Raw genomic sequence first — 56,794 nt, forward strand, 5'->3', positions numbered from 1 at the left:
CTTGAGTTCCCACCATTACGTGCTGGCAACAAAGGACAGGGGTTGCGCTCGTTGCGGGACTTAACCCAACATCTCACGACACGAGCTGACGACAGCCATGCAGCACCTGTGTTCTGATTCCCGAAGGCACTCCCGCATCTCTGCAGGATTCCAGACATGTCAAGGCCAGGTAAGGTTCTTCGCGTTGCATCGAATTAAACCACATGCTCCACCGCTTGTGCGGGCCCCCGTCAATTCATTTGAGTTTTAACCTTGCGGCCGTACTCCCCAGGCGGTCGATTTAACGCGTTAGCTCCGGAAGCCACGTCTCAAGGACACAGCCTCCAAATCGACATCGTTTACGGCGTGGACTACCAGGGTATCTAATCCTGTTTGCTCCCCACGCTTTCGCACCTGAGCGTCAGTCTTTGTCCAGGGGGCCGCCTTCGCCACCGGTATTCCTCCAGATCTCTACGCATTTCACCGCTACACCTGGAATTCTACCCCCCTCTACAAGACTCTAGCTGGACAGTTTTAAATGCAATTCCCAGGTTGAGCCCGGGGCTTTCACATCTAACTTATCCAACCGCCTGCGTGCGCTTTACGCCCAGTAATTCCGATTAACGCTTGCACCCTCCGTATTACCGCGGCTGCTGGCACGGAGTTAGCCGGTGCTTCTTCTGCGAGTAACGTCACAGCTGGCAGTTATTAGCTACCAACCTTTCCTCCTCGCTGAAAGTGCTTTACAACCCGAAGGCCTTCTTCACACACGCGGCATGGCTGCATCAGGGTTTCCCCCATTGTGCAATATTCCCCACTGCTGCCTCCCGTAGGAGTCTGGACCGTGTCTCAGTTCCAGTGTGGCTGATCATCCTCTCAGACCAGCTAGGGATCGTCGCCTTGGTGAGCCATTACCTCACCAACTAGCTAATCCCACCTGGGTTCATCCAATCGCGCAAGGCCCGAAGGTCCCCTGCTTTCCCCCGTAGGGCGTATGCGGTATTAGCTACCGTTTCCAGTAGTTATCCCCCTCGACTGGGCAGATCCCCAGGCATTACTCACCCGTCCGCCGCTCGCCGGCAAAAGTAGCAAGCTACTTTCCCGCTGCCGCTCGACTTGCATGTGTTAGGCCTGCCGCCAGCGTTCAATCTGAGCCATGATCAAACTCTTCAATTTAAGTTTGGTTGCTTCGAAAAGCGGCTCAATGAATTGCTGAAATAAACTGTTCGACTTCTTATTGCTAAGAAATCGTCTTGGTCACTTCACCAGACATTGAAAATCAAAAATTGTTTTTGATGTTCGATGCTGTGAGTGCCCACACAGATTGCTTGATTCAAATTGTTAAAGAGCGACGCAACAGTGTGTTGCTGCGGGAGTGGAATTCTACTCAACCGCCTTCTCGAGTCAAGCCTTATTTACAAAGGCTTTTCGAGGTTATCGACGAGGTTGTTTGCGTTGCCGCTTGCCCTGTCGATGGAGGCGCATTATAGGGAACAGATTCTTTCTGGCAAGCAGATAATTGCAAAAAGATGGCTTTCGCTGTTTGTTCGCTCACAAAGCCACCAATTGGCATATTAAACCGGCGAAATCAGCGCACTGCAGGCACCGCAACAGCAAAATCGTGCAGATTGTCATAGAGAGCATCGGCCAGCGCACTACCCGTTTCGGTCACCGGCTTACCGGTTCTGACCATGATCTTGTGACCAACACCAGCATTGACGGCAGCTTTTAGATCGGAAGGCTTGTCACCCACCATATAGGAACGACTCATGTCGATCCCCAGTTCCTGTTGTGCCAACAGCAGCATGCCTGGCTCCGGTTTGCGGCAATCACAGGGGGCGCCGTGATCCGGGTGATGGGGGCAGAAGTAGATGCCATCAAGATCCACATCCCGATCAGCCAGTGACCAATCCATCCATTCAGTCAGATTCATGAAGTCATCTTCACTGAAGTAGCCGCGGGCGATTCCGGACTGGTTAGTGACGACGACCAGTAGATAGCCTTTCTTTTTGAGGAGCTGCAGAGCGTCTATGACTCCGGGCAGAAAATGGAAATCATCGACCTGGCTGACATAGCCAGTGTCTTCATTGATGACACCGTCACGATCCAGAAAAATGGCGGGGTTGCTCACGGAAACTACCTCTATCAATGGTTTTGCCCAGTATCTCACAGGCCATAAATAGCCCCAAAAATAAAAGGGGTGGCCGAAGCCACCCCTTTTCATGTTTGTATATAACGAATCGATTAGGCGATTACGCTAGCTACAACACCAGCACCTACGGTACGGCCACCTTCACGGATAGCGAAACGCAGGCCGTCGTCCATTGCGATCGGAGCAATCAGGGTAACAACCATTTTGATGTTGTCGCCCGGCATTACCATCTCTACGCCTTCCGGCAGTTCGATGGTACCGGTCACGTCGGTAGTACGGAAGTAGAACTGCGGACGGTAGCCTTTGAAGAACGGGGTATGACGACCACCTTCTTCTTTGGACAGTACGTACACTTCAGATTCGAACTTGGTGTGCGGCTTGATAGAACCCGGCTTGGCCAGTACCTGACCACGCTCTACGTCTTCACGCTTAACACCACGCAGCAGCGCGCCGATGTTCTCGCCTGCACGACCTTCGTCCAGCAGCTTACGGAACATTTCAACACCGGTACAGGTGGTAGAAACGGTATCTTTGATACCAACGATTTCTACAGTCTCACCTACTTTAACGATACCGCGCTCTACACGACCGGTAACTACGGTACCACGGCCAGCGATAGAGAATACGTCTTCGATAGGCATCAGGAACGGTTGGTCAATCGCGCGCTCCGGCTCCGGGATGTAGGTATCCAGGTGGCCAGCCAGCTCGATGATCTTCTCTTCCCACTGAGCGTCGCCTTCCAGCGCTTTCAGCGCGGAACCACGAACTACCGGCAGGTCATCACCCGGGAAGTCGTACTCGGTCAGCAGTTCACGAACTTCCATCTCAACCAGTTCGAGCAGCTCTTCGTCATCAACCATGTCACACTTGTTCATGAACACGATCATGTACGGGATACCAACCTGACGACCCAGCAGGATGTGCTCACGAGTCTGCGGCATCGGGCCGTCAGTCGCCGCTACTACCAGGATCGCGCCGTCCATCTGGGCAGCACCGGTGATCATGTTTTTAACGTAGTCGGCGTGACCCGGGCAATCTACGTGGGCGTAGTGACGGGTAGCGGTGTCGTATTCTACGTGGGAGGTGTTGATGGTGATACCACGCTCACGCTCTTCCGGTGCCTTGTCGATCTGGTCGAAGGCGAAAGCTTTACCACCGAAGTGCTTGGCCAGCACGTTGGTGATAGCTGCAGTCAGGGTGGTTTTACCGTGGTCAACGTGGCCGATGGTACCGACGTTTACGTGCGGTTTATTACGCTCAAATTTTTCTTTAGACACGACGTAGTCCTTCTAGGTTAAACCCGCCTACCGTCGTAGGCGGGGAATCTTAAATTACTTGGATTTGCGCTCTTCGATCACGGCTTGTGCAACGTTGGTCGGTGCATCGTGATACTTGGCGAATTCCATGGCGTAGGAAGCACGACCTTGGGTAGCGGAACGCAGTGCAGTTGCATAACCGAACATTTCGGCCAGCGGCACCAGAGCACGTACGATCTTGCCGGACGGGCCATCTTCCATACCTTCGATCAGGCCACGACGACGGTTCAGGTCACCGATAACGTCGCCCATGTAATCTTCCGGAGTTTCAACTTCTACTTTCATGATCGGCTCGAGCAGAACCGGGTTGGCTTTCATGAAGCCAGCCTTAAAGGCCATGGAAGCAGCGATTTTGAACGCCAGTTCGGAAGAGTCGACATCGTGGTAAGAACCGAAGTGCAGACGCACACCCAGATCCATAACCGGGTAACCAGCCAGCGGACCAGATTTGAGCTGCTCACGGATACCTTTATCAACACCTGGGATGAATTCACCAGGAATGACACCACCTTTGATGTCGTTGACGAATTCGTAGGCTTTGCCTTCTTCCAGCGGGTACATGTCGATAACAACATGACCGTACTGACCGCGACCACCAGACTGCTTGGCATGCTTGCCTTCGATGTCTTTAACGGTGGTACGGATGGTTTCACGGTAAGCAACCTGCGGCTTACCTACGTTGGCTTCAACCTTGAACTCGCGGCGCATACGGTCAACGATGATGTCCAGGTGCAGCTCACCCATACCAGCGATGATGGTTTGACCTGACTCTTCGTCAGTCCATACGCGGAAGGACGGATCTTCCTGAGCCAGACGGCCCAGAGCCAGACCCATCTTCTCCTGGTCAGCCTTGGTTTTCGGCTCAACCGCGATAGAAATTACCGGCTCCGGGAATTCCATACGCTCGAGGATGATCGGTGCGTTCGGGTCACACAGGGTGTCACCAGTGGTCACGTCTTTCAGACCGATGGCAGCAGCGATGTCACCAGCGCGTACTTCTTTGATCTCTTCACGCTTGTTGGCATGCATCTGAACGATACGGCCAAAACGCTCGCGCTTGTCCTTGACGGAGTTCAGCACGGTGTCACCGGAGTTGATCACGCCAGAGTAGACACGGAAGAAGGTCAAGTTACCAACGAACGGGTCGGTAGCGATCTTGAACGCCAGAGCAGAGAACGGCTCGTCATCGGAAGCGTGACGCTCGTCTTTGGTCTCGCCGTCCATTTTCAGGCCGTCGATAGCAGCAACGTCGGTCGGAGCCGGCAGGTACTCGATCACGGCATCCAGCATGGCCTGTACGCCCTTGTTCTTGAACGCGGAGCCACAGGTTACCAGGATGATTTCGTTGTTCAGCACGCGCTGACGCAGAGCACCTTTGATCTCTTCCTCGGTCAGCTCTTCGCCGCCCAGGTATTTTTCCATCAGGTCTTCAGACGCTTCAGCAGCGGCTTCAACCAGATTCATGCGCATTTCTTGCGCCTGTTCCAGCAACTCGGCCGGGACGTCTTCGTAATCGAAGGATACGCCCTGATCAGCTTCATTCCAGTTGATGGCTTTCATCTTGACCAGGTCAACAACGCCCTTGAAGTTCTCTTCAGAGCCGATGTTCAGCTGAAGGGGAACCGGAGTACCTTTCAGACGGGTCTTGATGTGCTCAACGCAGCGCAGGAAGTTGGCGCCGGTACGGTCCATCTTGTTGACGAACGCGATACGGGGAACCTTGTACTTGTTAGCCTGACGCCATACGGTTTCAGACTGTGGCTGTACGCCACCTACGGCACAGTACACCATCACGGCACCGTCCAGAACACGCATTGAACGCTCTACTTCGATAGTAAAGTCAACGTGGCCCGGGGTATCGATGATGTTGATACGGTGCGGTTGGAACTGTTTACCCATACCGGACCAGAAAGCGGTGGTCGCGGCGGAGGTGATGGTGATACCACGCTCTTGTTCCTGTTCCATCCAGTCCATGGTGGCAGCGCCATCGTGAACTTCACCGATCTTGTGACTTACACCGGTGTAAAACAGTACGCGCTCGGTAGTAGTAGTCTTACCGGCGTCAATGTGAGCGGAGATACCGATGTTACGATAACGCTCAATGGGGGTTGTACGAGCCATTGTCATCCTCTTACTAAGGCGCTTGTCCCTAGATAATTAAAGGTGCGCAGAGTCAAAAGACCCTGCGCAAGCGGATTACCAGCGGAAGTGAGCGAAGGCTTTGTTCGCTTCAGCCATACGGTGAACGTCTTCACGTTTCTTGACAGACGAACCCTTATTGTCAGCGGCATCCAGCAGCTCGCCAGCCAGACGCTGAGCCATTGATTTTTCACCACGTTTACGAGCGGCATCAACCAACCAGCGCATTGCCAGGGCATTGCGACGTACCGGACGAACTTCTACCGGCACCTGATAGGTTGCACCACCGACGCGACGAGATTTAACCTCGACCGCCGGACGAATGTTATCCAGAGCTTCTTCGAATACGGCCAGGTGCTCTTTGCCAGATTTGGTGGCAATGATGTCCAGGGCGCCATAAACAATGGCTTCTGCAACAGATTTCTTACCGTCAACCATTACTACGTTGACAAATTTAGCCAGCAGCTCTGATCCGAACTTGGGATCTGGCAGGATTTTACGCTGACCAACAACACGACGTCTTGGCATTTCAAATTCTCCGTAACTTCAGGGATTACCCAAAACTAGAAAGCTATCTAACTAGAAACGAATTAACGTTTGGCCTTACTTAACGGAGAACCATTAAGCTTTAGGACGCTTCACGCCATACTTGGAGCGAGCCTGCTTACGGTCTTTAACACCGGCACAGTCCAACGCACCACGAACGGTGTGATAACGAACACCTGGCAAGTCTTTTACACGACCGCCACGGATCAGAACAACAGAGTGCTCTTGCAGGTTGTGACCTTCACCGCCGATGTAGGAGGTGACTTCGAAGCCGTTGGTCAGACGTACACGGCACACTTTACGCAGTGCAGAGTTAGGCTTCTTCGGGGTGGTGGTATATACACGAGTGCATACGCCACGCTTCTGAGGGCACGCTTCCAGCGCCGGCACGTTGCTTTTCACAACGAGCTTGATGCGTGGCTTGCGAACCAACTGGTTAATAGTTGCCATCAAAAGGCTCCTGATAATGACTTCATAAACGTGTGGAAAATCCTCCCCGCAGATACGGGGACGCGAAATTTTATGCCCTGTTGTCTGGGGAGTCAAGATTTATACAATTTGCGTCACAAAAGGGCAATTCGGATCCGTTTGATTTCACGACATCACCTTGAATTTTCTTGAAAATATGCTTCTCAGCCACCCCAGGTGCGCGGAGAACCTTTTTGCGCAATCAGTGCCACCAGACCCGCCATATCGAGCACATTGCCCACCCGATGCTGCAAACCGCGAGCTTGCAGATCTTCCTGCATTACATAAAGCGGGATACCCGCCAGCCGCGCGCTCCACTGGGGAGCCGATGCCGCAATCACGGCATCCTGCATCAGTACCAGCTCATCCTCGGGCTGAAGGTATGAGAGCGCCTCTGCCAGAGCCTGACTCTGAAAGGGGGAGTTCAATATCAGATGCAACATGGAGACCTCAAAAGCTGATGTGAGTCGAACATTGTGCCCAGCGCCGAGCCAGTTCCTGGCGCGGCAGACTCTCGACGGGGATCAGCAGATCATCTACTGTCACACCACGCTCTGCCAGCGAGTCAGCACAAACATAGACCTCTTCGATGTCGTAGAGTTCCAGCATTTTGAAGGTGGGGGCGTAGTGGCGCTGCAAAATGGCGGCAGGCTGCTGCTCCTTGAGCAGCTGCAGCACGCCGTCCCCAATCAGGAAGAGGGCCAGCTCATCGGTCATGGCCGAGGTGGCCAACAAGGCATCCAGTCCTTCCCGGCCAGCGGCATGGCCATGGGGACCACGACTGCAGATAAAGGCGATTTTCTTGCTCATGACTCCCCCTAGAACTGAACCAGTCGATCGGCGGTGAGCGCTGCCTCGGCCAACTGGCCCAGACCGCTCAGGCAAAATGGCGCTTGCAGATTGAAGTGCACCTGCCCTGCCCCCTTGGCCTCCTGCTCATCGAGCACACCGCGCCGCATGGCGGCGGCGACACAGACGTCGATACAGATCCCCTGCTCTTCTGCCAGCTCTCGCCACAGACGCACCAGGTCAGTCTCATCGGATGCAGGCAGATGCAGACCGTTGCCGTTGCAGACCCCATCCTGATAGAAGAACAGGTGGGACAAGGTATGCCCCTGTGCCAACAGGGTGCGGGCAAAACGATAGGCTGTGCTGGCCGATTGGGTGCCATAGGCAGGCCCCGTGACCAGGATGGCAAAACTCAGACTCATAGCAGGACTCCTGTGCTGACCCGGTCCATTTTACGCCAAAAACAAAAAAGCCCCTGCCAGGAGGGGCTTGATTCAATCTGTTGATCAGAGATGGGCAATCGCCTCGACCTCGACCAGCACATCTTTCGGCAGACGGGCCACCTCCACGCAGGAGCGGGCTGGCGCCGCATCGCCAAAGTAGCGGGCATAGACCTGATTGAAGGCAACGAAGTTGTTCATGTCGCTCAGGAAGCAGGTGGTTTTGACCACTTTGCTGGCATCGGCACCGGCAGCGTGCAACACGGCAACCAGGTTCTTCATCACCCGTTCGGCCTGCTCTTCAATGCCGCCAGCCACGATTTCCATGGTGGCAGGATCGAGCGGGATCTGCCCGGAGGTGAAGATCATCTCGCCAACCTTGGTAGCCTGAACATACGGACCAATCGCGGCAGGCGCCTTGTCGGTTGCAATCACTTCTTTAGCCATTCATCTATCCCCTTCTGGAATGAGTTACTCGTTCTCGTCTTCACCCTGCTTGCGCTGTCGGATGTAAAGATAAACGGTATGTTTTGAAATATTGAGTTTGTCCGCCACCAGATTGATCGAATCCTTGATGTCGAAAATGCCCTTCTCGAACAGCTGGGTCACGATGAAGCGATTCTTGGCATTGTTGGCCACGGTGGGATCACGGTTGATCTCGTCGATAGTGTTATCCACCGTCTGGGCAACCAGCTCTTCCACGCTATTGGCGAAGGTCTCTGGTGACTGACGCGCCGCCTGCTGGGGCGTCGGGAAAAATTCGGCCACGAACTCGTGGAAAGGCGCATTGATGTGCAGGTTGATGCAGATAAGCCCCACCACTTGCCGCTCGCTGTTGCGAATGGCGATAGTGCTCGACTTCATCAGCGCGCCGGTACGGCTGCGAGCGAAATAGCTCTGGGTGTAATCCTGGCCGGTGCTCTCGATGTCCTTGAGCATGCGCAGGGCGAGATCGGTGATGGGCGCCCCGAGGGTGCGTCCGGTATTGAAGCCGTTAGCGATCTTGATCACCGACTCGTGCAGATTTTCCAGGGAGTGGAGAACCACTTCACAATGCTTGCCGAACAGCTCGGCCAAGCCATCGATGAGCCCATCGTATGAGCGCAACAATTCCCTGTCTTCATCTGTAAAAGTGCGGCTGATCAGCTGTTCTTCGGGAAGCATGGCTTCCTCGATACCGACAGTCATGTTCTACCCCTGTAATAACCATTCAACTTTCCCGAGTTTTAAATTGCAGGGGAGTAAAGTCAACTTTTTTTGATTTTTTACTCTACAACTTTGCTCTGGATCATCCTGAAACCCGCGCTGCGTCTACCATTGCCGAGGAATTGGCCAACAAAAAGGGCTCCTTGAAGGAGCCCTTTTCAATCACGGATGACGAGTTACTCTTCGTCGAAGCTACCGGCTGCGTTCAGCAGATCCGCCAGGTTCTGCTCCGCTTCATCAGCGGTCACCTGCGGGGCACCAACAGCACGAGCTGCGGCAGCACGCTGGTTGATCCGGCTGTGGTGGTAGGCAAAGCCGGTACCAGCCGGGATCAGACGACCCACGATGACGTTCTCTTTCAGACCACGCAGTTCATCACGCTTGCCACCTACGGCGGCTTCGGTCAGAACGCGAGTGGTTTCCTGGAAGGAAGCCGCGGAGATGAAGGACTCGGTGCTCAGAGATGCCTTGGTAATACCCATCAGTACATGACGGTAGGTCGCAGGGGTCTTGCCCTCGGCAACCAGCTTACGGTTGGCAATCTTCACACGAGCCACTTCAACCTGTTCGCCTTCGATCAGATCGGTATCGCCAGCGCTCAGGATCTCGCACTTGCGCAGCATCTGACGAACGATGACTTCGATGTGCTTGTCGTTGATCTTAACGCCTTGCAGACGGTAAACGTCTTGCACTTCGTTGGCGATGTAGTTGGCGACCGGGCTGATACCGCGCAGACGCAGGATGTCGTGAGCAGACTCAGGACCGTCCGCCAGCACTTCACCCTTCTCAACTTTTTCACCTTCGAACACGTTCAGGTTACGCCACTTCGGAATCATCTCTTCGTAGACGTTGCCACCATCGGTCGGGGTGATGACCAGACGGCGTTTGCCCTTGGTCTCTTTCCCGAAGGAGATGGTACCGGAGATCTCGGCCAGAATTGCCGGTTCCTTCGGTTGACGTGCTTCGAACAGATCCGCAACGCGCGGCAGACCACCGGTGATGTCCTTGGTACCGCCAGACTCTTGCGGGATACGCGCTACCGCGTCACCCACGCCCACGTTGGCACCATCTTCCAGGTTCACGATCGCCTTGCCCGGCAGGAAGTACTGGGCGGCTACATCGGTACCCGGGATCATCACGTCTTTGCCGTTCAGGTCGACCAGTTTAACGGTCGGACGCATCTCTTTACCGGCGCTCGGACGCTCGTTGACGTCCAGAACAACGATAGAAGAGAGACCGGTCAGCTCGTCGGTCTGACGAGTGATGGTCACGCCATCGATCATGTGTTCGAACTGCAGGCGACCTGCCACTTCGGTGATGATCGGGTGGGTGTGCGGATCCCAGTTGGCAACGGTCTCGCCAGCACTCACGGCCTGGCCATCCTTCACTTCCAGCACGGAACCGTAAGGCAGCTTGTGGCTTTCCTTGGTACGGCCCATGTCGTCCATGATGGTCAGTTCGGTAGAACGTGAGGTGATAACCAGTTTGTCATCGCTGTTGTGAACGAACTTGGCGTTCTGCAGCTTGATGGTACCTGTGTTCTTGACCTGGATGCTGCTTTCAGCAGCGGCACGAGATGCAGCACCACCGATGTGGAAAGTACGCATCGTCAGCTGGGTACCCGGTTCACCGATGGACTGGGCGGCGATAACACCGACTGCCTCACCCTTGTTAACCAGGTGACCACGGGCCAGATCACGGCCGTAGCAGTGAGCACAGTTACCGAAGTCGGTTTCACAGGTGATGGCAGAACGTACCTTCACACGGTCAACGGAGTTACGCTCCAGCAGGTCACACAGCTGCTCGTCGAGCAGGGTGTTGCGAGCAACCAGGATCTCGTCCTCGGTACCCGGCTTGATGACATCTTCTGCCACCACACGACCCAGCACGCGCTCACGCAGCGGCTCGACCACGTCGCCACCCTCGATCAGCGGAGTCATCCACAGACCGTCGGTAGTGCCGCAATCGTCCTCGGTGATCACCATGTCTTGCGCCACGTCTACCAGACGACGAGTCAGGTAACCGGAGTTCGCAGTCTTCAGTGCAGTATCGGCCAGACCCTTACGAGCACCGTGGGTAGAGATAAAGTACTGCAGTACGTTCAGACCTTCGCGGAAGTTCGCGATGATCGGGGTCTCGATGATGGAGCCATCCGGCTTGGCCATCAGGCCACGCATACCGGCCAGCTGACGGATCTGGGCGGCGGAACCACGCGCACCAGAGTCGGCCATCATAAAGATGCTGTTGAACGAGGCCTGCTCTTCTTCTTCACCCAGCGAGTTGACGTTACGCTCTTTGGACAAGTTCTCCATCATGGCCTTGGAGACGCGCTCGTTGGCGCTGGCCCAGATATCGATAACCTTGTTGTAACGCTCGCCCGCAGTTACCAGACCTGACAGGAACTGGTCCTGGATCTCGGCAACTTCGGCTTCGGCTGCCGCGATGATGTCTTTCTTGGCATCCGGGATGACCATGTCATCGATACCAACGGAAGCACCGGACAGGGCCGCGTAGTGGAAACCGGTATACATCAGCTGGTCAGCGAAGATAACGGTGTCCTTCAGGCCCTGCTTGCGATAGCAGGTGTTCAGCAGACGAGAGATGAGCTTTTTGCCCAGCGCCTTGTTGGATACGCACTTGATCCAGTTCTGCGGATTGGCATCCAGATCAGCCTGTTCTGCAGCAGTCAGCACCTTCGGCTCGTCGATCAGGGCGTATTCCATACCTTTGGGCAGGATCAGGCTCAGGATCGCACGACCAACGGTGGTGTTCTTCATCTCGGTGTGTTCACGCAGAGAACCGTCTTCCTGACGCAGGTATTCGGTAATGCGTACTTTCACACGAGCATGCAGATCGGCCAAACCGGCGCGATATACTTTCTCGGCTTCTTTCGGGCCGGCCAGCACCATACCTTCGCCTTTGGCGTTGATACGGGCACGGGTCATGTAGTACAGACCCAAGACCACGTCCTGAGAAGGAACGATGATCGGCTCACCAGAGGCAGGCGACAGGATGTTGTTGGTAGACATCATCAGCGCACGCGCTTCCAGCTGGGCTTCCAGGGTCAGCGGTACGTGGACCGCCATCTGGTCACCATCGAAGTCCGCGTTATACGCAGCACAAACCAGCGGGTGCAGCTGGATTGCCTTGCCTTCGACCAGAGTCGGTTCGAATGCCTGGATACCCAGACGGTGTAGAGTCGGTGCACGGTTCAGCAGAACCGGGTGTTCGCGGATCACTTCGTCCAGGATATCCCAAACGACAGCTTCCTCACGCTCCACCATCTTCTTGGCGGCCTTGATAGTGGTCGCCAGACCGCGGGTTTCCAGTTTGCCATAGATGAACGGCTTGAACAGTTCCAGCGCCATCTTCTTCGGCAGACCGCACTGATGCAGACGCAGAGTCGGGCCTACGGTGATAACGGAACGACCGGAGTAGTCGACACGCTTACCGAGCAGGTTCTGACGGAAACGACCCTGCTTACCCTTGATCATGTCGGCCAGGGATTTCAGCGGGCGCTTGTTGGAACCGGTGATGGCACGACCGCGACGGCCGTTATCCAGCAGGGCATCGACGGACTCTTGCAGCATACGCTTTTCGTTGCGCACGATGATGTCCGGAGCAGCCAGATCCAGCAGACGCTTCAAGCGGTTGTTACGGTTGATCACGCGACGGTACAGATCGTTCAGATCGGAAGTCGCGAAACGGCCGCCGTCCAGGGGTACCAGCGGACGCAGGTCCGGCGGCAGCACAGGCAGCACTGTCATGATCATCCACTCCGGCTTGTTGCCGGACTGCAGGAAAGCTTCCATCAGCTTCAGACGCTTGGTGGTCTTCTTGCGCTTGGTCTCGGAGTTGGTTTGATCCAGCTCCTCACGCATGGTTTTGACTTCACCTTCCAGATCGATAGCGCGCAGCAATGCCAGGATTGCTTCGGCACCCATCTTGGCGTCAAATTCGTCGCCCCACTCTTCCAGCGCATCCAGGTACTGCTCTTCAGAGAGCATCTGGCTGCGTTCGAGGTTGGTCATACCCGGCTCGATTACCACGAAAGATTCGAAGTAGAGCACGCGCTCAATGTCGCGCAGGGTCATGTCCAGCAGCAGACCGATACGGGACGGCAGGGACTTCAGGAACCAGATGTGGGCAGTCGGGCTGGCCAGCTCAATGTGGCCCATACGCTCACGACGGACCTTGGTCTGGGTCACTTCAACGCCGCACTTCTCACAGATCACACCACGGTGTTTCAGGCGCTTGTACTTGCCGCACAGACACTCGTAGTCCTTCACCGGTCCGAAGATACGGGCGCAGAACAGACCATCACGCTCCGGCTTGAAAGTCCGGTAGTTGATGGTCTCAGGCTTTTTGACCTCACCGAATGACCAGGAGCGGATCATGTCAGGAGAGGCCAGACCGATCTTGATACTGTCAAACTCTTCGGTCTTGGTCTGAGCCTTCAAAAACTTGAGTAAGTCTTTCACGTGTTTCCCCTGTCAGGAGTCTAACCTCGGCGCCCCGGCTGCCAAAACAGCGGGGCGCCCACGTCAATTCTCGAACAATAAGAGCGAGCTCTTATTCTTCGTCCAGCTCGATGTTGATACCCAGAGAGCGGATTTCCTTCAGCAATACGTTGAAGGATTCGGGCATGCCCGGCTCCATACGGTGGTCGCCATCCACGATGTTCTTATACATCTTGGTACGGCCATTCACATCGTCAGACTTGACGGTCAGCATTTCCTGCAGGGTATATGCCGCACCGTAAGCCTCCAGGGCCCACACTTCCATCTCACCGAAACGCTGACCACCGAACTGAGCCTTACCACCCAGCGGCTGCTGGGTAACCAGGCTGTAAGAACCGGTAGAACGCGCGTGCATCTTGTCGTCGACCAAGTGGTTCAGCTTGAGCATGTACATGTAACCAACGGTTACTTTACGCTCGAAGCGGTTACCGGTACGGCCATCGAACAGATCAATCTGACCGGATTCCGGCAGATCGGCCAGCTTCAGCAGGGCTTTGATTTCGCGCTCTTTGGCACCATCAAACACTGGAGTAGCAACCGGCAGACCCTTACGCAGGTTACCCACCAGGGTACGTACGTCGTCATCAGACAGTTCGGCGATGTTCACTTGCTGGGTGTCCTTCTCGCCCAGGTCATAGACCTGTTGCAGGAAGTTGCGCATCTCGTGCAGCTCGCGCTGCTCTTTGACCATGCGATCGATCTTCTCGCCGATACCCTTGGCCGCAAGGCCCAGGTGCACTTCGAGGATCTGACCGATGTTCATACGGGATGGTACGCCCAACGGGTTCAGTACGATGTCGACCGGACGGCCGAACTCGTCATGAGGCATATCCTCGACCGGACAGATCTTGGAGATAACACCCTTGTTACCGTGACGGCCCGCCATCTTGTCACCCGGCTGGATGCGACGCTTGACTGCCAGATAAACCTTGACGATTTTCAGTACGCCCGGTGCCAGATCATCACCCTGGATAATCTTGCGACGCTTGTTCTCGAATTTCTTGTCGAACTCGGCTTTCAGCTCAACGTGCTGTTCAGCGATCTGTTCCAGTTCGGTCTGCTTGCCTTCGTCTTCGATGGCCAGTTCAAACCACTTGGAGCGATCGAGCTTGTTCAGACGATCTTCGCTGTAACCGGCGGCCAGCAGCAGGTTGCGGGAGCGGCCGAAAATGCCGTCTTCCAGGATCTTGAACTCTTCGGTCAAGTCCTTCTTCGCTTCCTTCAACTGCATCTCTTCGATTTCTTTGGCGCGCTTGTCTTTTTCCACGCCATCGCGGGTAAAGACTTGCACGTCAACCACGGTACCGTACACACCGTTCGGTACACGCAGGGAGGAGTCCTTCACATCGGACGCCTTCTCACCGAAGATGGCGCGCAGCAGCTTCTCTTCCGGCGTCAGCTGGGTTTCACCTTTCGGGGTTACCTTACCGACCAGAATGTCGCCGCCCTTCACTTCAGCACCCACGTAGACGATACCGGACTCGTCCAGCTTGGACAGAGCGGCTTCACCCACGTTCGGGATGTCAGCAGTGATCTCTTCCGGACCCAGCTTGGTGTCACGGGAGATACAGGCCAGTTCCTGGATATGGATGGTGGTCAGGCGATCTTCCTGAACAACACGCTCGTTCACCAGGATCGAGTCTTCGAAGTTGTAACCGTTCCACGGCATGAACGCGACGCGCATGTTCTGACCCAGCGCCAGTTCACCCAGATCGGTGGACGGGCCGTCAGCCAGTACGTCGCCAGCCATGACCGGCTCACCCAACATCACACAAGGACGCTGGTTGATACAGGTGTTCTGGTTGGAACGGGTGTATTTGGTCAGGTTGTAGATGTCGATACCGGCTTCGCCTGGCATCAGCTCATCTTCATTGACCTTCAGGACGATACGGGAGGCATCGACATAGTCGATTACGCCGCCACGCTTGGCTACTACGGTTACACCGGAGTCAACGGCCACAGCGCGTTCCATACCGGTACCTACCAGCGGCTTGTCTGCACGCAGAGTCGGTACAGCCTGACGTTGCATGTTTGAACCCATCAATGCGCGGTTCGCGTCATCGTGTTCCAGGAACGGGATCAGAGCGGCTGCCACAGATACGATCTGCTGCGGGCTCACGTCCATATACTGGATCTGGTCGGCGTTCATAAAGGTGGATTCACCTTTGTGACGGCACGGGATCAATTCATCTTTCAGACGGCCATCTTCGGTGGTCGCGGCGTTAGCCTGTGCGATCACGTACTTGCCTTCTTCAATAGCAGACAGGTAGTCCACTTCGTCGGTGATCACACCGTCAATGACCTTACGGTACGGGGTCTCGAGGAAACCGTACTCGTTGGTACGAGAGTACACGGACAGAGAGTTGATCAGACCGATGTTCGGACCTTCAGGAGTCTCGATAGGGCACAGACGACCGTAGTGAGTCGGGTGTACGTCTCGGACTTCAAAGCCGGCACGCTCACGAGTCAAACCGCCCGGGCCCAGCGCGGAGATACGACGCTTGTGGGTCACTTCGGAGAGCGGGTTGTTCTGGTCCATAAACTTGGACAGCTGGCTGGAACCAAAGAACTCTTTGACTGCGGCAGAGATCGGCTTGGCGTTGATCAGATCCTGCGGCATCAGGGTGTCCAGGTCGCCCAGGGAGAGACGCTCCTTGACCGCACGCTCGACACGCACCAGACCGACGCGGAACTGGTTTTCAGCCATTTCACCGACAGAACGGATACGACGGTTACCCAAGTGGTCGATATCGTCCACTTCGTCGTTACCGTTACGGATGTCGATCAGGCGCTTCATCACATCGACGATGTCGTCTTTGGTCAGTACACCAGCGCCAGTCTCGTCTTCACGACCCAGACGGCGGTTGAACTTCATCCGACCTACGGTAGACAGGTCGTAACGCTCGGCGGAGAAGAACAGGTTTTCGAACAGCTGTTCTGCAGCTTCGCGAGTAGGCGGCTCGCCCGGACGCATCATGCGATAGATCTCGACCAGCGCTTCCAAACGGTTGGAGCTGGAGTCGACACGCAGGGTCTCGGACATGTAAGCACCGTGATCCAGTTCGTTGGTGAACAGAACCTCGAAATGCTTGAAGCCGGCTTGGGACAGGTTGGCGATCGCTTCCAGGCTCAGTGCCTGGTTGGCGGTCACGACCATCTCGCCAGTTTGCGGATGTGCGTAGTCCTTGGCAGCAACCTTGCCAACAACATACTCAACCGGAACCTCAATCTGGGTAACGGCGTCTTTTTCCAACTGACGGATGTGACGCGCAGTCACACGACGACCGGTCTCAACCACCACGGCGCCATTGGCCACGATGTCAAAGGTCGCAGTTTCACCACGCAGACGCTCCGGCACCAGATCCATCATCAACTTGCCATCTTTTACTTCAAAACCGATGGTCTCGAAGAAGGTGGCCAGGATTTGTTCGGAAGTGAAGTCCAGGGCGCGCAGAATAATGGATGCTGGCAGTTTGCGACGACGGTCGATACGGACAAACAGGTTGTCTTTCGCATCAAACTCGAAGTCCAGCCAGGAGCCACGGTAGGGGATAACGCGAGCGTTATACAGTACCTTACCGGATGAATGAGTTTTGCCTTTATCGTGGTCGAAGAAGACGCCCGGGCTGCGGTGCAGCTGGGAGACGATAACCCGCTCGGTACCATTGATAACAAAGGTGCCGTTCTCGGTCATGAGCGGAATTTCGCCCATGTATACTTCTTGTTCCTTGATGTCTTTGACGGTGCCGGCAGCTGCTTCACGGTCGTACAGAACCATACGAAGCTTGACACGCAGCGGCGCGGAGTAGGTCACTCCACGGATCTGGCATTCTTTTACGTCAAATACCGGCTCACCCAGGCGATAGCTGACATACTGAAGCTCAGCACTACCGGAGTAACTGGTGATCGGGAAAACGCTACGGAAAGCGGCCTCTAGGCCATATTCACCTTCCGGGTCAGCCTCGATGAACTGCTTGAAGGAGTCCAGCTGAATGGACAACAGATAAGGCGTGTCCAGTACCTGGTCTCGCTTACCGAAGTCCTTACGAATGCGTTTTTTTTCGGTATAAGAGTAAACCATAGGGTTCCTCAGCTCGCTGATAAGTGACCCACTCTGTCCCGCGGGACAGCTCTGTCTCAACACCGTTTTGTGTTGGCCCGGACGAAAGAAGACAGTCCGGATTGCTGGTGCACCGAGAGTCGTAAACGGTGTGAAATGCTCTCAGTCTACAGCGCAAAAAGGCTGGTGAACAAAAATTCACCAGCCCTAGCCTGTTTTATCAGGCTAATCTACATAAATGCAGATTATTTGATCTCAACAGAAGCACCGGCAGCTTCCAGCTCTTTCTTCAGAGCTTCAGCTTCGTCCTTGGACACGCCTTCCTTCAGGTTAGCCGGAGCAGCTTCTACCAGATCTTTGGCTTCTTTCAGGCCCAGACCGGTAGCGCCACGAACGGCTTTGATAACGGCAACTTTGTTGGCGCCAGCAGCAGTCAGAACTACGTCGAACTCGGTCTTCTCTTCTACTGCTTCAGCAGCAGCCGGGCCAGCCATTACGGCAGCAGCGGCAGAAACACCGAACTTCTCTTCCATAGCTTCGATCAGCTCAACAACTTCCATTACGGACATGGAAGCAACGGCTTCGATGATTTGGTCTTTAGTGATAGACATGACAAAAATTCCTGATGTTGAATAAACTCAAACAGCCTAAATAGGCGAGAATCAAGCAGCAGCTTGTTTCTGGTCGCGAACAGCAGCGATAGTACGAACCAGCTTGCCAGCAGAGGCTTCTTTCATAGTAGCCATCAACTTCGCAATTGCTTCTTCGTAAGTCGGCAGCGTGGCCAGACGATCAATTTGTGCTGCGGCGATAAACTCACCGTTAAAAGCGCCAGCCTTGATTTCGAACTTTTGGTTCGCTTTGGCAAACTCTTTGAACAGACGAGCAGCAGCGCCCGGGTGTTCGTTAGAGAAAGCAATCAAGGTAGGACCGGTAAATGCGTCGTTCAGGCACTCGTATTCGGTACCTTCTACCGCGCGACGCAGCAGGGTGTTACGCACAACGCGCATGTACACACCGGCTTCACGAGCGGTTTTACGCAGGACGGTCATCTTGTCTACAGTTACACCGCGAGAATCGGCAACAACTGCAGAAAGAGCGCCTTTGGCAGCTTCGTTGACTTCAGCAACAATTGCCTTTTTGTCTTCGAGTCCCAATGCCATTGGCTTAACTCCTGGATTGAATCCGGGTCTATTGACCCAGTACTGACACATCCCCCCTACCTTTACAACAGAGGGGAACGATGCGGTAGCAGGATTCCAGAAGAGAAAGAATCTTTCTCGCTGGGTTTCCGGCACCGTCTACGCAGGAAACATTAAGGCTTTGCAGCCTCCTGCGGTCTTGGACGGAGGTCGAAACCCCCAACCAATCAAGGCGCAAAATTATAGATTAAATTTTGCGCCTTGTAAAACCCATCAATTAGGCCTGAGCTTCCAGAGAAGCTTGGTCTACGGCAACACCGGCACCCATGGTGGTGGAGATGCTGACTTTCTTGATGAATTGACCTTTGGCGGAAGAGGGCTTGCCTTTTTTCAGGGCAACCAGCAGAGCTTCCAAGTTTTCTTTCAGCTGAACTTCGTTGAAAGAAACCTTACCCAGAGTGGTATGGATGATACCATTCTTGTCGTTACGGTAACGAACCTGACCAGCCTTGGCGTTCTTGACAGCTTCGGCAACGTTAGGAGTTACAGTACCAACTTTCGGGTTCGGCATCAGGCCGCGCGGGCCCAGGATTTGACCCAGTTGACCAACAACGCGCATGGCATCCGGGGATGCGATAACTACGTCGAAGTTCATCTCGCCTTTCTTAACCAGATCGGCCAGGTCATCCATACCTACCAGGTCAGCACCGGCAGCTTTTGCTGCTTCGGCGTTGGCACCTTGAGTAAATACGGCAACGCGTACATCACGACCGGTACCGTGCGGCAGTACAGTAGCACCACGTACGTTCTGGTCAGATTTACGAGCGTCGATACCCAGGTTGACAGCAACGTCAACGCTTTCAACGAACTTGGCGGTAGCCAGTTCTTTCAGCAGGGCAATGGCTTCGTTGATGGAGTACTCTTTGGTACCGTCAACTTTTTCGCGAATAACGCGCATACGCTTGGAAAGTTTAGCCATTGTCTTAATCCTCCACTACCAGACCCATGGAACGAGCGGAGCCTGCGATGCAACGTACTTTTGCATCCAGATCGGCACCAGTCATATCCGGCTCTTTGGTCTTGGCGATTTCTTGCAGCTGGGCAACGGTCACCTTACCAACCTTGTCTTTGTTCGGCTTGGAAGAACCAGACTTGATGCCAGCAGCTTTCTTCAGCAGGAAGGAAGCAGGCGGAGTCTTGGTTTCGAAGGTGAAGGAACGGTCGCTGTAAACGGTGATCACGACCGGAGTCGGTGAACCTTTTTCCAGCTTCTCTGTACGAGCGTTGAACGCCTTACAGAATTCCATGATGTTAACACCGTGTTGACCCAGTGCAGGACCAACGGGAGGAGACGGGTTGGCTGCACCAGCAGCAACCTGCAGCTTGATATAAGCTGTGACTTTCTTAGCCATTAGGAAAATACCTCAAAAATGGGTTCTAGCGCCTCGGAGACTTGCTCCTGCAAACGGCTCCCCAACTAATAAAGGGGCAGCGAATTATAGAGATATTCACTGCCCCTGACAACCGTTAAACGTACAGAATTCAATCAGCCTTTTTCGACCTGACCAAAATCCAGTTCAACAGGAGTAGAACGACCGAAGATCAGTACAGAGACCTTCACGCGGCTCTTCTCATAATCTACCTCTTCAACGGTACCGTTGAAGTCGGCAAACGGACCATCGGCAACTCGCACCATTTCACCCGGTTCAAACAGGGTTTTCGGACGCGGCTTGTCGTGGGCATCCTGCAGACGGTTCAGGATGGCATCGGCCTCTTTGTCGGAGATCGGTGCCGGACGGTCGGAAGTACCGCCGATGAAGCCCATTACACGCGGTACGTTACGTACCAAGTGCCATGTGGTTTCATCCATGATCATCTGGACCAGGACATAACCCGGGAAAAACTTGCGCTCACTCTTGCGCTTCTGGCCAGCACGCATCTCGACCACTTCTTCGGTCGGGACCAGTACTTCACCGAACATGTCTTCCATGCCATGCATCTTGATATGTTCGCGCAGGGACTTGGCTACACGGCCTTCATAGCCGGAAAAAGCCTGCACGACATACCATCTCATACGTTGTTCACGTTGTTCAGTCATGGCTTATCCTTACACACCGGTAATCAGGTTGACCAACCAGACCAAGGCACCGTCCAGAACGAACAGCAGCAGCCCCATCACGGCGGTCACCGCCAGCACAATCAGGGTTGTCTGAATGGCCTCCTGACGGGTCGGCCATACGACCTTGCGGACTTCCAGGCGAGACTCACGGGCGAATGCCAGTGTTGCCTTTCCCTTGGTGGTTTGCAGGGCTACTGCACCAGCAGCAGCAATGACAACGACCACACCCAGGGCGCGGACGGCAGCGACAACATCGTTGAGCAGGTAATTACCCACTACAGCGGCCGCCAGGATAATGAAAACCAGGCCCCAAAGCAGGGTATCCTTGCTTCCGCCCTGGCTCTCAGAACTAACACTCATACAACCCACCTGTATCTGACGTAACCAAAGACACAAAAGCCCCGTACGAGACGAGGTATATGGCAGGGGCGGCAGGACTCGAACCCGCAACCATCGGTTTTGGAGACCGCTGTTCTACCAATTCGAACTACGCCCCTACACAAGAAAGCCCCTATTATAGGGGCTTTGCTTTATTTATGTAAGCCAAAGATTAAGCGATAACTTTAGCTACAACACCAGCACCTACGGTACGGCCACCTTCACGGATAGCGAAACGCAGGCCGTCGTCCATCGCGATCGGCGCAATCAGGGTAACAACCATCTTGATGTTGTCGCCCGGCATTACCATCTCTACGCCTTCCGGCAGTTCGATGGTACCGGTCACGTCGGTAGTACGGAAGTAGAACTGCGGACGGTAGCCTTTGAAGAACGGGGTATGACGACCACCTTCTTCTTTGGACAGCACGTACACTTCAGATTCAAACTTGGTGTGCGGCTTGATGGTGCCCGGCTTGGCCAGTACCTGACCACGCTCAACTTCTTCACGCTTCACGCCACGCAGCAGGGCGCCGATGTTCTCGCCTGCACGACCTTCGTCCAGCAGCTTGCGGAACATTTCAACACCAGTACAGGTGGTAGAAACGGTATCTTTGATACCAACGATTTCTACGGTCTCACCTACTTTAACGATACCGCGCTCTACACGACCGGTAACTACAGTACCACGGCCAGCGATAGAGAATACGTCTTCGATCGGCATCAGGAACGGCTGGTCAATCGCACGCTCCGGCTCCGGAATGTAGCTGTCCAGGTGACCAGCCAGTTCCAGGATCTTCTCTTCCCACTGAGCTTCGCCTTCCAGCGCTTTCAGTGCAGAACCACGAACTACCGGCAGGTCATCACCCGGGAAGTCGTACTCGGACAGCAGTTCACGAACTTCCATCTCGACCAGTTCCAGCAGCTCTTCGTCATCTACCATGTCACACTTGTTCATGAACACGATGATGTACGGAACGCCTACCTGACGACCCAGCAGGATGTGCTCACGAGTCTGCGGCATCGGGCCGTCAGTCGCTGCTACTACCAGGATCGCGCCGTCCATCTGGGCAGCACCGGTGATCATGTTTTTAACGTAGTCGGCGTGACCCGGGCAATCTACGTGGGCGTAGTGACGGGTAGCGGTGTCGTATTCTACGTGGGAGGTGTTGATGGTGATACCACGCTCACGCTCTTCCGGTGCCTTGTCGATCTGGTCGAAGGCGAAAGCTTTACCACCGAAGTGCTTGGCCAGCACGTTGGTGATAGCTGCAGTCAGGGTGGTTTTACCGTGGTCAACGTGGCCGATGGTACCCACGTTAACGTGCGGTTTATTACGCTCAAATTTTTCTTTAGACATGATCGTCCCTCTAAACTAACGCTGAGTACGCGGTGGCAAGCTAACCACAGAACAGTTTATATGATGGATTTGAATCTGGTGGGAAAGAGAGAGGTACTGATGGCTGGTTCGCTTGCCGAACTCACCCTAGGGTGCGGCTCTGCTAACGCCTGAGCCATATCAGCATCTTGGAGCGGGCAGCGGGAATCGAACCCGCATCATCAGCTTGGAAGGCTGAGGTAATAGCCATTATACGATGCCCGCATTTCTCTAACCCAAAGAACTCAAACCGCAGAGAAATATGGTGGAGGGAGAAGGATTCGAACCTTCGAAGGCAGAGCCGTCAGATTTACAGTCTGATCCCTTTGGCCGCTCGGGAACCCCTCCAGACGCCAGATTGTCACAACGGTAATTCTGCTTGCACCCGTTGTGTTTATCGCTTTTGCACGGCAAATAGACGACAGACAGTCAAGCGTCGCGCATTTTATTGTAAGGTTTTGGGGGATGCAACCATTGAACCCGGCAAAATATGCTTTATTGCTGGGAAGTTTGCAAAAAAGCGGGGGCAAACAAGCCAATCCTGCTGCGTCCCTTGTCGCTCCCCCACCCTTGGTGTATGGTCGCCGTGCCCAAGAAACAGTGATGACACCATGACGACAGAGCATAACCCCTATCTGCAATTCACCCGCGAACAATGGGCGTTATTGCGCGATTCGGTCCCCCTGACCCTGACCGAACACGATCTGCAGACCCTGCGCGGGATCAACGAGAAGGTGTCATTGCAGGAAGTGGAAGAGATATATCTGCCTCTCTCCCGCCTGCTCAATCTCTATGTCAAAGCCAAACAGCGTCGCAGCCGGGTGCTGGAGCAGTTCCTCGGCCAGTCCCGCGGCAAGGGCACCTATATCATCAGCATTGCCGGCAGCGTGGCGGGGGGCAAAAGTACCACAGCCCGTATTCTGCAGGCCCTGCTGGAGCGCTGGCCGGAACATCCGCGGGTGGAGCTGGTCACCACCGACGGCTTCCTCTATCCCAACAAGGTACTGGAAGAGCGCGGCCTGATGCGTCGCAAGGGGTTCCCGGAATCCTACGATATCCGCCATCTGGTGGAATTTGTCGCCAATATCCGCGCCGGTCACGAGAAGGTCGAAGCGCCGGTTTACTCCCACCTTATCTACGACATCATACCCGATGAGAAAAAGGTGGTGGAGCAGCCGGACATCCTGATCCTGGAAGGGCTCAATGTGCTGCAAAGCGGCATGGACTACCCTCAGGAGCCCCATCGGGTCTTCGTGTCAGACTTTGTCGACTTCTCCATCTATGTGGATGCCGATGCCGAACTGCTGCGTACCTGGTATATCGAACGCTTCCTGAAATTCCGCAGCGGCGCCTTCTCGGATCCCGACTCCTACTTCCATAACTACGCCAAGCTGGCGGAGAGTGAGGCGACCCAGATCGCGAGCAACATCTGGCAAGATATCAACTATCTGAATTTGCAAGAAAATATCCTGCCAACGCGTGAGCGAGCCAACCTGATCATGACCAAGGGCCATGAGCACGCCATCGAGCAGATCAAACTGCGCAAATGATGACTGCAGTTGCCGGATAACGAAGAGGGGGCCCGCAGGCCCCCTCTTCTATTTGGCATCATGAGCGGCCTTGCTGACCCTCAGTCGCCCCGGCGCAGGGAGAGCTCGCCCCCCAGATAGAATTTGATCCCTTCGCCTGTCTCCAGTCGCAGGGCGCCGCGATCGTCGATACCACGAGCGATGCCGCGGATCTCCTGATCCCCCATCAGCAAGCGCACCGGGCGACCGGCAAAGTGATCGAGGCGGTTCCACTCATCGACAAAGCTTGCCAACCCCTGTTGCTCAAAGGTGTGCAGCGCCCGCTGCAGATGGACGATCATCCGGGCCGCCAACTGATTGCGATCGACCAGCTCGGGATTGATGTGGCGCAGCTCGGCCCAGGCTTGATCGATCTTCTCCCCTTCACGGGCAGGCATCGCCAGATTGAGACCGATGCCGATCACCAGATGACAGCTGGCCCCGGCGCTACCGCTCATCTCCACCAGTATTCCCGCCAACTTGCGGCCCTGATAGTAGAGGTCGTTCGGCCACTTGAGCTCGACGCCTTGATAGCCAAGGGACTCCAGCGCTTCAACCACTGCCACGCCGACCGCCAGACTCAGCCCCATGGCCGCCGCCATGCCTTGTTCGAGTCGCCAGTACATGCTGAGGATCAGCTGGCAACCAAACGGCGAAATCCAGGGTTTGCCACGACGACCGCGCCCGGCGGTCTGACACTCGGCCAGACAGCTCTCGCCAGAGCGCAGCTCATTGACCCGATCCAGCAGGTGTTGGTTGGTCGAGCCTATGACCGGAAAACAGTGCACCGGCGCCATCGGGGCCAGTACCTGCAAGGTGGCCTGATCATATAGCGCCATCGGCACCGCCAGCCGGTAGCCTTTGCCGGTCAGGCTAAAGAGATCCAGCCCCAGCTCCTTGAGCGCCGCCATGTGTTTGCTTACCGCCGCCCGGCTGATGCCGAGCTGCTCACCCAGCTGTTCGCCGGAGTGAAACTGGCCGTCGCTAAGCAGGGTGATCAGGGTCTGTCTGATGGGAGTCAACGTCATGAGAGCACCTCGTCGAGCCAGGTTTCACCATGCGCACCCATAAAACGCACCTCGTGCTCCAGCACCACGCCAAACGTCTGCTCCACACTGTCGCGGACATGAGCCGCCAGCGCGATCAGCTCCATGGCAGTGGCGCCCCCCAGATTGACCAGCACCAGCGCCTGCTCCTGATGGACGGCGGCGCGACCAATGGCGAAACCTTTCAGGCCGCACTGATCGATGAGCCAGCCCGCCGCCAGCTTGGCCTGCCCTTCTCCGGCCGGATAGCAGGGCATCTGCGGATAGCGCGCCTTGAGATTCTCCACCAGCGCGGCAGGCACCACCGGATTCTTGAAGAAGCTGCCCGCATTGCCGAGCACCGCAGGATCCGGCAGCTTGGCCATGCGGGTGGCACAGACGGTATCGAAGATGGCCTGCGCCGGAGGCTCATCACCGAGCGCCGCCAGTGGGCCATAGCCCAGCACCGGTTGCCACGCCTTGGGCAGTTTGAGTCCGATGGCGGTGATCAGGTGGGAATCCTGATACTCCTGTTTGAAGATACTGTCGCGATAACCGAAGCGGCACTCTGCCGCCGCGATCCGTTCAACCTCGCCACTCTGCCAGTTGAACGCCTCGACATAGGCGCAGAAGTCGGCCAGCTCAACGCCATAGGCACCGATGTTCTGCACCGGCGCGGCACCGACCGTACCGGGAATGAGCGCCAGATTCTCCAGCCCGAACCAGCCCTGTTGCAAGGTATGACGCACCAGCTGATGCCAATCTTCACCCGCCGCCACATGGAGCAACCAGTGATCGCCACCATCTTCAGCGGTAATCCCCTTGAGCCGGTTGAGCACCACCAGACCGAGAAAATCGGTGGTGAAGAGCATGTTGCTGCCGCCGCCCAGATTGAGGCGCGGCAGCTGGTTGAACTGCGGATCGGCACGCAGGGTCGCCAGATCGGCAACCTGCTCCACCTCGGCCAGCCAGAGGCAGTACGCATCGAGGGCAAGGGTGTTGAGCTTCAACAAGGAGGCGTTGGCATTCAGTTTCATCGGTCTATCCCGGCTTGGTGCAAGGGCGCAGTCTACCTCAAGTTGCCCCATGACGAAAAACCCGAGCCCTTTTCGGGGGAATAGCAGTGGTTTAGAGTAGGCGACTTCAACTGCTGAGGAATAACTCATGAACAACCAGTTTGCCGTCATCGGCCTGGGCCTGTTTGGCAGCGCCCTGTGCGAAGAGCTGCAACGGCAAGATGCCGAAGTACTGGCCATCGATATCGACGAGAGCAAGACCCGGCAAATCGCCGCCCTCTGCAATCACGTTATCGTGGCGGATGCCACCGATGAGGCCACCGTGGCCGAGCTGGGACTGGCCAATTTCGATATCGTCTTCGTTGCCATCGGTGACAACCTGGAGACCAGCATCCTCACCACCCTCGTCTTGAAAGAGGCAGGCGTGAAGAAGGTGTGGGTCAAGGCGCGCGACAAGTTCCACGCCAAGATCCTGCAGAAAGTGGGCGCCGACAAGGTGATCAACCCGGAGTGGGACATGGGCCGCCGGGTCGCCCAGAGCATGCTGGACAACCGGCTGTTCGACTATCTGGAGCTGGGCCACGACATGGTGCTGACCGAGTTCGTGATCGGCCTGCAACAGAACGGCCGGGAACTAGGCGACTTCCACCTGCTGCAACAGAGCGATTTCCAACTGCTCGCCATCAAGCGTGGTGATGTGCTGCACAACGTGCTGACCGGCAAGATGGAGCTGCAACTGGGCGACATCCTGATCCTGGCGGGCAACAAGCACGCCATCGACCACTGGCTTGAAACCCTATGATCAACTGGCGCAGCAGCTACGCCTTCGCCCTCCATCGGGAGCAGGACTCTCGCTGGAGCGAAGCCCGGCTGATCCTCGGCAGCTTTCTGATCATTCTGCTGATTGGCACCATCTTTCTGGTGCAACCCTCCAGCCACAATGGCGAGGTTACCTTCGTCAACGCCCTGTTTACCGCCACCTCGGCCATCAGCGTGACAGGTCTTGGCGTGGTGGATACAGGCACCGCCTTCACCCTGCAGGGGCAGATTTTTCTGTTGATGCTGATGGAGATCGGCGGTCTGGGCCAGATGACCATGACCCTGCTGCTGATCGCCATCTTCAGCAAGCGGGTCGGTCTGCGCCAACAGGTGCTGGCCAAGGAGGCGCTGGGACAGGAAGGCTCGGTCAACATCATTCAGCTGGTCAAACGGATCGTGCTGTTCGCCTTTATTGCCCAGCTGATCGGCACCGGCATCATGGCGATCCGCTGGGTGCCCGAGATGGGGTGGGTGCACGGCCTCTATGTCAGCTTCTTCCACGCAGTATCGGCCTTCAACAACGCCGGGTTTTCGCTGTTTGCCAACAACCTGATGGACTATAGGGACGACCCCATCATCAGCCTGACCATCGCCGGTCTGCTGATCCTGGGGGGGATCGGCTTTACCGTCATCGTCGATCTGGTGCGCAACCGCCGCTGGCGCAAGCTGAAGCTGCACAGCAAGCTGATGCTGCTGATGACCCCGGCGCTGCTGCTGGCCGGTACCCTGATGTTCTGGCTGCTGGAACACAACAACCTGGGCACCCTCGGCAAGGCCGGTGTCGGTGGCCAGCTGCTGGCTGCCTTCTTCCAGTCTGCCAGCGCCCGTACCGCCGGTTTCAATACCATAGATATCGGGCTGATGACCCCGGCGGCGCTGCTGTTCCTGATGATGCTGATGTTTATCGGTGCCGGTGCCACCTCGACCGGTGGCGGTATCAAGGTGACCACCTTCGCGGTCGTGCTGCTGGCGACCAAGGCGTTTCTGACCAAACGGCCCCATGTCACCGCTTTTGGCCGCACTCTGTCGCCCCAGACCGTGACCCGCTCGCTGGCTATCATCATCGTCAGCACCATGGTGCTGATGCTGGCGATGTTCCTGCTGATGGTGACCGAGGATCTGCCGTTCGACAAAATCATGTTCGAGACCATCTCGGCATTTGCCACCGTCGGCCTCTCTACCGGCATCACCGCCTCCCTGAGCGAGCCGGGCAAGCTGATCCTGGTACTGGTGATGATCTGCGGCCGTCTCGGCCCTCTGACCCTGGCCTTTATGCTGGCCCGCCCGGTCGAGACCCGCATCCGTTATCCGGAAGAGAACGTCTATACCGGCTGACCGGTTATGAACACGGGGCAGCCACTGGCTGCCCCGTTTTTTATTCGGCTTGTTGCTGCGCCTTGAGCCAGCGCCCCGGGCTCACCCCCAGCTCCCGCTCGAATGCCCGACCAAAGGCAACACTGCTGCTGTACCCCGCCCCCAGCGCCACCTGCACCATGGGCTCCCCCGCCAGCAGCTGCTGGCAGGCGCGCGCCATGCGCCAGCGGGTCAGATAACCCAGCGGCGCTTGACCAACCCGCTCCTGAAACCTCGCGGCAAAGCGGGCCCGCGACATGCCGGCCTCCCGCGCCAGCGTGGCCACCGTCCAGGGTTCATCCCCACGCTGATGCATCACCGAGATCGCCTTGGCCAACTGGGGATCGGAAATGCCTGCCAGCATCCCCTGCTGACACACCCCTTGCTCGACCAGATGACGCAGCAGCAGGATCAACAGTACCTCCAGCAAGCGGGAGATCAGCGGATCCTGCCCGTAGCGGGGGTGAAACGCCTCGTCAAACAGCTGACTCAGCACCGGCTTCAGGACAGGCAACTCACGTAGCGGCAGCACCAGCGAGCTCGGTAATGCCAGTTGCAACGGCGATGCGCCCCCCTTGCCGAATGCGACATTGGCGCACACCAAATCACAACCCCCCAGCGTTCTGGGTTCAAGCTTGTGAGGACGTCCCCGAGGGAACAGGATCAGGGTCGGCTCCTCGAGCAGCAAGCTGGTTCCCCCCTCTTCACGCAGCATGACGGCACCGCTGCGCAGCAGATGAAGATGTCCGCCACTCGGATACTCATCACTGGAGGAGTTCTGGCAAAGGTTGCCGGCGAAGAAGATCCTGGCTTCGGGGGAGGCATGAACCAACAGGGCAGAGAGCGGATCCATATTTGAGACGAATAATATTTATTTGCAGACGATGAGTGATAAACCGTATCACGAATGACGGCACACTGTCTCCCGTACCTTCACTACCACAGGAGAAGATCATGAGCCGTATCCAACCCGTATCCCAACCGCAACCCGCAGCCGCCCAGACCCTGGCCACCCTGCAACGCAATCTGGGTATGGTGCCCAACCTCTACGCCACCCTGGCCCACTCGCCAGCCCTGCTCAATGGCTTCCTGGCCTTTGCCGAGGCGCTTGGCAAGGGGCGTCTCACTGCCCCACAACGGGAGTTGCTGGCACTGGCCATAGGTCAAGCCAACGCCTGCCAATACTGTTTGTCTGCCCACACACTACTGGCGGGCAAGGCCGGATTCTCGGCCCAGGAGATCCGGGCAGCCCGGCTCGGCCAGGCCTCGGCTCCCCTTGATCACGCCCTGCTGCAACTGGCAACGGCACTGGTCAACCAGCGCGGGGTGATCAGTGACGAGCAGCTTGCTAGCGCCCGTGCCGCAGGCGTAGATGACGAGCTGCTGCTGGAGGTGCTCGGCCAGGTGGTGGTCAATACCCTGACCAACTATGGCAACCACCTGGCGGCGACCGAGATCGACTTCCCGCCCGTCACTCTGACCCCTTAAACAAGGAGCCCCCCATGCAGCAACATGACAAAGGCTTTCTGGTCGCCCTGGCGGGCGTGGTATTGACCCTGCTCTGGATCGGCGTCTTCAAGTTTACCCCGACAGAGGCAGCCGCCATCAAACCACTGGTAGCCAGCCACCCCTTGATGAGCTGGCTCTATGGCCCCCTGTCGGAACAGAGCGTATCGAACCTGATCGGGGTGGTCGAGATAGTGATCGCCATCGGGCTGGTCGTGGGTCTGTGGCAACCTCGCATCGGTTACTGGTGCAGCATGGGGGCTATCGTCACCTTCCTGGCGACGCTGAGCTTCCTGCTGACTCTGACAGGTGTCTGGAAGATGGTTGACGGCGTGCCAGTCACCGAGTTCTTCCTGTTCAAGGATCTGGTGTTTCTCGGTGTGGTGCTGCACTACCAGCACAGGATCCGTGCCAGCTTGTCCACTCAGGCAGCCTGACAACAATGCCTTTGGCGCCCGGGATGGGCGCCTTTTTTCGTTATGCCGCCCTGGTCTGGCGCTTGCTGGCCGTCTTGCGCGGTCGGGGCCCGCCAGTCGTGCTGGCCGCCGGACTCTTGCGCCTGGTAAAACGCCGCTTGCCGGCACCCGGCGCCTCCTTGGGCAGGGCGCTGAAGCTGGCGCCGGAGTCCTGCCGCGCCCCCTCGATCAGGCCGTTGAGCTGCTCGGTGAGCGGCCCCATAAACTGCTGGTAGCTGCCGTGGCGCTCGGCGATCTGGCCGAGGCTCTGCTCCCACAGCGCCGTCATATCCGGCGTGGTGGCAGTAGCAGGCAGCGCCTGCACCAGCGCCCGCCCGGTCGGGGTCGCCTTGATGCTCTTGCCCTGACGCACCAGAAAGCGGCGCTTGAACAGCAGGTCGATAATGCCTGCCCGGGTCGCTTCTGTGCCGAGACCATCGGTGTCGCGCAGGGTCTTGCGGATCTCGGGATCCTGCACATAGCGGGCGATGCCGGTCATGGCCGCCAGCAGGGTGGCATCGGTGAACGACTTGGGCGGCTGGGTCATTTTCTCCTGCAGTTCGCCCCGCTCGCAGAACAGTTGTTCGCCCTCCTTCAGCGCGGGTAGCGTGCCCGCCTTCTCTTCGTCGTCATCCTCCTCCACCCCGAGCAGCGCCTTCCAGCCCGCTTTGAGAATGCGCCGCGCCTTGGCCTGAAACAGACCACCGGCGATACGCAGCAGCACCTTGCTGTCGTTGTATTCGAACGGGGGATAGAACTGCAGCAGATACTGTCGGGCAATCAGGCCATAGAGCTTCGCCTCGTCGGCCCCCAGCGTGGCGGGGTTGCCCTGCTTTTCGGTGGGGATGATGGCGTGGTGGGCATCCACCTTGCTGTCGTTCCACGCCTTGCTGCGGATCTTGCCGTCCGCCTCGGCAACCGCCTTGGCCAGCGCAGGAGCAGTGGCAGCGATGGCGCCGCGCACCTGCTCGGCCCGCTTGAAGTGGTCGGTCGGCAGATAGCGGCTATCGGAGCGCGGGTAGGTGATGAGCTTGTGACGCTCGTAGAGGCTCTGGCAGATGTCGAGCACCCGCTTGGCATCCATGCCGAAGCGCTTGGCGGCATCGATCTGCAGGCTGGAGAGGTTGTAGGGCAGCGGCGCCGCCTGCTTGCGGGCCTGCTCCTCCACCGATTCAACCTGTGCGCTCTGGCCGTTGATCCGGCTCACCACCTTGTCGGCCAGCGCCCGGTTGAGCACCCGCCCCTCCTCATCCTGCCACGGTAGGCAGGCTTCCGATGGCAGCCACTTGGCGATGAAGCGCTCGTTGCTATCGGTCAGCAGATGGGCCAGCACCTCGTAGAAGGGTTTGGGGACGAAGGCCTCGATCTCGAGATCCCGCCGCACCACCAGCCCGAGCAGCGGGGTCTGCACCCGACCAACCGAGAGCAGCTCGCTGCAACCCGCCTTACGCCCGAGCAGGGTGTAGGCGCGGGTCATGTTGATACCGTAGAGCCAGTCGGCCCGACTGCGGGCCAGCGCCGAGACCGCCAGCGGCACGAACTCCTTGTTGTCTCTGAGCTTGTCGAGGGCGCGGCGCACCGCGGGCGGGTTGAGATCGCTGATGAGGCAGCGCTGCACCGGCTTGGATTTCGGGTAGCCGAGAAAGTCGATCACCTCATCCACCAGCAGTTGCCCTTCCCTGTCCGGGTCACCGGCGTTGACCACGCAGTCCGCCTGCTTGATCAGCCGCTTGATGACGGTGAGCTGGGTTTTGGTCTTGGGCTTGGCCACCAACTGCCACTGGGCGGGGATGATGGGGAGATGATCCATCCGCCACTGCTTGAAGGCGGCGTCATAGGCATCGGGCTCGGCCTGCTCCAGCAGATGGCCGATGCACCAGGTGACCACATCCCCCTGGGCTGTTTCGATAAAACCGTCGCCCTTCTTGTGGGGCTTGGGCAGGGCATCGGCAATGGCGCGGCCCAGCGTGGGCTTCTCGGCGATAAAGAGTCGCATCGGTGGCTACCTGCAATACTGTATATGCAGACAGTATACAACTGCCACCGCGAAAGCCCAACTGCCCCTATTCGTCAAACGGGTGATCGTGGATGGCGGCAAACAGCCGCGCCTGATTGAGCAGCGGCGCATAGTGGAAGGCATTTTCGCCATCTTCCGCCAGCAGGTAGTCGGTCAGCTGTTCGCGCACCGCCTCTTGCAGGGTCTCCAGCTTCCACGGCTTGGCAAGGTAGTAGTGCAACCCGCCGCGATTGACCGCTTCAACGGTGGCCTCCAGCCCGGCTTGTCCGGTCAGCAGCAATTTGCGGCTGGCCCGGGTGGAGGCTCGCCGGTTCAGCTCTACCAGAAAATCGACCCCCAGGGTTCCCGGCATGATGTGGTCACAAAGGATCAGCGCCAGCTTGTTGCCGTCGCGCTCCCACTCCTCCACCACCGCACGCGCCTCATCGACGCTCTCGGCGGCTTCCAGTTCGAAGTGGGAACGGAACGGGGCGAGATCGTGGATCACCGCATCCAGCACCTCCCGCTCATCGTCCACACAAAGGATCAGATAGTGTTTGTTCATTGCTCCTCCTTGGCGACATGGTTTGGCACGCCGCGCGATTGATGCTGGCCACGGCTCAGGCCGCATGCTCCTTGTTGTGATGAGGTTCGCCCCCGTAACCGGCCTGCCCCATGCCGTCCAGCGGCAGACAGACCCGCATCCGGGTGTAACGGCCCGGCTCGGAGGCCACCTCGATCCGGCCGTGGTGCTGCTGCACTATCTGCAGCGAAACGCTCAGACCAATCCCGAGGCCGAAATGTCCCTCCCGCTTGGTGGTGAAGTTGAGATCGAAGATCCGCTGCCACAGTTCGGGCTCGATGCCGCAACCGCTATCCTCGATCTCTACCATGACCCACTCGGGATCCAGCAATCCGGTGCGGATGGTGAGCCGCCCCGGGCCGCTCATGGCATCCAGACTGTTGGCGATCAGGTTGGTCCACACCTGTTGCAGGGCGATAGGGTGACAGCGCACCAGCGGCAACGGCTGGTACTCCTTGCAGAGCTCATGATGCTTGAGGCGGTTTTCGAAAATCATCAGGGTATCTTCCAGCCCCTCGTGCAGGTCTACCAGCGAGGGCTCGTCCCGATCCTGCCGGGCATACTGCTTGAGGCTCTTGACCAGATCGCCGATGCGACGGGCACACACCTCGATGTTGCGCAGGAAGCTGCCGGTCTGCTGGAACAGCTCCAGCCGGGAGAGCAGCGCCTCCCGCTCGTCGGCAGTGCGGCTGGCAAACCAGCGCTGCCAGTTAAGCTCGTCATCCAGATTCATCTGCACCGCCAGCCGCGCCTGCTGGCGATCACCAAAGCGCCCCTCTGCCTGCCGGGTCTTGTCACGGATCTCGCGGGTCGAGACCGGCTGGGAGGAGAGCGCCTGACAGAGGGTCTGGTTGCCCAGACCCTTGATGGGGGCAGGCAGTTCGAGATTGACCAGGTCAGGGATGGCGGCCCGCAGGGTCTCGCTGCCACGGATAATGGCCGCCACCGGGTTGTTCAGCTCGTGGGCTACACCGGCCACCAGCTGACCCAGCATCGCCATCTTTTCGCTCTCCACCAGCTGGGCGTGAGCAGCATCGAGGGAGTTGAGGGTCTGTTGCAGCCGCATCTCGGTGCGGATGCTGTTTTGCAGACGGCGGTTGAAGTGGCGCAGCAGCAGGTTGGTAAAGGAGGGGAGCAGTTCGCTGCGCGCCTGCATCACCCGGGAGAATTGCAGCTTGTCGAGCTTGATCACCTCGGCACCGGTCAGAGTCACCCCGGTGGTGAAGGCGGGTTCGCCAGTCACGAAGGACATTCCCCCCACCAGCGAGCCGGTACGGTAGTGCACCACCTCCTGATCGACCCCCTGCTCGTCCCGCTTGCGCAGCACCACCTCCCCCTTGGCGATAAACCAGAGGAAGCTGTTGGGCTCCCCCTCGCGGGTCAGCACATGGCCCGGACTGTAGTGGCGGCAGACCCGCTCCTCGTCATTACCCTCGAAAAACTGATAGAGGCCGTCGATCACCACCCGGGAGAGTTCTTCATCGCTGCAGTGGGTGTAATCCATAAAGCCCTGCCGATAGGCAGCCAACTGGCGATCGACGTGGGCTCGCAGCAGCTTCTGGTTGTCGAGCACGGCGGCATAGCTCAGCAGATCCGCATCGGGACGTTGCAATACAAAGTGGCTCGCCTGCTCGATCACCGCCCGGCGCAGGCTGCCATCGCGCCAGGGGCGTTGCAGGTAGTAGTCGAGACGACCGAGGTTCACCGCCTCGATGATCGATTTCATTTCCGGCTGGCTGCCCAGCAGGATCTTGCGGCACGCCTCGTGACGACTGCCGAGGCGGATCAGAAAATCGGCCCCTCGCCCATCCCCCAGCTCGCTGTCACACACCACTACGGCGGGTGGCTGCCCCTTGCTATCCAGCTCGTCCAAGGCCAGCTCAGCCGACCCCTGACCGACCACCACCACCAGCGCGAAATGGCCGAGCAGCGGAGCCAACTCCTGTTCGAATTCGGCCAGCAGTTGCACGTTGGCGGCGACACACAGCAGCGAGAAAGGGCTCATCAGCGACACTCCGTTGAGGCTCACTGCTCACTATATCAGCGAATCTTGTGGGGTTTTGCGAGGGGGCTAACAGCTGTCGCGGAAAGTGCACAAATAGATAAAACAGAAAAAGAATGAATTTAATTCGATAATCAAATCAATAACAAAACAAAAGACAAAATGTGACAACAATCAAAAATATAAACCATGATGGAGGTCAACGCCTTATCCCTGTCATTACTACTACTATTGGACTAGTACTATGTAGGTAATTATTGACCGTAGGAAAACGCCGCCATGATTGGAAAACTGATAAGAAAAACCTGGTTCTGGCTCCTGCTGCTCGGGGCCCTGCTGGGTGTCGCGGCACTGGGTGTCACCGTGACAGTGCTGCACAAGACCAGCTCCACCGAATTCTGCGTCTCCTGCCACTCCATGCAGACTCCGCTCGCCGAGTATCAGGGCAGTGTCCACTTCCAGAACACCAAGGGGATCCGCGCCGAGTGCGCCGACTGCCACATCCCGGGCGACCCCACCTCCTACCTGTGGACCAAGATCCGTGCCGTGAAGGATATCTATCACGAGGCGATCGGCACGCTGGATACCCCGGAAAAGTATGAAGCCCACAAGCTGCGGATGGCCCAGTCCGTCTGGGACGAGCTGAAAGCCAACGACTCCGCTACCTGCCGCAGCTGCCACAGCTACGAGGCGATGGACATTCTGGCCCAGCGCCCCAATGCCCGTGCCGAGCACCCGGTCGCCATCAAGGAAGGCCAGACCTGTATCGACTGCCACCGCGGTGTCGCCCACATCATGCCTGACATGAGCGGCCTGGCTGCCGCCGGTGCCAGCGAGCTGGCGCAGGCTGCGGCCCAGACCCCGGCCAACGTCACCACCCGTTACGCCATCGCCACCACCCCGCTGTTCCTCGATGCCGCCGCCAAGACCGACGAAGGAACCCTGATGCCTTCGACCAAGGTGGAAGTGCTAGCCAACGAAAACGGCCGCGCCAAGGTGCAGATCGAAGGCTGGCAACAGGATGGTGTGAGCGAAGTGTTCTACGCCGCACCGGGCAAACGGATCCTCAGCGTACTGGTCGGCGATGCCGCCAAGAAAGCGCTGGTCACCGGCCAGAGCGAAACCGACAGCGCCACCAACCTCACCTGGCATCAGGTCAAGCTGACCGCCTGGGTCGACCAGAGCCAGCTTATCGGCGATCAGGGCAAGCTGTGGCAATACGCCTCCACCCTGATGTCCAACAACTGCACCGGCTGCCACGGCCTCACCGCGCTGGATCACTTTAATGCCAACCAGTGGATCGGCGTCATCAAGGGGATGGAATCTCGTACCTCCCTGACCCCGGAACAGGCTCGCATGTTGACCCAGTATGTCCAGAAACACGCCAGTGACATGAGCGCGGCCCACTAAGGCTGGCACAGAGGAAAACCGTTATGACTTTTTTCAATGACAAGAAGACCAATCTGTCCCGCCGCAACCTGCTCAAGGGGCTCGGCGCCTGCGCAGCCCTGCCCCTGCTCGGCGGCATTTTTCCCAAGAGTGCGCTGGCGCAAGCCATCAGCACCGCATTGAGTCAGTTCCCGACCCTGGTGCCCGCCCAGAAGGGCATTCTGACCGGCGCCCACTGGGGTGCTTTCGAGGCGATCGTCGAAGATGGCCGCATGGTGCGCGTTCAGCCGGTGGCCGATGATCCGGCGCCAAACGATCTCATCGACATGGCGCCGTTCCAGGTGCACGCCAAGAACCGCATCAAATACCCCATGGTACGCAAGAGTTGGCTGGAGCACGGCCCGGGCGCCAAACCCGAGCTACGCGGTGCCGACGAGTGGGTGCGAGTGAGCTGGGACAAGGCGATCGAACTGGTGGCCGGCGAGATCCAGCGCGTGCAGAGTGACTTCGGTCCGCAGGCGATCCACGCCGGTTCCTATGGCTGGAAGAGCGTCGGCATGTTCCACAACAGCCGTACCCTGCTGCACCGCCTGATGAACCTCTCCGGCGGTTTCACCGGTTATGCCGGTGACTACTCCACCGGTGCGGCTCAGGTGATCATGTCCCATGTGATGGGCTCCATCGAGGTGTACGAGCAGCAGACCGCCTGGCCCAACGTGGTGGAGAACGCCGAACTGGTGGTGCTGTGGGGGGTCAACGCTCAGGTCACCCTGAAGAACAGCTGGAACATACCGGACCACGAAGGTCAGGCCGGTTTCATGGCGCTGAAAGAGAAGGGCACCCGCGTCATCAGCATCGATCCCATCTACAACGAGACCGCCAAGCTGGTCGGCGCCGAGTGGATTGCCCCGAACGCCTACACCGACGTGGCCATGATGCTGGGTGTGGCCCACACCCTCTACAGCGAGAAGAAGCACGATCAGGCTTTCCTCGATCGCTATACCGTCGGCTTCGACAAGTTCCTGAACTACCTGCTCGGCAAGGATGACGGCCAACCGAAGAGCGCCGAATGGGCGAGCACAGTCTGCGGCGTCGATGCCAAGGTGATCCGCCAGCTGGCTCTCGACATGGCCGCCAAGCGCACCATGATCATGGCCGGTTGGGGGATGCAGCGTCAGCAGCACGGCGAACAGCCGAACTGGATGCTGGTCACTCTGGCCTCCATGCTGGGCCAGATCGGCCTGCCGGGCGGCGGCTACGGCTTCAGCTACCACTACTCCTCCGGTGGCAGCCCCACCGCCAAGGGCGGCATTCTGGCGGGTATCTCCGCCGGCAACGCGCCGAAGAACAGCCCGGCACCGATCCCGGTGGCCCGCATCGCCGACTGTCTCGCCAACCCGGGCAAGACCATCGACTTCAACGGCCGCAAGGTGACCTATCCGGACATCAAGCTGGTCTACGTGGCGGGCGGCAACCCCTTCCACCACCATCAGGACACCAACAACCTGCTGCAAGCGTGGCGCAAGCCGCAGACCGTGATCGTTCACGAGCCCTACTGGACCGCCACCGCCAAACACGCCGATATCGTGCTGCCGGTCACCACCAGCTACGAGCGCAATGATCTGGAGATGGGCGGCGACTACTCCCAGCGCTATGTGTTCCCGATGCACCAGTGCGTCCCGCCCCAGTTTGAAGCCCGCAACGACTTCGACATCTTCAGCGCCATCGCCGCCAAGCTGGGCGTGCAGGAGCAGTACACCGAAGGGAAGGACGAGATGCTGTGGCTCAAGCAGATGTATGACGGCATGGCGGCGCAGGCCCGCGGCGCCCGCGTCGCGCTGCCGCCGTTCAACATGTTCTGGGAATCCAACAATTACATCCGCTTCCCGATCCCCGAGGCCAACCGGCAGTGGATCCGTCACGCCGATTTTCGCGAGAATCCGCTGCTCAATCCGCTCGGCACCCCGTCCGGCAAGATCGAGATCTTCTCCAACACGGTAGCCGGGATGGGTTATGCCGACTGCGCCGGTCATCCCAAGTGGTATGAGCCCAAGGAGTGGGTGCAGAGCGAGGTGGCGGCGCGCTATCCGCTGTCGCTCAACACTTCGCATCCGACCCAGCGGCTGCACTCCCAGCTCGACAACACCCCGCTGCGGGACAAGTTCGCCATCGCCGACCGCGAAGCAATCATGATCCATCCCGCCGACGCCAAGGCTCGTGGCATCGCCCAGGGGGATCTGGTGCGCGCCTTCAACGAACGCGGCCAGATCCTGGTGGGCGCCCTGCTCTCCGAAGATGTGCGCCAAGGGGTGGTGCGGATCTGCGAAGGGGCCTGGTATGACCCGGCCAAGCCGGGCGAAGCGGGCAGCATCTGCAAGAACGGCAACGTCAACTGCCTCACCTTCGACGAGGGCTCGTCCAATCTGGCGCAGGGCAACTGCGGCCACATGGCCCAGCTGCAGATCGAGAAGTACACAGGCCCGGTGCTGGCCAACACCGCCCACGCGGTACCGGCCAACGGCTAAGGCGATTACCACCCAATAAAAACGGCGCCATCAAGGCGCCGTTTCTTTATCCGTCTGCCAAAGCTCAGGCATGGTCGGAACGGGTTTAGAACTCCCCTTCCTCCATATACTCCTGCGCGCATTCAACCAGCTGCGGCCACAGCTCTTCCGGCACCCAGGCGTCCGGGTCATCTTCATCCCCGTCGTACTGGCTCCAGAAATAGCGACGCAGGCCGGAGGCAAACTCGTCGCTGATCTCGGCCAGCTCCGAGAGCGGCCCCAACCAGGCGATGCGGCGCAGGCCGGAGGCGAGATCGTTGATGGCATCCATCAGGGTGCGATCGTCGAAGCTCTGCTCCACCAGCAGGGTGAAGCGCTCGCGCGCCTGCTCGGTCTGCTCTTCATCCAGCTCGCCCACATCGGCCAGCAGGTCGACAAAATCTTCCAGAAGGAACGCGATCAGGCCATCCCTGTCTTCAAACCACTGGATCTGGGCGCCCTTGACCCCCAGCACAGAGGCATCAAACGAATCGTCAAGGTGACACAGTGCCCACGGATCGTCGGTCATGCTTCTCTTCCTCAGGCTAAAACAAATGCCATATGTTATGCCTAGCTCTCGACTCTTGCCACCTTGGGCAACGAGAGTGAGGCGGCCAGACCTCCCAGTTCGGCGCGGCCCATGATGAAACTGCCCCGATAGGCTTCCGCCAGATCGGAGACGATGTTGAGACCCAGGCCCGAGCCCGGCACCTTCTCGTCGAGCCGCACCCCGCGCAGCACCGCCTTGGCGATCTGATCTTCGCTCATGCCGGGGCCGTCATCCTCGATACGCAAGGTGATCCAGCCCCCCAGCTCGGCGCTGGAGATGCGCAGCTCGCTGGCAGACCACTTGAAGGCATTCTCCAGCAGGTTGCCTACCATCTCGTCGAAATCCTGCTCTTCCACCCCGACCGCCAGATTGGCGGGCACCTGCAGATCCACCGTTTTGCCCGGATAGAGGCGGGAGAAGGCGCGGCAGATATACTCCACCCGCGCCCGCACCGGGGTCGAGACCCCGAGGATCTTGGCGGCACCGGTCACCCGTGCCTTGCCGAGGTGGTAGTCGATATGGCGCTGGATCTGGTCGAGCTGCTCGCCGATGGAGGCCTGATCCTCCGGCGACAATTGAGCCACCTGATTGCGCATGATGCTGAGCGGCGTCTTGAGGGCGTGGGCCAGATTGCCGGTGTGGGAGCGCGCCCGCTGCAGCAGCTCGCCGTAGTGGTGCAGCAGCCGGTTGATATCCTCCACCAGCGGCTGGATCTCCAGCGGATAGCGCAGCCGGAACCCCTCCTGATGGCCCTCGTGAACCCGCCCCAGTTCACGGCGCAGCAGGTGCAGCGGCCGCAAACCGTAGACGATCTGGAACATGAAGCCGAGCACCAGACCGGCGGCAGCAAAGCCGAGACCGAGGAACAGGCTGATGCGGGTCTTGTTGAGGGTCTGGGTCAGGGCGCTACTGTCCTTGGCCATCACCAGAGTGAACACCCGATCCGAACCGGGCAGCAGCACGGTGCGGGTCATGATCAGCAGCGGCTCCTTGTTGGGCCCCTTGCCGACGAAGAGGTCGGGATCGCCAAACGCCGACTTGAGGCCATCGCTCTTCAGGTTGGTATCCCATAGGGAACGGGAGCGCCCCACCACATCGCGGCCCAATTCCAGCTGCCAATAGTAGCCGGAGTAGGGTTGATTGAAGCGCGGATCGGAGAGGGAGCCGGTGACCACCGGCAGGCCGGTTTTGGCCACTTCCAGCCGGGAGAGCAGATCATAAAGCTGCAGGCGCAGGCCGTCGGCCTCCGCCTCCTGCCAGTAGTTGCGCATCATGGTCTGCAGACTGAAACCGGTGGCGAACAGAAACAGCCCGCACCACACCAGCGCGATGGCGACCAGTCGCCCCCGCAGGGTTCTGACCAGCCTCATTCGTTGATCCGGTACCCGAGGCCGCGCACTGTTTCAATCAGATCGGGGTTGGTTTTCTTGCGGATCCGGCCGATGAACACCTCCACGGTATTGGAGTCGCGGTCGAAATCCTGAGCATAGATGTGGTCGATCAGCTCGCTACGCGACACCACCTTGCCCCTGTGCTGCATCAGGTAACCCAGCACCCTGAACTCGTGGGCGGTCAGTTTGATGGGAGTCCCTTCGTACCACACCTGGGACGCCGCCATGTCGAGCCGCACTCCACCAATCTCCAGAATGGAGCTGGCGTTGCCTGCCGCCCGGCGCACCAGCGCATGGACTCGCGCCACCAGCTCGGCCACCTGGAACGGCTTGGTAAGGTAGTCATCGGCACCGGCGTTGAGCCCCTCGATTTTCTCGTGCAGCTGGCCACGGGCGGTCAGCACCAGTACAGGGGTATCGATCCCCTTGCTACGCCACTCTTTCAGCACGCTCAGGCCATCGCGCCCCGGCAGGCCGAGGTCGAGAATGATGGCGTCATAGGGTTCGGTCTCACCGAGGAAACCGGCCTCGTTGCCATCGTGGCAGAGGTCGGTGACAAAGCCGGAGAGGCGCAGCTGTTCGGCCAGCTGGCCAGCCAGAATTTTTTCGTCTTCAACAATCAGAATTCGCATGAACAGGCTTCCACACAGGGGTTATTCATCATCCTCGACCGGGGGCTTTGGCGGTTCGAACAACCGCTCCAGATGGTGGCCCTTGGCCCACACCAGCTCAAGGTTGTCGGCCCGATAGGCTACCTTGATCACGCTATTCTCCCGATCGATGACTCGCAGTTCATAGAGCCAGATACCATCCTCTTCCCCCAGATCCACCCGCAACACCCGCACCGGCAATCTGGCCGCCACCTCCATCATTTCATGGAAGGGCCGAACCCGTCCCTCATGGACAGCTTGCTGCAGCATGGCTTCATCAGGCGTGACCGCCTGTGCCAGCACCGGCAGCAATAACCCAAGCAGAGGGAGCGCTCTATTCATGGATGATTCATCTCCAAAAACCTAACATAATGGCGTTTATAGTCTGCCAGCCATGAATCCGGAATGAATATGATCCCGCGCAGTTTCCTGCTGATCCTTTGCCTGTTGAGTGCCACAAGCTGGGCGGCCCAGAGCCGTCTCGACATGGCCGGGCTGGTCAAACTGTTGCTGGCGCAAGGGTATCACGACATTCGGGAAGTGGAGCTGGAAGGGGACAAATTCGAGGTCAAAACCCTCAATCGCCAGGATCAGAAGGTGCATCTCATCGTCGATGCCTACACTGGCGAGATCAAACAACGAGAGGCCGATTAGGCCTCTTTTGCATTCCAGCGCCCCCGCATGGGGCGCAGCAGCTTCTCCCGCCTAGGCCAGAGCAGGGCGCATGCCAGCAGCAGGTAGATGAGGGGCTCCCCCCAACCACTCTTGAGCGACCACCAGTAATGCACCGGCACCAGCAAGGCGATGGCATAGACCCAGTTGTGCAGCTTCTGCCATGCGGCGCCCATGCGGCGCTGCAATGCGGGCAGCGAAGTGATGCTGAGGGCGGCCAGCAGCAGCAATGCCACCATCCCCACCACGATATAGCTGCGCTTGACCAGCTCGCCGCCAATCAGGCCCCAGTCAAACTGCAGATCCAGCCCCAGCCACGCCATGAAGTGGAGCAGCGCCCAGGTAAAACACCAGAGCCCGAGGGGGCGGCGCAGCTTGATGAGCTGCCCCTGCCGCCAGCGCTTGGCCAGCGGCGAGACCAGCAGGGTGAGCAGCAGCAGATTGAGCGCCCCCTTGCCAAGGTAGTGGATAAGCTCGGGCACCGGATCCCCCCCCAGCAGACCAGCCGGAATGGCAAAAACCAGCCAGAGCAGGAAACCCAAGGAGCCCAGATGCACCAGCGCCCGCAAGCCGCTGATATGGGCCGGTTTCAATCTCAGTACCATTGGCGCAGATCCATCCCCTGATAGAGCGAGGCGACTTCGTCACCATAGCCGTTGAACATCAGGGTCGGCTGACGCTTGGCACCAAATACTCCACCCTCGCCAATAAAGCGCTCGCTGGCCTGACTCCAGCGCGGGTGATCCACCTGCGGATTGACGTTGGCGTAGAAGCCATATTCGTTAGGAGCCAGCAGGTTCCAGGTGGTCGGCGGCATCTCCTCCACCAGCCGGATCGAGACGATGCTCTTGATGCTCTTGAAGCCGTACTTCCACGGCACCACCAGCCGGATCGGCGCGCCATTCTGGGCGGGCAGGGTCTTGCCATAGAGCCCCATCGCAAGGAAAGAGAGAGGGTGCATCGCCTCGTCGATACGCAGCCCTTCGACGTAGGGATACTCTATACCGCCCCCCAGACTGGAGGCCTGACCCGGCAGCTGTTTCGGATCAAACAGGGTTTCGAAGGCAACAAACTTGGCGCGACTGGTGGGCTCGGCACGGCGGATGATCTCTGCCAGCGAGATGCCGTTCCAGGGCAGTACCATGGACCAGGCTTCAACGCAGCGCAGTCGGTAGATCCGCTCCTCCAGCTCGCTCTTGTTGATGAGGTCCCACACATCGAGGGTAAAAGGCTTGGCCACCTCCCCCTCCACCTTGAGGGTCCAGGGTTCTGGCTTGAGGTAATGGCCGTTGCGAGCCGGGTCGGACTTGTCGGTGCCGAGCTCATAGAAGTTGTTGTAACTGGTGGCCTTCTCTTCCGGTGTCAGCACCAGATTGGCCGGGCGGTCGGCAGGCTTGCTGTTAAGCGGCCTGGTGGCTAATTGGGGAGCATCCTCTTTACCGCGCAGCAGGTCGAGCACTCCGGCCTGAGTGGGAAACGCCAGAGTAGCCACGCCCAGACCCAGCCCTTTGAGAATAAGGCGGCGGTCCTGATAGACGGCTTCCGGGGTGACATCCTGTTCGGTGAGGGGGTGGGCGGTACGACGCTTGATCAACATGAAAAACTCCCGGGGCTGAGTGAGGCACTATGGATAAGACCCGCCCCGGCAGATTTTTATTTCACACAAATTTACATCATGTGGTGCAGGGGCAGTGCCTTGGCCATGGTGCCGACCAGAAACAGGACTACGAACACCAGCAGGGGAACGATCACATTTGGCGCCATCAGACTCACTCCATGAGCAGGACAGGGCCTCTAACTATGGCCGACTGTCAGGTCGGTCACCAATGAATTTTTTTCGCGAGCGCAAGCGTATTCCTGAGTTGAAAAGGGTGATGAAGATCACACACAATTCTGCCCCCGCTTGCCGCCCCGATTGCCGGGGGTAGGCTGCCCATTTTGCGAAGCCAACTGAAGAGTCGCCCCATGAGCCCACTGATCGCCATCGCCATCACCACTGGAATTCTCTCCGCCGTCTGGGGCTGGATTGCCGTCGCGTTCGGCCTTATCTCCTGGGTCGGCTTTCTCGGCTGTACCAGCTATTTCGCGTCAAGCGGTGGCTACAAGGCGCTGCTGCAGACCATCTTCTGCAACACCAGCGGCATGCTGTGGGCACTGCTGCTGATCCATGGCGACAGTCTGTGGGGAGCGGGTGTGGCGGGTTATGTGATGACGGGGGTGGTCGCCACCCTGATGTGCGTACAGGCCAAGCAGCAGTGGCTCGGCTACATTCCCGGCACCTTTGCCGGTTGCTGTGCCACCTTCGGGGCGGCTGGCGAGTGGCGGCTGATCCTGCCCTCCCTCATCATTGGCGCCTTGTTCGGTTACCTGATGAAGGCGAGCGGCCTCTGGCTCTCCCATAAAACCCAGAAAGCCGATGCCGCTCCGGCGGTAGTTGATCCCGCCTGATTTATCCCTTCGATTTGAAGTTTGCAGCTTCGATACCGTGCCGATTCAATAACTTGTAAAAATCGGTACGGTTTCTGCCCGCCATGTTGGCCGCCAGGGTCACGTTGCCCTCGGTGGTGCGCAGCAAACGGATCAGATACTCCTTCTCGAATTCGGCCCGCGCCTCGTTGAACGAGGGGATGCCGCCGCCGCCGCCACTCAGGGCGGACTCCACCATGGAGACCCCGATCACCGGGCTGCAACAGAGGCTGGCGAGCTGCTCCACCACGTTGCAGAGCTGGCGCACGTTGCCAGGCCAGGCAGCGGCCGCCAGCATCGCCAGCGATTCGGGCGAAAAACCCATGGCGGCGCAATCGCTGTGGCGGCTGCGGTAATCGTCGAGCGCCTGTCGGGCCAGCAGGGGGATATCCTCACTGCGGGCACTGAGAGACGGCAAGGTGATATTGGCGACGTTGAGACGGTAGAAGAGATCTTCCCGAAAGCGCCCCTCCTCCATCGCCTTGACCAGATCCTGATGGCTGGAGCTAAGCACCCTCACCTCCGGCGTGCCCTGACCATACTCCTCCATCACCTGCAGCAGCTTGGCCTGCAGGGATTCGGAGAGGCTGCCAATCTCGTCGAGAAACAGGGTCGCCCCCTTGGCTTGCTCGAACAGCCCTGACTGGCCATCTTCACCAAACAGCTGCAAGTCGAGTGACGCCCACGGAATGGCAGCACAGTTGATGGTATGAAGCGGCTTGTCGCGCCGCTGGCTGGCCTGATGCAGCGCCTGCGCCATCGCCCCCTTGCCGGAGCCTGACGGCCCCATGATCAGCACCGGCACCTCCATGGTGGCGATGCTGTGAGCCTGGATCAGCAGCTGTTCCAGCTGGGGATTACGGGTCAGGATCAGCGATTGCCACTCCTGCTGCTGTTTCGGCCGCGTCAGACTCAACGCATGTTCGATGGTGGCGAACAGCTCATCCTTGTTGATGGGTTTGGTCAGAAAGCTGAAGACCCCGGAGCGGGTCGCCTGAATGGCGTCCGGGATGGTGCCGTGGGCGGTCATGATGATCACCGGCAATCCCAGCCACTGGGCCTGGATCCGCTCGAACAGCGCCAGACCGTCCATGCCAGCCATCCGCAGATCGCTCAGCACCAGATCGGCCCGTTGCTGACGCAACCGGTCGAGGGCCCCTTCCGCACTGTCGGCGGTATCCACTTCATAACCCTGACTGCGCAGCCGCATGCTCATCAGTTTGAGCAAGCTGACGTCGTCATCCACCAACAGGATCCGGCTCATGGTATTACCTCACGATTCTCGTTCAGCTTGCGCTGGTTGAGCTGGTCGTCGATGGCGGTCAGCTGCTCGATCTGGCGGCGCAGCCGCTGGATCTCCTGACTCTGGTCATCGCGACGGCTGTCGCGGGCCAGCAGCTGCTCGCCGAGGGCGATCCAGCTACGTAAAAAGGCCTGCGCATCGAGACCCAGTTCGGGCAACATCTGCTTCAGGCGCGCCAGACCGGCAGTGCGATTGGCCACAGATTCGGCGGGGTGGGAGTCCACCATGGCCAGACTGACCCGGCTCTCCAGATCGTCGGCCCCTTTCAAACGCTGACGCTCCTGCACCCGTTGCTGGGGGTGACTGGCCAGCAGCCAGTCGGAGTATTGCAGACGCACCTGCATCTCCTTGTTGGCAAACTCCATCCGCTTGGCAAAAGCGATGTCGGAGGACTCCCGCTGTGCCTGTTGCGGCAGCAAGGAGCAACCCGCGAGCAGCCCTGCCATCAGAGCTGGAAATACGCGTTGTATCTTCATAGTCCTCATTTCAACGTCAACCTGAAACAGACATCCGCCTGTTCATCCTCTACCAGAACCAGTTCCCCCCCCAGGCTGTTGGCAGACTCGCGGGCGATGGAGAGGCCCATGCCCGAGCCTTTCAAGAGACCTTGCCGCACTGTGCTGCCTTGCTCGAAGGGTTCAAAAATGCGTTGCTGATCGGCCACGGGGATCTTGGGCCCCTCGTTGGCCACTTCCAGCCAGCTTATCTGTTCATCCTGCCCTGCCCTGATCCAGATATTGCCTCCGCTGGCGCCGTAACTGACGGCGTTGGAGAAGAGGTTATCGAGGATCAGTCGTAGCCGGTAGGGCTCCGCCCACAGGGTAACCGGCACGGTCGGCAAGTGTACACGGATCTGCTTGGACTCCAATGCCAGCCGGTACTCGGCAGAAAGTTCCGACAACATCGGCAGCAGGGGGACGGGCTCCAGTTCGAAGGCCTCCTGCTGACTGAGCCGGTTGAAGTCGAGCAGCCGCTCGATCAGGGTCTGCAAACGCCGACTGTTCTCATCGAGCATCTGGCAGATCTCCAGCTGATCCGCCGTCAAAGGCCCGACCAGCTGCTCGCAGAGCAGATCCGTCCCCTCCCGCAGCACCGCCAGCGGGGTCTTGAGCTCGTGGGAAACATGGCGCAGAAACTGGTATTTCTGCAGCTCCAGCTCCTTGAGTTTGTCGTGCAGCCAGACGATCCGCTCCCCCAGCAATACCAGCTCGGCAGGGCCGTCAACCGGCTTGGGATCGGGTTCGACCCCGGCACCCAGACTCAAGATGCGCGACTCAATCTGTCGTACCGGGTGGATGATGAGGTAGGTGAAGATAAAGACCATCAGCAGGCTGAGTGCCGCCACCGCTCCGCTCACCCACCAGAGCTCGCTGGTCAGTCCGGCGATGGTGAGCTGCACCCGATCCATGTGTTCGTCAACCCGGCTGCGGGTGACTATTTCGAGCTGCTTGTTGGCATCGTTGAACTGCTCAAGCTTGTCCCCCGCTGCCGCCGCCCGGGCCAGCGCGGCATCCTGCAGGCTATCGAGCCAGGCCAGCCCCTGATCGAGCCCGCTGTAGAGCTGGCCGTCGGTGATGGAGTTACGGTGTTCCGCCAGCAACACCCGATACCCGTCGAGTTGCTGCTGGTAGCTGGTGAGACTACGACGATCCCCCAGCACCGCGAAGCGGCGCAAAGTGCGTTCGATATCGATGGCTTGCGCCGTCAGCAGGGTGGCGCGGCGGGTATCCTTGACCGCCCGTTCCATCTCGTCGCTGGTGAGCTGACTGAGGTGGGCAAGGGAGGTGCTGTTGTGCCAGATCATGCCGCCCAGCGGCATCAACACCAGCACAAACCCCATCAATACCACCTGCAGCAGGGAGCGTGGGCGAACCTTGGTCATCATCTCTTCTCTTGCATTCTCACCGGTGCGCCAGCATAGCCGCACCGCCCCAAAAAACAAAACCGGCCAACAGGCCGGTTTGTATTATCTGGATTGTGGTGATTCACGCCAACGCGACAGAGGCCAGACAGATAATCATGATCATCGCCAGCGCGCCCGAGGCGGTCAACAGCGCCCATTTCAGCTCCACACTCATGCAAACCTCCTTTCTGCCAATCAGTGCCGGATCACAATAGATAAGACAATGTTAAGCCATAGTTAATCCGATAACCGTGAGCTGCGTATACATTTCAGATGAGCCCAACCCCGGGAAGGTGAGCATGTTCTATCTGTGTAGCATTGGTTCCAATCTTGACCCGCACATCCATGTCAGCCGGGTGCTGGCCGAGCTGCTTGCGAACGTCGGCCCCCTGCGGCTGAGTTCGGTGATCCGCACCAAGCCGGTGGGAATGCACTCCAGCCACGACTTTCTCAACTGCCTGCTGGTGGTGGAGAGCCCGCTCGATGCCGCCCGCCTCAAGCAGCACTTTATCGCCCTTGAAGTAGCTCACGGCCGGGATCGCAGCGATCCGCTCTGCAAGGTGCACGATCGGCCGCTCGACATCGATATTCTGGCCAGCAACAGGAGCGGTGACTTTGCCTCGGCAGAGGTCGATTCCTATCTGGCGGAGCTGCTGGCCGAGCTCTACGGCCATGGCGAGGTACATGACCCCAAGGTGGCGCTGCAATTGACGCTCCCCGCCCCGTCGGGCAAGCTCAAACCCGGCAAAGGCCTGCTGACCCGGCAGGTCGGGCTGGGGCCGCTGGTGCTCGGCAACCCCTCAGAGGGTGGCCAGCGCACGCCCGCCATCCACCTTGATGCTGGCCCCCGTCATATAACTGTTCCCCATCAGTAACTGCACCGCCTGCCAGATGGGCTCAAGCCCCCCCTCCCGCGCCAGCGGTGTTTTCGCCAACACCTGCTGGCGCCAGCTCTCGTCATGTTCATCGAGAAACAGGATCGGCCCCGGCTCTATGGTGTTGACCCGCACCGCAGGCGCCAGCTCCCGGGCAAAGCTCATGGCCAGCGAATGGGCCCCTGCCTTGGTGGCCACATAGCTGGCAAAACGGGGGGCCGGGGCATGGATATAGATATCGGTGATGTGAATGATGCTGGCGTTGGGATTGCTGGCCAGCCGGGGGGCCAGCGCCCGGTTTAGCTGGAAGGGGGCCGCCATGTGTACCCGGTAGAACTGCTCGAACTGGGCCAGTTGCGCAGCCGGATCAGTTGCCTGCGGCTCGAAGGCCGAGGCGTTGTGGATCACCAGCGTCAGATCCTGATGGGCCACCAGCGCATCGATCAGCTTGCCAACGTCCTCTTCCCGACCAAAATCCGCCTGCACCAGCTCGACCCCCAGTGCCGCCAGCGTGGCCAGCTCCGGCCGCTCGCTGCGATAACTGCCCGTCACCTGCCAACCCGCTGCCACCAGCTGTTCACAGAGATAAAATCCGAGTCGACGGCCGCAGCCCGTAACCAATGCACGCATACGATCTCCTTTCCCTTTCATGGTCTTGCATGAACGAAGCCCGCCTGCCAGCGGATCACCGCCGATGGCTTGTGCCTATCAATCCCTGCGGCACAAGCCATTGGTCGCGGGCCACCCACCCGCGTCATAGTGGCGGCCCCCCCCCCTCTTGCGGAGTCACCACCATGCTGAAAGTACACCACCACATGGGTCGCCTGACCCACTCTCTCACTGCCGGACTCGGCCTGGCCGAGGCGCTGGATCGCCTGCATCAATCGGGTCTTGGCGGCCTGCCGGTGCTGGATGAGCAGAAACGGCTGATCGGCTTTCTTTCCGAACAAGATTGCATCCCCAGCCTGCTCACCGGCAGCTACCACTGCGATACCCGCACCCGGGTGGAGGATCTGATGAACCGTTCGCCCCTCTCGGTCGGGCCGGATGAGAGCATTCTGGAGCTGGCTCGCCAGATGGCCGATGCCAAGCCCAAGATCTACCCGGTGCTGCAACAGGGCAAGGTGATCGGCATAATCAGCCGCCGTCAGGTGATGCAGGCCCTCAACCAGCAGATGAAGGTGTGCCAGCAGACCTAGATCTGGTAACGCCCCTTGTCACCGATATCGAAGTGCAGGGGCATCCGCCACTTGGCCAGCGCCAGCAAGGTCAACAGGGCGCCGCATACCAGCGCCACCAGTGCGGCGGCCCACTCCACCCGCAACCACTCCAGCAGCCATAACGCCGGCAGCAATACGGGCACCAGCTTGATGCCGGGAATAGCGAAGCAAAACTGCTCCTTGAACGCCAGCCCGGAGAGGGTCGCCAAGGCCGCGCCCAGCACCAGCGCATCCGGTGCCCCCACCGCAGCCAGGGCCAGTGCACCCCAACCAAAACCCTGAAGAATCAGGCGAATCCGCTTGTCGTAGATATGCAGCGAGAAGCCGCAGATTGCGCTTGCCACTGCCAGCGACATCAACCATTGTGCCGACGGGAGCAGTGCCATCCCGCTCAGCAGCGCCGCACCGCGGCAAAGCAGCAACAGGGCAGCCGCACTCAAGCCAAGGCGGTAGAGCGAGACGGTCAACTTGTCGATCCCGTCCAGCGGGCTTTCGATTTCAGGATTTGCCATAAACAGTCGCTTCTAACGGATCAGGTGCCATCCAATATACTGGAATCAGGTCTTGGAATATCTTCAAACGGGCTCAGGAGACGTAGTTTGCGTGTGATCCCCCTGTTTTGGTTGCTGTTTCCACTCGGATTGCCCGCCAAAGAGCTGGTGATCTGCGGCACCATGGAGCCCCCGCTCAAGTATCTCGATGCCGATCAGAAACCCCGCGGACTCGATATCGATATCGTCACCGCCATCTTCGACAAGCTGGAGACGCCCTTTCGGATCGAGCTGGCCGACTCCGGCGCCCGCCTCACCCGCAATGCCGAAACCGGCGCCTGCGATCTGGTGATGACCCACTCCTACAAGGCGGAGCGGGAGAGTTATCTCATCTATCCCCAACAGGCCCATCTTCGCCACAGCTGGCACTTCTTCGTGCGCAAGGCGGACCTGATGAAGATCCGCTACGAAACGCTGGCCGATCTCAAACCCTGGCGCATCGGCGTGACCAAGGATTTCTCCTACACCCCTGAACTGGCAGCGGCCATGACCGACCCTGCCTATCAGTTTCAGGAGATCACCATGAACCAGCTGCAACTGCGCAAACTGCTGGCCGGACGCATCGATACCGTGCCCATGCCGCTGGTCACCGCCTTCACCCAAATCAAGGAGGAGGGGCTGACAGGCAAGGTCGATTACCTGCCCAAACCGCTCAAGAGCAGCCCCTACTTCAACACCTGGGCCCGCGCACGGGCGGATGCACAAACCCCCGCCCTGATGGCGGCCTACGATGCCGAACTGCTGCGCATGAAACGCAACGGCAGCCTCAAGGCCCTCTACGACAAGTACGCCATCCCCTATATCGAACCCTGATCAAGGGGTCAGGGTTTCGCACGGGAGATGGATCTCTACGCCCTCCCCCTTATGCACTCCGACTCAAGGTTTCACGTCCCGCAGGATCGGATTCTGCAGCGAGATCAGGGTTTCAGTGGACTGGATCTCGTCGATAGTCTGGATCTTGTTGATCAGCACTATCTGCAGCTCGTCGATGGAGCGGGTCATCACCTTCATGAAGATGCTGTAGTGGCCCGTGGTGTAGTAGGCCTCCACCACTTCGTCCAGCGCCTGCAGCTTGGCCAGCGCCGAGGGGTAATCCTTGGCGCTCTTCAGATTGATCCCGATAAAGCAACAGACGTCATAGCCCAGCTTCTTGGGGTTAACCTGCACCCGCGTCCCCTCGATGATCCCCGCCTGCTTCATCTTCTCCACCCGCACATGGATGGTGCCCGGGCTGACCGCCAGCTGCTTGGCCAATTCGGCATAAGGAATACGCGCATTCTCCATCAGGGCGGTGAGGATGGCCTGATCGAGATTATCGATCCGGTAATTTTCCGGCATTTTTTTGCACTCCCGCTAACGATACCTCATTAAATGACGGCTTATTTTGAAGAAAAAAACACACAAAGCCTATTTCTATTATCGATTATTGAATTTAGTTGGCAATCCGTTGAAGAATCACCACATCCAACGGGGTTTGAAACAGGAATTCAGCATGAAACAGCACTACATTCGCAGCCAACAGCAGATCAGCTTCGTCAAAGAGATGTTCTCCCGCCAACTCGCCCAGCAACTGGGTCTGATGGAGGTGCAAGCCCCCATTCTGAGCCGGGTCGGTGATGGTACTCAGGACAACCTCTCTGGCCACGAGAATGCAGTGCAGGTCAAAGTGAAGACCCTGCCGGAGCACAGCTACGAAGTGGTCCATTCACTCGCCAAATGGAAGCGCCAGACCCTGGGTCGCTTCGGCTTCGGCCCGGGCGAAGGGATCTACACCCACATGAAGGCGCTGCGTCCGGACGAGGATCGCCTCACCCCCATCCACTCCGTCTACGTGGATCAGTGGGACTGGGAGAAGGTGATGCCGAGCGAGCGCCGCGATCTCGCCTATCTGCAAGAAACCGTGCGCGGCATCTGGGCCGCCATCAAGGCCACCGAGCGCGCAGTCTGCGCCGAACATGAGCTGACCCCCTTCCTGCCAGCCGAGATCCAGTTCCTGCACAGCGAAGAGCTGCTGGCCCGTTACCCGGACCTCGATGCCAAGGGGCGCGAGCGTGCCATCGCCAAAGAGCTGGGGGCCGTGTTCCTGATCGGCATCGGCGGTGCCCTCTCCCACGGTGAGCGTCACGATGTGCGCGCCCCGGACTATGACGACTGGAGCAGCCACAACGAGCTGGGTCTGGCAGGTCTGAACGGCGACATTCTGGTGTGGAACCCGGTGCTGCAAGACAGCTTCGAGATCTCCTCCATGGGGATCCGGGTCGACGCCGAGGCGTTGCGCCGCCAGCTGGCCATCACCGGCGATGAAGATCGCCTGCAGTACGACTGGCATCAGGATCTGCTGGCCGCACGGATGCCGCAGACCATCGGCGGCGGCATCGGCCAATCTCGTCTGGCCATGCTGTTGCTGCAAAAAGAGCATATCGGTCAGGTACAGGTTGGCGTCTGGCCAGCCGAGATGAAAGCTGCCGTGCAAGGCATGCTGTAACGAATGAAGGCCATGCCGGCGACATCTCAGCCGGCATGGCAACAGGCAGGTGGCCGTCGGGGTTGAGCGAGCGCATCCCCGGCAGGCTGTAAGACGCAAGGCCGTTAGCGGTTTTGTTTCGAAATCGGGGCTTGCCCCTGCGACCCGCTCAACCCACGTCAGGTCGCTTCACTACATTCCTCCCGGCAATCTTCGGATTGCCGTTTTTTTTGCGCCCGAATCCCTGCCACCAGATATGGCAACGCCAGCCCGAGGGCTGGCGTTGCAAACATCGATGCGAGACTGGTTACTGGGTCATGGTGAGGCCGTTGCTGTCGGCCCCCAGCACCAGTTTTTTGCCCGGCACGATGCGGCCGGAGAGCAGCGCCTGCGCCAGCGGGTTCTCCACCTTCTGCTGGATCGCCCGTTTGAGAGGCCGCGCCCCGTAGACGGGGTCGAACCCGGCATGCACCAGCTTCTCGAGCAGCGCTTCGCTCACCTCCACCTCGTAACCCTGAGCCTCCAGTCGGCCCATCAGGCTCTTGAGCTGGATGCGGGCGATGGACTTGATGTGATCCTCGCCAAGCGGATGGAACACCACCGTCTCGTCGATCCGGTTGATAAATTCCGGCCGGAAACTGCGGGTCAGCACATCCATCAGCATGGCCTTCATCTCGTCGTAATCCTTCTCGGAGTGGTGCTCCTGAATCAGATCCGACCCGAGGTTGGAGGTCATGATCACCACCGAGTTGCGGAAATCGACGGTCCGACCCTGACCATCGGTCAGGCGGCCATCATCGAGCACCTGCAACAGGATGTTGAACACATCCGGATGCGCCTTCTCCACCTCGTCCAGCAGGATCACCGAGTAGGGACGACGGCGCACCGCCTCGGTCAGATAACCGCCCTCTTCATAACCCACGTATCCGGGAGGCGCCCCCACCAGACGGGCCACGCTGTGTTTCTCCATGAACTCGGACATATCGATCCGCACCATGGCATCCTGGGTATCGAACAGGAACTCGGCCAGCGCCTTGCACAGCTCGGTCTTGCCCACCCCGGTGGGCCCCAGGAACAGGAAGGAGCCGATGGGGCGGTTAGGGTCGGATAGACCGGCACGGGAGCGGCGAATGGCGTTGGAGACCGCATCGACCGCCTCTTCCTGACCAATCACCCGGCTGTGCAGCTGATCTTCCATCCGCAGCAGCTTGTCGCGCTCCCCTTCCAGCATGCGGGCGACCGGAATACCGGTCCAGCGGGCCAGGACGTCTGCAATCTCCACGTCGGTGACCCGGTTGCGCAGCAGACTGGTCTCCTGCATCTCCGCCTGAGTGGCGAGATCCAGCTGTTTCTCCAGCTCGGGAATACGGCCGTATTGCAGCTCGGACATCCGGCCCAGGTCGCCTGCGCGGCGCGCCACATCGAGATCCTGACGGGCCTGCTCCAGCGCAGCCTTGATATGCTGGGTGCCGGCGAGAGCGGCCTTCTCGGCCTTCCATACCTCGTCCAGCTCGTTGTATTCCCGATCTTTTTCGCCAATCTCCTGATTGATCAGCTCCAGCCGTTTGCGGCTGGCGTCGTCGTCCTCCTTCATCAGCGCCTGCTGCTCCAGCTTGAGCTGGATGATGCGCCGCTCGAGGCGATCGAGCGCCTCCGGCTTGGAGTCGATCTGCAACCGGATGCTGGCCGCCGCCTCGTCGATAAGGTCGATGGCCTTGTCCGGCAACTGGCGATCCGCAATGTAGCGGTGCGACAGCTGGGCCGCCGCCACGATGGCAGGGTCGGTGATCTGCACATGGTGGTGCAGCTCGTAACGCTCTTTCAGGCCGCGCAGGATGGCGATGGTATCCTCCACGCTCGGCTCCTCCACCAGCACCTTCTGGAAACGACGCTCGAGGGCCGCATCCTTCTCGATGTACTGACGGTACTCATCCAGGGTGGTGGCACCGACGCAGTGCAGGTCGCCACGGGCCAGCGCAGGCTTGAGCATGTTGCCCGCATCCATGGCCCCTTCGCCCTTGCCGGCGCCGACCATGGTGTGCAACTCGTCGATAAAGAGGATGACGTTGCCCTCCTCCTTGGCGAGATCGGTCAGTACGGCCTTGAGCCGCTCTTCAAACTCGCCGCGATACTTGGCACCGGCCACCAGCGCCCCCATGTCCAGCGACAGCACCCGCTTGTTCTTGAGCCCTTCCGGCACTTCGCCGTTGATGATGCGCTGGGCCAGCCCCTCGACGATGGCGGTTTTACCGACACCGGGAGCACCGATCAGCACGGGGTTGTTCTTGGTGCGGCGTTGCAGCACCTGAATGGTGCGGCGGATCTCGTCATCACGGCCGATCACCGGGTCGAGCTTGCCGATTTCGGCCCGCTCGGTCAGATCGATGGTGTACTTCTCCAGCGCCTGACGGTTCTCCTCGGCGTTGGCATCCTCCACCTTCTTGCCGCCACGCACCTTGTCGATGGCCGCTTCGAGTTTCTCCTTGGTCAGCCCCTGGGCGCGCAGCAGCTCACCCAGCGTTCCCTTGTCGTCGAGGGCAGCCAGCACGAACAGTTCGGAGGAGATGAACTGATCCTTGCGCTGCTGGGCCAGCTTGTCGCAGACGTTGAGCAGGCGGCCGAGGCCGTTGGAGAGCTGCACGTCCCCTTCCACACCGCTGACGCGCGGCAGGCGATCCAGCTCCTCGCCAAGGCGGGAGCGCAGGGCGTTGATATCCATCCCGGTCAGGGTGAGCAGCGGACGGATAGAGCCGCCATCCTGATTGACCAGTGCGGTCATCAGATGAACGGGTTCGATGAATTGGTGGTCACGACCCAGCGCAAGAGACTGGGCATCGGAAATAGCAATCTGGAATTTGCTGGTAAGGCGATCGAGGCGCATTGCACTCCCCCTTCAAACAGGCAGACGCCGCTTGCGCGGCAAACAACATAACTTTCTGAGATGAAAGATGAGGCCCGTACGGGCTATTTCAAGGGGCGATACTGGTTATTTTTTCTGCAAGACGAGGCAAGAGCGGGATCCCCACCCTTGCCAGATGCAGGGCGGGGAGCTTCATCAGGACGCCAGCCAGATGAGGGAGGCCATCCGGCCGGTCTGGCCGTTGCGACGATAAGAGTAGAACTGCTCGCTGTCGCTGAAGGTGCAGTATTCGCCACCATAGACGGCGGTGACGCCGGCGCGGGCAAGACGCAGCCGGGCCAGCTGATAGATATCCGCCAACCATTTGCCGTCGTTGGACGAAGGGACGAATGCCGCGACCGCTTCAGCCTGCTCAGCCATAAAGGCCTCGCGCACCTCGCTACCCACTTCAAATGCTGTGGGGCCGATGGCCGGGCCCAGCCAGGCCAGGACCTCGCCCGGCTCGCAGCCCATGGCGGCGATGCTCGCCTCCAGCACACCCTCTTTCAGTCCACGCCAACCTGCGTGGGCCGCTGCGACCACGGTACCCGCCCGATCGCAAAACAACACCGGCAGACAGTCGGCGGTCATCACGATGCAGGCCTGATCCGCCTCATGGGCGCAAGCGGCATCGGCATCCGGTGCTTGCTGATAATGGCTGCTGACCTGATGAACCACGGTGCCGTGCACCTGATTAAGCCAGTTAAGGGGCCCCGGGATAGCGGCCGCCTGCTGCAAGCGGGCGCGATTGGCCTCGACTCGCGCCGGTTCGTCACCCACGTGGGCGCCCAGATTGAGGCCGGCAAAGACCCCTTCACTGACGCCGCCATCCCGGGTGGTCGACAACGCCCTGACACACGCCGGGGCTGGCCAGTCGGGTTCGATCCATTTCATCTGTGACTCCTTCAATTCACCGATATAAAAACGGGGCTCCTGCAAGGGAACCCCGTTTGGCATCTGTTCGGG

At 58.8% G+C, this 56,794-nt stretch carries 53 protein-coding genes, 3 tRNA genes and 1 rRNA gene; 13 read left to right on the top strand and 44 right to left on the bottom strand.

Going from position 1 to position 56,794, the window contains the following annotated elements:
- The 23 genes from ACTG20_RS00005 to ACTG20_RS00115 all read right to left on the bottom strand — a co-directional run.
- Nucleotides 1-1,155, bottom strand: a 16S ribosomal RNA gene (locus ACTG20_RS00005); the annotation flags it as partial.
- Between the two features lie 412 nt (nt 1,156-1,567).
- Complete coding sequence (gene gmhB, locus ACTG20_RS00010) at nt 1,568-2,110, bottom strand: D-glycero-beta-D-manno-heptose 1,7-bisphosphate 7-phosphatase (RefSeq protein WP_194494694.1); 543 nt, start codon at nt 2,108-2,110, stop codon at nt 1,568-1,570.
- A gap of 113 nt (nt 2,111-2,223) precedes the next feature.
- The gene (gene tuf / locus ACTG20_RS00015) at nt 2,224-3,408 is read right to left on the bottom strand and encodes an elongation factor Tu (protein WP_005339879.1); all 1,185 of its coding nucleotides are present in this window, start codon (nt 3,406-3,408) and stop codon (nt 2,224-2,226) included.
- A 54-nt stretch (nt 3,409-3,462) separates the two neighbouring features.
- Nucleotides 3,463-5,568 carry an elongation factor G gene (gene fusA / locus ACTG20_RS00020; protein ID WP_021229318.1) on the bottom strand — a complete coding sequence of 702 codons (2,106 nt, stop codon included), beginning with the start codon at nt 5,566-5,568 and terminating at the stop codon, nt 3,463-3,465.
- Between the two features lie 75 nt (nt 5,569-5,643).
- Nucleotides 5,644-6,114 carry a 30S ribosomal protein S7 gene (rpsG, locus tag ACTG20_RS00025; RefSeq protein WP_005339911.1) on the bottom strand — a complete coding sequence of 157 codons (471 nt, stop codon included), beginning with the start codon at nt 6,112-6,114 and terminating at the stop codon, nt 5,644-5,646.
- 93 nt (nt 6,115-6,207) lie between these two features.
- The gene (gene rpsL / locus ACTG20_RS00030) at nt 6,208-6,582 is read right to left on the bottom strand and encodes a 30S ribosomal protein S12 (protein WP_005306278.1); all 375 of its coding nucleotides are present in this window, start codon (nt 6,580-6,582) and stop codon (nt 6,208-6,210) included.
- A 182-nt stretch (nt 6,583-6,764) separates the two neighbouring features.
- A complete protein-coding gene (gene tusB / locus ACTG20_RS00035) occupies nt 6,765-7,043 on the bottom strand; it encodes a sulfurtransferase complex subunit TusB (protein ID WP_005339909.1) in 279 nt (92 codons plus the stop codon).
- A gap of 7 nt (nt 7,044-7,050) precedes the next feature.
- Complete coding sequence (tusC, locus tag ACTG20_RS00040) at nt 7,051-7,410, bottom strand: sulfurtransferase complex subunit TusC (RefSeq protein WP_005341830.1); 360 nt, start codon at nt 7,408-7,410, stop codon at nt 7,051-7,053.
- 8 nt (nt 7,411-7,418) lie between these two features.
- On the bottom strand, nt 7,419-7,811 hold the full coding sequence (gene tusD, locus ACTG20_RS00045) for a sulfurtransferase complex subunit TusD (RefSeq protein ID WP_139430114.1): 393 nt from the start codon (nt 7,809-7,811) through the stop codon (nt 7,419-7,421).
- 84 nt (nt 7,812-7,895) lie between these two features.
- The gene (locus tag ACTG20_RS00050; protein WP_005339904.1) at nt 7,896-8,276 is read right to left on the bottom strand and encodes a RidA family protein; all 381 of its coding nucleotides are present in this window, start codon (nt 8,274-8,276) and stop codon (nt 7,896-7,898) included.
- A 24-nt stretch (nt 8,277-8,300) separates the two neighbouring features.
- Nucleotides 8,301-9,017: a helix-turn-helix transcriptional regulator gene (locus ACTG20_RS00055; RefSeq protein WP_005339902.1), complete on the bottom strand. Its 717-nt coding sequence runs from the start codon at nt 9,015-9,017 to the stop codon at nt 8,301-8,303.
- 194 nt (nt 9,018-9,211) lie between these two features.
- Nucleotides 9,212-13,516, bottom strand: coding sequence for a DNA-directed RNA polymerase subunit beta' (gene rpoC / locus ACTG20_RS00060; RefSeq protein WP_194494695.1), 4,305 nt, complete (start codon nt 13,514-13,516; stop codon nt 9,212-9,214).
- 91 nt (nt 13,517-13,607) lie between these two features.
- On the bottom strand, nt 13,608-17,636 hold the full coding sequence (gene rpoB / locus ACTG20_RS00065) for a DNA-directed RNA polymerase subunit beta (protein ID WP_440007940.1): 4,029 nt from the start codon (nt 17,634-17,636) through the stop codon (nt 13,608-13,610).
- 224 nt (nt 17,637-17,860) lie between these two features.
- A complete protein-coding gene (gene rplL, locus ACTG20_RS00070) occupies nt 17,861-18,226 on the bottom strand; it encodes a 50S ribosomal protein L7/L12 (RefSeq protein WP_005306304.1) in 366 nt (121 codons plus the stop codon).
- A 51-nt stretch (nt 18,227-18,277) separates the two neighbouring features.
- Nucleotides 18,278-18,778 carry a 50S ribosomal protein L10 gene (rplJ, locus tag ACTG20_RS00075; protein WP_005339895.1) on the bottom strand — a complete coding sequence of 167 codons (501 nt, stop codon included), beginning with the start codon at nt 18,776-18,778 and terminating at the stop codon, nt 18,278-18,280.
- A gap of 256 nt (nt 18,779-19,034) precedes the next feature.
- Nucleotides 19,035-19,736 carry a 50S ribosomal protein L1 gene (gene rplA / locus ACTG20_RS00080; RefSeq protein ID WP_005339888.1) on the bottom strand — a complete coding sequence of 234 codons (702 nt, stop codon included), beginning with the start codon at nt 19,734-19,736 and terminating at the stop codon, nt 19,035-19,037.
- 4 nt (nt 19,737-19,740) lie between these two features.
- The gene (gene rplK, locus ACTG20_RS00085) at nt 19,741-20,169 is read right to left on the bottom strand and encodes a 50S ribosomal protein L11 (protein WP_005339887.1); all 429 of its coding nucleotides are present in this window, start codon (nt 20,167-20,169) and stop codon (nt 19,741-19,743) included.
- A 134-nt stretch (nt 20,170-20,303) separates the two neighbouring features.
- Nucleotides 20,304-20,855 (bottom strand): transcription termination/antitermination protein NusG, encoded by a 552-nt coding sequence (nusG, locus tag ACTG20_RS00090; protein ID WP_005306318.1) that lies wholly within the window; start codon nt 20,853-20,855, stop codon nt 20,304-20,306.
- Between the two features lie 9 nt (nt 20,856-20,864).
- Complete coding sequence (secE, locus tag ACTG20_RS00095) at nt 20,865-21,236, bottom strand: preprotein translocase subunit SecE (protein WP_005306322.1); 372 nt, start codon at nt 21,234-21,236, stop codon at nt 20,865-20,867.
- A gap of 60 nt (nt 21,237-21,296) precedes the next feature.
- Nucleotides 21,297-21,373, bottom strand: a tRNA-Trp gene (locus tag ACTG20_RS00100).
- A gap of 53 nt (nt 21,374-21,426) precedes the next feature.
- On the bottom strand, nt 21,427-22,611 hold the full coding sequence (tuf, locus tag ACTG20_RS00105; RefSeq protein WP_005341825.1) for an elongation factor Tu: 1,185 nt from the start codon (nt 22,609-22,611) through the stop codon (nt 21,427-21,429).
- 168 nt (nt 22,612-22,779) lie between these two features.
- A tRNA-Gly gene (locus ACTG20_RS00110) sits at nt 22,780-22,854 on the bottom strand.
- Nucleotides 22,855-22,892: 38 nt separating this feature from the next.
- A tRNA-Tyr gene (locus tag ACTG20_RS00115) sits at nt 22,893-22,977 on the bottom strand.
- A 263-nt stretch (nt 22,978-23,240) separates the two neighbouring features.
- On the opposite strand from ACTG20_RS00115, the gene coaA reads away from it, so the two are divergent.
- Nucleotides 23,241-24,179: a type I pantothenate kinase gene (gene coaA, locus ACTG20_RS00120; RefSeq protein WP_194494696.1), complete on the top strand. Its 939-nt coding sequence runs from the start codon at nt 23,241-23,243 to the stop codon at nt 24,177-24,179.
- A gap of 80 nt (nt 24,180-24,259) precedes the next feature.
- On the opposite strand, the gene birA is transcribed toward coaA, so the two are convergent.
- Both birA and murB read right to left on the bottom strand, forming a co-directional pair.
- Nucleotides 24,260-25,225 carry a bifunctional biotin--[acetyl-CoA-carboxylase] ligase/biotin operon repressor BirA gene (gene birA / locus ACTG20_RS00125; RefSeq protein WP_069555544.1) on the bottom strand — a complete coding sequence of 322 codons (966 nt, stop codon included), beginning with the start codon at nt 25,223-25,225 and terminating at the stop codon, nt 24,260-24,262.
- On the bottom strand, nt 25,222-26,259 hold the full coding sequence (gene murB / locus ACTG20_RS00130; protein WP_194494697.1) for a UDP-N-acetylmuramate dehydrogenase: 1,038 nt from the start codon (nt 26,257-26,259) through the stop codon (nt 25,222-25,224). Before murB ends, birA begins: the two co-directional genes overlap by 4 nt.
- Nucleotides 26,260-26,386: 127 nt before the next feature.
- On the opposite strand from murB, the gene ACTG20_RS00135 reads away from it, so the two are divergent.
- Nucleotides 26,387-27,040 (top strand): potassium channel family protein, encoded by a 654-nt coding sequence (locus ACTG20_RS00135; protein ID WP_005339863.1) that lies wholly within the window; start codon nt 26,387-26,389, stop codon nt 27,038-27,040.
- Complete coding sequence (locus ACTG20_RS00140) at nt 27,037-28,392, top strand: TrkH family potassium uptake protein (RefSeq protein ID WP_194494698.1); 1,356 nt, start codon at nt 27,037-27,039, stop codon at nt 28,390-28,392. Before ACTG20_RS00135 ends, ACTG20_RS00140 begins: the two co-directional genes overlap by 4 nt.
- Before the next feature lie 40 nt (nt 28,393-28,432).
- Here the strand turns inward: ACTG20_RS00140 and ACTG20_RS00145 are convergent, their stop codons facing one another.
- Nucleotides 28,433-29,263, bottom strand: coding sequence for an AraC family transcriptional regulator (locus tag ACTG20_RS00145; protein ID WP_194494699.1), 831 nt, complete (start codon nt 29,261-29,263; stop codon nt 28,433-28,435).
- 101 nt (nt 29,264-29,364) lie between these two features.
- Here ACTG20_RS00145 and ACTG20_RS00150 point away from each other — a divergent pair, with 101 nt between their 5' ends.
- Nucleotides 29,365-29,898 (top strand): carboxymuconolactone decarboxylase family protein, encoded by a 534-nt coding sequence (locus ACTG20_RS00150; protein ID WP_043823097.1) that lies wholly within the window; start codon nt 29,365-29,367, stop codon nt 29,896-29,898.
- A gap of 14 nt (nt 29,899-29,912) precedes the next feature.
- Complete coding sequence (locus tag ACTG20_RS00155; protein WP_005357613.1) at nt 29,913-30,353, top strand: DUF417 family protein; 441 nt, start codon at nt 29,913-29,915, stop codon at nt 30,351-30,353.
- Nucleotides 30,354-30,393: 40 nt separating this feature from the next.
- Here ACTG20_RS00155 and ACTG20_RS00160 read toward each other — a convergent pair whose 3' ends face one another.
- The 3 genes from ACTG20_RS00160 to ACTG20_RS00170 form a co-directional block, all read right to left on the bottom strand.
- On the bottom strand, nt 30,394-32,367 hold the full coding sequence (locus ACTG20_RS00160; protein WP_194494700.1) for a DNA topoisomerase III: 1,974 nt from the start codon (nt 32,365-32,367) through the stop codon (nt 30,394-30,396).
- A 67-nt stretch (nt 32,368-32,434) separates the two neighbouring features.
- A complete protein-coding gene (locus tag ACTG20_RS00165) occupies nt 32,435-32,932 on the bottom strand; it encodes a response regulator (RefSeq protein WP_005341867.1) in 498 nt (165 codons plus the stop codon).
- A gap of 55 nt (nt 32,933-32,987) precedes the next feature.
- Nucleotides 32,988-34,955 (bottom strand): ATP-binding protein, encoded by a 1,968-nt coding sequence (locus ACTG20_RS00170; RefSeq protein ID WP_439987400.1) that lies wholly within the window; start codon nt 34,953-34,955, stop codon nt 32,988-32,990.
- Nucleotides 34,956-35,231: 276 nt separating this feature from the next.
- Between ACTG20_RS00170 and ACTG20_RS00175 the strand changes: the two genes are divergently transcribed.
- Both ACTG20_RS00175 and torA read left to right on the top strand, forming a co-directional pair.
- The gene (locus tag ACTG20_RS00175) at nt 35,232-36,362 is read left to right on the top strand and encodes a NapC/NirT family cytochrome c (RefSeq protein ID WP_005339847.1); all 1,131 of its coding nucleotides are present in this window, start codon (nt 35,232-35,234) and stop codon (nt 36,360-36,362) included.
- A gap of 23 nt (nt 36,363-36,385) precedes the next feature.
- Entirely contained in the window at nt 36,386-38,866 is a 2,481-nt protein-coding gene (torA, locus tag ACTG20_RS00180) for a trimethylamine-N-oxide reductase TorA (protein ID WP_439987402.1), read from the top strand.
- 85 nt (nt 38,867-38,951) lie between these two features.
- Here torA and ACTG20_RS00185 read toward each other — a convergent pair whose 3' ends face one another.
- The 4 genes from ACTG20_RS00185 to ACTG20_RS00200 are packed head-to-tail and all read right to left on the bottom strand — an operon-like array spanning nt 38,952 to nt 41,817.
- The gene (locus tag ACTG20_RS00185) at nt 38,952-39,413 is read right to left on the bottom strand and encodes a hypothetical protein (protein ID WP_005339830.1); all 462 of its coding nucleotides are present in this window, start codon (nt 39,411-39,413) and stop codon (nt 38,952-38,954) included.
- 41 nt (nt 39,414-39,454) lie between these two features.
- On the bottom strand, nt 39,455-40,804 hold the full coding sequence (locus tag ACTG20_RS00190) for a sensor histidine kinase (protein ID WP_021231455.1): 1,350 nt from the start codon (nt 40,802-40,804) through the stop codon (nt 39,455-39,457).
- The gene (locus ACTG20_RS00195) at nt 40,801-41,457 is read right to left on the bottom strand and encodes a response regulator transcription factor (RefSeq protein WP_005339826.1); all 657 of its coding nucleotides are present in this window, start codon (nt 41,455-41,457) and stop codon (nt 40,801-40,803) included. Before ACTG20_RS00195 ends, ACTG20_RS00190 begins: the two co-directional genes overlap by 4 nt.
- A 21-nt stretch (nt 41,458-41,478) precedes the next feature.
- Nucleotides 41,479-41,817, bottom strand: coding sequence for a PepSY domain-containing protein (locus tag ACTG20_RS00200; RefSeq protein WP_194494704.1), 339 nt, complete (start codon nt 41,815-41,817; stop codon nt 41,479-41,481).
- A gap of 63 nt (nt 41,818-41,880) precedes the next feature.
- Here ACTG20_RS00200 and ACTG20_RS00205 point away from each other — a divergent pair, with 63 nt between their 5' ends.
- Nucleotides 41,881-42,129, top strand: a complete 249-nt coding sequence (locus ACTG20_RS00205; RefSeq protein ID WP_041202391.1) for a PepSY domain-containing protein — start codon at nt 41,881-41,883, stop codon at nt 42,127-42,129.
- On the opposite strand, the gene msrQ is transcribed toward ACTG20_RS00205, so the two are convergent.
- The gene (gene msrQ, locus ACTG20_RS00210; RefSeq protein ID WP_194494705.1) at nt 42,126-42,752 is read right to left on the bottom strand and encodes a protein-methionine-sulfoxide reductase heme-binding subunit MsrQ; all 627 of its coding nucleotides are present in this window, start codon (nt 42,750-42,752) and stop codon (nt 42,126-42,128) included. The genes ACTG20_RS00205 and msrQ overlap by 4 nt on opposite strands.
- A complete protein-coding gene (gene msrP, locus ACTG20_RS00215) occupies nt 42,743-43,744 on the bottom strand; it encodes a protein-methionine-sulfoxide reductase catalytic subunit MsrP (protein WP_193860831.1) in 1,002 nt (333 codons plus the stop codon). Before msrP ends, msrQ begins: the two co-directional genes overlap by 10 nt.
- A gap of 368 nt (nt 43,745-44,112) precedes the next feature.
- Between msrP and ACTG20_RS00220 the strand changes: the two genes are divergently transcribed.
- A complete protein-coding gene (locus ACTG20_RS00220; RefSeq protein ID WP_005339809.1) occupies nt 44,113-44,595 on the top strand; it encodes a DUF1097 domain-containing protein in 483 nt (160 codons plus the stop codon).
- Nucleotide 44,596: 1 nt separating this feature from the next.
- Here ACTG20_RS00220 and ACTG20_RS00225 read toward each other — a convergent pair whose 3' ends face one another.
- The 4 genes from ACTG20_RS00225 to cydH form a co-directional block, all read right to left on the bottom strand.
- Nucleotides 44,597-45,877, bottom strand: coding sequence for a sigma 54-interacting transcriptional regulator (locus ACTG20_RS00225; protein WP_005339807.1), 1,281 nt, complete (start codon nt 45,875-45,877; stop codon nt 44,597-44,599).
- Nucleotides 45,874-46,392 carry a hypothetical protein gene (locus ACTG20_RS00230; RefSeq protein ID WP_040070048.1) on the bottom strand — a complete coding sequence of 173 codons (519 nt, stop codon included), beginning with the start codon at nt 46,390-46,392 and terminating at the stop codon, nt 45,874-45,876. Before ACTG20_RS00230 ends, ACTG20_RS00225 begins: the two co-directional genes overlap by 4 nt.
- Before the next feature lie 5 nt (nt 46,393-46,397).
- Nucleotides 46,398-47,798, bottom strand: coding sequence for a sensor histidine kinase (locus tag ACTG20_RS00235; protein ID WP_194494754.1), 1,401 nt, complete (start codon nt 47,796-47,798; stop codon nt 46,398-46,400).
- Nucleotides 47,799-47,901: 103 nt separating this feature from the next.
- Nucleotides 47,902-47,994, bottom strand: coding sequence for a cytochrome bd-I oxidase subunit CydH (cydH, locus tag ACTG20_RS00240; protein ID WP_005339800.1), 93 nt, complete (start codon nt 47,992-47,994; stop codon nt 47,902-47,904).
- A gap of 124 nt (nt 47,995-48,118) precedes the next feature.
- Here cydH and ACTG20_RS00245 point away from each other — a divergent pair, with 124 nt between their 5' ends.
- Nucleotides 48,119-48,694: a 2-amino-4-hydroxy-6-hydroxymethyldihydropteridine diphosphokinase gene (locus ACTG20_RS00245; protein WP_194494706.1), complete on the top strand. Its 576-nt coding sequence runs from the start codon at nt 48,119-48,121 to the stop codon at nt 48,692-48,694.
- On the opposite strand, the gene ACTG20_RS00250 is transcribed toward ACTG20_RS00245, so the two are convergent.
- Nucleotides 48,620-49,324, bottom strand: a complete 705-nt coding sequence (locus ACTG20_RS00250) for an SDR family oxidoreductase (protein WP_194494707.1) — start codon at nt 49,322-49,324, stop codon at nt 48,620-48,622. The two genes, ACTG20_RS00245 and ACTG20_RS00250, sit on opposite strands and share 75 nt — an antisense overlap.
- A 164-nt stretch (nt 49,325-49,488) precedes the next feature.
- Here ACTG20_RS00250 and ACTG20_RS00255 point away from each other — a divergent pair, with 164 nt between their 5' ends.
- A complete protein-coding gene (locus ACTG20_RS00255; RefSeq protein ID WP_129504900.1) occupies nt 49,489-49,893 on the top strand; it encodes a CBS domain-containing protein in 405 nt (134 codons plus the stop codon).
- On the opposite strand, the gene ACTG20_RS00260 is transcribed toward ACTG20_RS00255, so the two are convergent.
- Nucleotides 49,890-50,426 (bottom strand): DUF2301 domain-containing membrane protein, encoded by a 537-nt coding sequence (locus ACTG20_RS00260; RefSeq protein WP_005357578.1) that lies wholly within the window; start codon nt 50,424-50,426, stop codon nt 49,890-49,892. The genes ACTG20_RS00255 and ACTG20_RS00260 overlap by 4 nt on opposite strands.
- Before the next feature lie 87 nt (nt 50,427-50,513).
- On the opposite strand from ACTG20_RS00260, the gene ACTG20_RS00265 reads away from it, so the two are divergent.
- Nucleotides 50,514-51,278 carry a substrate-binding periplasmic protein gene (locus ACTG20_RS00265; RefSeq protein ID WP_058056216.1) on the top strand — a complete coding sequence of 255 codons (765 nt, stop codon included), beginning with the start codon at nt 50,514-50,516 and terminating at the stop codon, nt 51,276-51,278.
- A 63-nt stretch (nt 51,279-51,341) separates the two neighbouring features.
- On the opposite strand, the gene asnC is transcribed toward ACTG20_RS00265, so the two are convergent.
- Nucleotides 51,342-51,803: a transcriptional regulator AsnC gene (asnC, locus tag ACTG20_RS00270; protein ID WP_005339783.1), complete on the bottom strand. Its 462-nt coding sequence runs from the start codon at nt 51,801-51,803 to the stop codon at nt 51,342-51,344.
- Nucleotides 51,804-51,957: 154 nt separating this feature from the next.
- On the opposite strand from asnC, the gene asnA reads away from it, so the two are divergent.
- Nucleotides 51,958-52,950, top strand: a complete 993-nt coding sequence (gene asnA, locus ACTG20_RS00275; RefSeq protein ID WP_194494708.1) for an aspartate--ammonia ligase — start codon at nt 51,958-51,960, stop codon at nt 52,948-52,950.
- A gap of 286 nt (nt 52,951-53,236) precedes the next feature.
- On the opposite strand, the gene clpB is transcribed toward asnA, so the two are convergent.
- Together clpB and pgeF are read right to left on the bottom strand one after the other, a co-directional pair.
- Nucleotides 53,237-55,810 carry an ATP-dependent chaperone ClpB gene (clpB, locus tag ACTG20_RS00280; RefSeq protein WP_005339779.1) on the bottom strand — a complete coding sequence of 858 codons (2,574 nt, stop codon included), beginning with the start codon at nt 55,808-55,810 and terminating at the stop codon, nt 53,237-53,239.
- Nucleotides 55,811-55,984: 174 nt separating this feature from the next.
- Nucleotides 55,985-56,722, bottom strand: coding sequence for a peptidoglycan editing factor PgeF (pgeF, locus tag ACTG20_RS00285; protein ID WP_194494709.1), 738 nt, complete (start codon nt 56,720-56,722; stop codon nt 55,985-55,987).
- Between the last annotated feature and the right edge of the window lie 72 nt (nt 56,723-56,794).

The sequence above is a fragment of the Aeromonas sp. 84A genome (genome assembly GCF_051919345.1).
Taxonomy (GTDB): Bacteria; Pseudomonadota; Gammaproteobacteria; order Enterobacterales; family Aeromonadaceae; genus Aeromonas; species Aeromonas veronii.

Bases quoted from the DNA above. Each gene is read 5' to 3' on its own strand.
- fusA (WP_021229318.1), bottom strand. From the start codon at position 5,568: ATGGCTCGTACAACCCCCATTGAGCGTTATCGTAACATCGGTATCTCC.
- rpsG (WP_005339911.1), bottom strand. From the start codon at position 6,114: ATGCCAAGACGTCGTGTTGTTGGTCAGCGTAAAATCCTGCCAGATCCC.
- rpsL (WP_005306278.1), bottom strand. From the start codon at position 6,582: ATGGCAACTATTAACCAGTTGGTTCGCAAGCCACGCATCAAGCTCGTT.
- tusB (WP_005339909.1), bottom strand. From the start codon at position 7,043: ATGTTGCATCTGATATTGAACTCCCCCTTTCAGAGTCAGGCTCTGGCA.
- tusC (WP_005341830.1), bottom strand. From the start codon at position 7,410: ATGAGCAAGAAAATCGCCTTTATCTGCAGTCGTGGTCCCCATGGCCAT.
- tusD (WP_139430114.1), bottom strand. From the start codon at position 7,811: ATGAGTCTGAGTTTTGCCATCCTGGTCACGGGGCCTGCCTATGGCACC.
- ACTG20_RS00050 (WP_005339904.1), bottom strand. From the start codon at position 8,276: ATGGCTAAAGAAGTGATTGCAACCGACAAGGCGCCTGCCGCGATTGGT.
- ACTG20_RS00055 (WP_005339902.1), bottom strand. From the start codon at position 9,017: ATGACTGTCGGTATCGAGGAAGCCATGCTTCCCGAAGAACAGCTGATC.
- rpoB (WP_440007940.1), bottom strand. From the start codon at position 17,636: ATGGTTTACTCTTATACCGAAAAAAAACGCATTCGTAAGGACTTCGGT.
- rplL (WP_005306304.1), bottom strand. From the start codon at position 18,226: ATGTCTATCACTAAAGACCAAATCATCGAAGCCGTTGCTTCCATGTCC.
- rplJ (WP_005339895.1), bottom strand. From the start codon at position 18,778: ATGGCATTGGGACTCGAAGACAAAAAGGCAATTGTTGCTGAAGTCAAC.
- rplA (WP_005339888.1), bottom strand. From the start codon at position 19,736: ATGGCTAAACTTTCCAAGCGTATGCGCGTTATTCGCGAAAAAGTTGAC.
- rplK (WP_005339887.1), bottom strand. From the start codon at position 20,169: ATGGCTAAGAAAGTCACAGCTTATATCAAGCTGCAGGTTGCTGCTGGT.
- nusG (WP_005306318.1), bottom strand. From the start codon at position 20,855: ATGACTGAACAACGTGAACAACGTATGAGATGGTATGTCGTGCAGGCT.
- secE (WP_005306322.1), bottom strand. From the start codon at position 21,236: ATGAGTGTTAGTTCTGAGAGCCAGGGCGGAAGCAAGGATACCCTGCTT.
- tuf (WP_005341825.1), bottom strand. From the start codon at position 22,611: ATGTCTAAAGAAAAATTTGAGCGTAATAAACCGCACGTTAACGTGGGT.
- coaA (WP_194494696.1), top strand. From the start codon at position 23,241: ATGACGACAGAGCATAACCCCTATCTGCAATTCACCCGCGAACAATGG.
- birA (WP_069555544.1), bottom strand. From the start codon at position 25,225: ATGACGTTGACTCCCATCAGACAGACCCTGATCACCCTGCTTAGCGAC.
- murB (WP_194494697.1), bottom strand. From the start codon at position 26,259: ATGAAACTGAATGCCAACGCCTCCTTGTTGAAGCTCAACACCCTTGCC.
- ACTG20_RS00135 (WP_005339863.1), top strand. From the start codon at position 26,387: ATGAACAACCAGTTTGCCGTCATCGGCCTGGGCCTGTTTGGCAGCGCC.
- ACTG20_RS00140 (WP_194494698.1), top strand. From the start codon at position 27,037: ATGATCAACTGGCGCAGCAGCTACGCCTTCGCCCTCCATCGGGAGCAG.
- ACTG20_RS00145 (WP_194494699.1), bottom strand. From the start codon at position 29,263: ATGGATCCGCTCTCTGCCCTGTTGGTTCATGCCTCCCCCGAAGCCAGG.
- ACTG20_RS00150 (WP_043823097.1), top strand. From the start codon at position 29,365: ATGAGCCGTATCCAACCCGTATCCCAACCGCAACCCGCAGCCGCCCAG.
- ACTG20_RS00155 (WP_005357613.1), top strand. From the start codon at position 29,913: ATGCAGCAACATGACAAAGGCTTTCTGGTCGCCCTGGCGGGCGTGGTA.
- ACTG20_RS00160 (WP_194494700.1), bottom strand. From the start codon at position 32,367: ATGCGACTCTTTATCGCCGAGAAGCCCACGCTGGGCCGCGCCATTGCC.
- ACTG20_RS00165 (WP_005341867.1), bottom strand. From the start codon at position 32,932: ATGAACAAACACTATCTGATCCTTTGTGTGGACGATGAGCGGGAGGTG.
- ACTG20_RS00170 (WP_439987400.1), bottom strand. From the start codon at position 34,955: ATGAGCCCTTTCTCGCTGCTGTGTGTCGCCGCCAACGTGCAACTGCTG.
- ACTG20_RS00175 (WP_005339847.1), top strand. From the start codon at position 35,232: ATGATTGGAAAACTGATAAGAAAAACCTGGTTCTGGCTCCTGCTGCTC.
- torA (WP_439987402.1), top strand. From the start codon at position 36,386: ATGACTTTTTTCAATGACAAGAAGACCAATCTGTCCCGCCGCAACCTG.
- ACTG20_RS00185 (WP_005339830.1), bottom strand. From the start codon at position 39,413: ATGACCGACGATCCGTGGGCACTGTGTCACCTTGACGATTCGTTTGAT.
- ACTG20_RS00190 (WP_021231455.1), bottom strand. From the start codon at position 40,804: ATGAGGCTGGTCAGAACCCTGCGGGGGCGACTGGTCGCCATCGCGCTG.
- ACTG20_RS00195 (WP_005339826.1), bottom strand. From the start codon at position 41,457: ATGCGAATTCTGATTGTTGAAGACGAAAAAATTCTGGCTGGCCAGCTG.
- ACTG20_RS00200 (WP_194494704.1), bottom strand. From the start codon at position 41,817: ATGAATAGAGCGCTCCCTCTGCTTGGGTTATTGCTGCCGGTGCTGGCA.
- ACTG20_RS00205 (WP_041202391.1), top strand. From the start codon at position 41,881: ATGAATATGATCCCGCGCAGTTTCCTGCTGATCCTTTGCCTGTTGAGT.
- msrQ (WP_194494705.1), bottom strand. From the start codon at position 42,752: ATGGTACTGAGATTGAAACCGGCCCATATCAGCGGCTTGCGGGCGCTG.
- msrP (WP_193860831.1), bottom strand. From the start codon at position 43,744: ATGTTGATCAAGCGTCGTACCGCCCACCCCCTCACCGAACAGGATGTC.
- ACTG20_RS00220 (WP_005339809.1), top strand. From the start codon at position 44,113: ATGAGCCCACTGATCGCCATCGCCATCACCACTGGAATTCTCTCCGCC.
- ACTG20_RS00225 (WP_005339807.1), bottom strand. From the start codon at position 45,877: ATGAGCCGGATCCTGTTGGTGGATGACGACGTCAGCTTGCTCAAACTG.
- ACTG20_RS00230 (WP_040070048.1), bottom strand. From the start codon at position 46,392: ATGAAGATACAACGCGTATTTCCAGCTCTGATGGCAGGGCTGCTCGCG.
- ACTG20_RS00235 (WP_194494754.1), bottom strand. From the start codon at position 47,798: ATGACCAAGGTTCGCCCACGCTCCCTGCTGCAGGTGGTATTGATGGGG.
- cydH (WP_005339800.1), bottom strand. From the start codon at position 47,994: ATGAGTGTGGAGCTGAAATGGGCGCTGTTGACCGCCTCGGGCGCGCTG.
- ACTG20_RS00245 (WP_194494706.1), top strand. From the start codon at position 48,119: ATGTTCTATCTGTGTAGCATTGGTTCCAATCTTGACCCGCACATCCAT.
- ACTG20_RS00250 (WP_194494707.1), bottom strand. From the start codon at position 49,324: ATGCGTGCATTGGTTACGGGCTGCGGCCGTCGACTCGGATTTTATCTC.
- ACTG20_RS00255 (WP_129504900.1), top strand. From the start codon at position 49,489: ATGCTGAAAGTACACCACCACATGGGTCGCCTGACCCACTCTCTCACT.
- ACTG20_RS00260 (WP_005357578.1), bottom strand. From the start codon at position 50,426: ATGGCAAATCCTGAAATCGAAAGCCCGCTGGACGGGATCGACAAGTTG.
- asnC (WP_005339783.1), bottom strand. From the start codon at position 51,803: ATGCCGGAAAATTACCGGATCGATAATCTCGATCAGGCCATCCTCACC.
- asnA (WP_194494708.1), top strand. From the start codon at position 51,958: ATGAAACAGCACTACATTCGCAGCCAACAGCAGATCAGCTTCGTCAAA.
- clpB (WP_005339779.1), bottom strand. From the start codon at position 55,810: ATGCGCCTCGATCGCCTTACCAGCAAATTCCAGATTGCTATTTCCGAT.
- pgeF (WP_194494709.1), bottom strand. From the start codon at position 56,722: ATGAAATGGATCGAACCCGACTGGCCAGCCCCGGCGTGTGTCAGGGCG.